This window comes from Mesosutterella faecium, from assembly GCF_022809315.2.
GTDB lineage: Bacteria > Pseudomonadota > Gammaproteobacteria > Burkholderiales > Burkholderiaceae_F > Mesosutterella > Mesosutterella faecium.
The window spans coordinates 1,525,001-1,581,297 of record NZ_JAKZJU020000001.1; the positions used below are offsets into that span (position 1 = coordinate 1,525,001).

The following is a 56,297-nucleotide window of genomic DNA, read 5'->3' on the forward strand; positions in this document are numbered from 1 at the left end:
GCTGATGGGAATCAGGTCAATATTCCTGAACCGGCGTTGAATGCGATGGGGTGACGGAGCAGCCAGAGTGGACCGGGTGTTGGACGTCCCGGCTTTCGAGCGATGGATGGCAGCAGGCAAATCCGCTGTCGAATATCCAGGACGAAGAATCGGGCCTTCTTTATGAAGGCGAAGCCACTTGAAGCGCTTCCAGGAAAACCCTCTAAGCTTCAGTTCAACGCCGACCGTACCGTAAACCGACACAGGTGGGTGAGCTGAATATGCTCAGGCGCTTGAGAGAACTCGGGAGAAGGAACTCGGCAAATTGACACCGTAACTTCGGAATAAGGTGTGCCCTGGTAGCTTGAAGGGAGAGAAACCCTGAGGGCGAAGGGGCCTCAGAGAATCGGTGGCTGCAACTGTTTACTAAAAACACAGCGCTCTGCAAAGATGAAAGTCGACGTATAGGGCGTGATGCCTGCCCGGTGCTGGAAGATTAATTGATGAGGTGCAAGCCTCTGATCGAAGTCCCAGTAAACGGCGGCCGTAACTATAACGGTCCTAAGGTAGCGAAATTCCTTGTCGGGCAAGTTCCGACCTGCACGAATGGCATAATGATGGCCACACTGTCTCCTCCCGAGACTCAGTGAAATTGAAATGTTTGTGATGATGCAATCTCCCCGCGGCTAGACGGAAAGACCCCATGAACCTTAACTGCAGCTTTGCATTGGACTTTGAACCGATCTGTGTAGGATAGGCGGGAGGCTGTGAAAAGCGGATGCTAGTCCGCTTGGAGCCGACGTTGAAATACCGCCCTGATTTGTTTGAGGTTCTAACCTAAGCCAGTAAACCTGGCCGGGGACCGTGCATGGTGGGCAGTTTGACTGGGGCGGTCTCCTCCTAAAGGGTAACGGAGGAGTGCGAAGGTACGCTAAGCACGGTCGGAAATCGTGCGGATACTGCAATGGGAAAAGCGTGCCTGACTGCGAGACCTACAAGTCGAGCAGATGCGAAAGCAGGTCATAGTGATCCGGTGGCACTGAATGGAAGGGCCATCGCTCAACGGATAAAAGGTACTCTGGGGATAACAGGCTGATACCGCCCAAGAGTTCATATCGACGGCGGTGTTTGGCACCTCGATGTCGGCTCATCTCATCCTGGGGCTGTAGCCGGTCCCAAGGGTATGGCTGTTCGCCATTTAAAGAGGTACGTGAGCTGGGTTTAAAACGTCGTGAGACAGTTTGGTCCCTATCTACCGCGGGCGCTGGAAGATTGACAGGGGCTGCTCCTAGTACGAGAGGACCGGAGTGGACGCACCTCTGGTGTACCGGTTGTGACGCCAGTCGCATTGCCGGGTAGCTACGTGCGGAAGAGATAACCGCTGAAAGCATCTAAGCGGGAAACTTGCCTGAAGATGAGTCTTCCCTGAGGCTTGACCTCACTGAAGGGTCGTTCTAGACCAGGACGTTGATAGGCTGGGTGTGGAAGCGCCGCGAGGCGTGGAGCTAACCAGTACTAATTGCCCGTGCGGCTTGATCCTATAACCGTGCTGCTTGAAGAAAGAAGCTGCAGAGGTTTTGAAAAGGGAAAAGCAAGGCGTGAAGAAAAGCAGTCGCGCCCTAGAAAGTCTCATTCCTTCCGAAAGCCATTCGGTTCGTGCCTGCGTAATCATTTCCGCAGACAGGAGCCAAAGCCTTTGCCTGACGGCCACAGCAGGGCGGCCCCACTCCTTCCCATTCCGAACAGGACAGTGAAACGCCTTCGCGCCGATGATAGTCAGTTGTATTTCTGGTGAAAGTAGGTCACCGTCAGGCTCCTCCATCAAGCCCCTCCGGACATCCGCCCGGAGGGGCTTTTCCTTATCCTCCACATAGAAGCGGCATCGGTTTTGGGCGGCTGCAGAGCCTAAAGCTGTCTCTGTCAGACAGAAGCCGGCAGCATGACGCCGGATCCATTGAATCTTTGACCAGGACCTGAGCTTTTGCTCTTCATGAGACCTGCGGGCCTGTTGGTTTTTCGACTTTTTCGTCCCGTCTGGCCGGCTCGGTTCTTATCCCGCCGTTGTCGACTTGTCTATAGCAGATTTCCCTTGTCTTATTCTTCTTTTATTGAAAATTTAAATAGAAAGAGTAGAGTGTCTGACCGATTGGGGCCATTATTCAATCTGGCCTCGTCACCTTTACAGGTTGCACTGTATTAATTTTGGGAGAGAATAATGCAGAATCAATCCAGAAGAAGTTTCTTTAAAACGGCTGCGCTGTCTGCAGTCGGCGCTGCTGCTCTGACGAGCGGCGCTGCTGAGGCCGCCGGCAAAAAGGCTGCTAAAAAGGCTGAGGGCGGCCGCTACGACATGATTATTGTCGGCGCTGGCTGCGGCGGCCTTGTCTGCGCCGTCAGGGCCGCTCAGATTGGCCTGAAGCCTATTCTTCTTGAAAAGATGGGAGATTCTGCCGGCAACACGATTTACGCCGCCGGATTCATGCTTGGCACGAACACCAAGATGCAGAAGGAAGCCGGCATCTCCGGCGACTCTGCCGACAAGTTCTACGACGACATGATCAAGGTTTCCAAGGGACACGGTGACCCTGCCTTGACCCGCTATCTCGTCGACAACTGCGACAAGACTCTTGAGTGGATGTCTGATTACTGCGGCGTGAAGTTCAAGGCCGGCATGAAGCTCGTTTTCCCGATGCTCACCCGTGCTCACCTCGTTGTTGGACCGACGCAGCCTGGCGGCAGCCAGCTCGCCCTGTATCTCCAGGCCAAGGCGAAGAGCCTCGGCGTTCCGATGCTCTTCAACACCAAGGTTGTCAAGCTCCTGCAGAATTCCAAGGGCGTGATTGACGGCGTCAAGGTCAAGACGAAGACCGGTTATTCCGAGATCCATTCCCGTGCGGGCGTCATTCTCGCCACCGGCGGCTATTCCGCCAACCAGGCGATGGTGACGATGTACGCCGGCTCTGCAGCGGCCAAGATGCCGATCCGCGGATCCCGCATCATCGCCGGTGAGAACATCGTCCTCACCCAGCCCTTCATGCCGAAGATTGTGAACGTCGACCAGTATCACTGCGGCCCGATTCACGGTCCTACCGGTGCCAACCCGCTTAACATCGTGAACAAGGGCATCTGCGTTTCGAAGGAAAAGACCGAGCGCTTCACGGATGAAGGCCAGACTTATGTGCAGATGTCCCGCGATACCGCTGCCATGACGAAGGACAACTGGGCTTTCATGATTGTGGACGATGATGTCCATAACCTGAAGATGCTTGCCAACGACTGGAATTCTTACGCCCGCAACCGCGCCCCTGTCTACAAGGCTGACACGATTGAAGAGCTCGCTAAGAAGGCCGGTCTCGATCCGAAGAAGCTCGTGAAGATCGTCAAGGATTACAACGCTGCGAACGACAACAACACCCGCGGCAAGCTGGTTCCGCCGAATACTCTCCCGAAGGCCTATCCTGTCAAGAAGGCTCCGTTCTATGCGGTTCCGTTCCAGGGCGGCATGACGGCGACTTTCGGCGGCCCGCTCGTCAACACGAACGCCCAGGTGCTCGATACCGAAAATCAGCCCATCCCCGGACTTTTTGCTATCGGCAATGCGGCCGGCGGTCTGTTCTATGACGACTACGTGGGCGGTGCACAGCTGACGAACGCTGCTGTATACGGCTACCACGTCGCCGACTACATCAAGGCTCAGCTGAAGAAGTAATTTCTCCAGTTTTCCCTTTCCGCCTTCGGACGGAAAGGGGGGCTTGTCCGGAATCCCTGAAAATTTCTGTTTTCAGGGATTTTTTAGTGTCTCGGTCCTGCCAATCCCTCCCGTCATCCCAGCAGTCTCAGGCCGACAATGCCGCCCACGATCATCACGAGGCAGCCTATTTGCCCCAGTGTCAGTTCATCCCCGAAGAGGAGTACGCTCACGACAATGGTGCCGACGCTTCCAATGCCGGTCCAAATTGCATAGGCGATTCCCAGTGGCAGCGTCTTTACTGCGCCCGACAGAAAATAAAAGCTTGCGATCATGCCGACGATTGTGACCGCGCTCGGCACGAGCTTAGTGAATCCCTCGGTGAACTTCAGTCCAACCGCCCACCAGATTTCGCACAGTCCCGCGATGAAAAGATAGGCCCAGCTCATAGTCTCCGCTTCTTCAGAAAAGTAAAAAAAAAGCACCCGAAACCATGCTTCGTGCCCAACGGCACTGCCTGCGCATGATTTCAGGTGCCTGCGTTCATCCGGCGATGAACGCTCCTGTCATAGAAGGCGAATTTTCTCCCAACTGCTCCTGCTTTGTCAAAAGGGAGTCCTGCCGGCTGTCCTTGCCGGACTTTTTTCTTCATTTCCGAGTATCTCGGCCTCTACTTTTGAACTTGACAAACTAAAAGTTTTCAATATAAAATACACCGTTAACCTATAACCGGGTTTCGCATAGCAGTTCCCCAGCTGATGCCCCCGGTCCCGGCAGTATCCCAGCCAGCGGTTCTTTTTTTTTTGCGTAGAGGTTAACGATGCGAATCCTTCAGAAGGCCCTCACTTTCGATGACGTGCTTCTTGTCCCGGCGTATTCAAATGTTCTCCCGCGGGAGACTTCCCTGAAAACCAAGCTGACTCGCACCATCTCTTTGAACATTCCGCTCGTTTCTGCCGCAATGGATACCGTGACTGAATCGCGGCTGGCAATTGCTCTGGCAGAGCAGGGCGGCATCGGCATCATTCACAAGAACATGTCTGCGCAGGCCCAGGCCGCAGAAGTCCGCAAGGTCAAGCGTTACGAAGCGGGCATCGTGAACGATCCCATTACCGTTTCTCCCCAGATGACGGTGGGTGATGTTCTGCGCCTCTCCCATGCGCGCCACATTTCCGGCTTCCCTGTTGTGGCTGAAGACCGGACGGTTCTGGGCATGGTGACGAACCGCGATCTGCGTTTTGAAGACCGCCATGATGCCCCTGTCTCGGAAGTGATGACTCCCCGCGACCGCCTGGTTGTCGTGAAGAAGGGCGCGAGCCTCAATGAGGCCAAGGCTCTCATGCACGCTCACCGCCTTGAGCGCGTCATCGTGGTGGACGATGACTTTAAGCTGGCCGGCCTGATGACGGTTCGGGATATCGTGAAGGCCTCGGAATATCCGAACGCCTGCTACGATGCATCCGGCAAACTGGTGTGCGGCGCTGCCGTTTCTGTCGGCGCTGGAACCGAAGAGCGCATCGAGGCCCTGGTGGACGCCGGCGTGGACGTTCTTTGCGTCGATACCGCTCACGGACATTCCCAGGGTGTGCTCGACCGCGTCGAGTGGGTCAAGAAGAATTATCCCAATGTGCAGGTCATTGGCGGCAACATTGCGACCGGTGACGCGGCCCGGGCCCTGGTGGATCATGGCGCCGACGCTGTGAAGGTCGGCATTGGGCCTGGCTCCATCTGCACGACCCGCATTGTGGCCGGCGTCGGCGTTCCCCAGATTACGGCTATCGCCAACGTCGCCGAGGCCCTCAAGGACTCGGACGTTCCCCTTATCGCCGACGGCGGCATCCGCTTCTCCGGCGATATCGCCAAGGCCCTTGCAGCCGGCGCGTATTCCGTGATGATGGGCTCGATGTTCGCGGGCACTGACGAGGCCCCCGGTGAAGTGATCCTTTCCCAGGGCCGCACCTTCAAGTCCTATCGCGGCATGGGCTCGCTCGGAGCCATGAGCCACGGGTCTGCCGACCGCTACTTCCAGGACAACAACCAGGGCAATATTTCCAAGTTTGTGCCCGAGGGCATTGAAGGCATGGTTGCGTACAAGGGACCGGTCGCCTCGATTATTTACCAGCTGATGGGCGGGCTGCATTCCTCCATGGGCTACTGCGGCTGCCCGACCATCGACGACATGCGCAAGAAGGCCTGCTTCGTGGAGATCACGGCTGCCGGCATGCGCGAGTCTCACGTCCATGACGTGAAGATCACTAAGGAAGCTCCGAACTACCATCAGCAGTGATCTGATCACAGGTCTGATAGGCTAAAATGACGGGCATCCAGGGCTCTTGGAACATTGGGTTCAAGGGCTGCGGGATGCCCGCTTTTTTGTTTGTGCAACAGCCTCATTGAAAGAGAATTCATGAACCACGACCGCATTTTGATTCTTGACTTCGGCAGTCAGGTGACCCAGCTGATCGCCAGACGCGTGCGCGAAGCCCATGTGTATTGCGAAGTTCACGCCAATGACGTCGGCGAGGATTTCATCCGGAAATTCAATCCGAGCGGCATCATTCTTTCCGGCTCCTATATGAGCGCCTATGAGGAGTCGACGGATCAGGTCAGCCCGGCAGTGTTTAATGCCGGGGTCCCTGTGCTGGGCATCTGCTACGGCATGCAGACGATGGCGGAGCAGCTGGGCGGAAAAGTTGAGCCCGGAACCAAGCGCGAATTCGGTTACGCGGAGGTCCGCGCCCGCAATCACACGAAGCTTCTCGAGGGGATTGAAGACTTCAAGGGGCCGAACGGCGAAGGGATGCTGAAGGTCTGGATGAGCCACGGCGACCGGGTGTCGGAGCTCCCTAAGGGGTTTGTGGTCATGGCTTCGACGCCTTCCTGCCCGATTGCAGCAATGGCTGACGAGTCCCGGCGCTTTTACGGAGTTCAGTTCCATCCAGAGGTGACCCATACCGAAAAAGGGCGCGAAATCCTGCAGCGGTTTGTTTTGGATATCTGCGGATGCAAGCCTGACTGGGAAATGGGCAATTTTGCCAAAGAGGCGATTGAGGAAATTCGCCGCAAGGTGGGCAAGGATGAGGTGATCCTCGGTCTTTCCGGCGGCGTGGATTCGTCTGTAACGGCGGCCCTCATTCACCGCGCGATCGGCAACCAGCTCACCTGCGTCTTTGTCGATCACGGGCTGCTTCGGCTCAACGAGGCCGAGCAGGTGCGCGAGACGTTTGAAAAGAACATGGGCATGAAGCTCGTGATGGTGGATGCCTCTGAAAAGTTCCTTTCTGATCTCAAGGGAGTGACGGACCCGGAGAAGAAGCGCAAGATCATCGGCCGCGATTTCGTGGAATGCTTCCAGGCCGAAGCGAAGAAACTGACCGGCGCCAGGTGGCTTGCTCAGGGGACCATCTATCCTGACGTGATCGAGTCCGCAGCTGCCAACACGAAGAAGGCGAAGGTCATTAAGTCGCATCACAATGTAGGCGGCCTTCCCCCCGATATGCACCTCCAGCTGCTTGAGCCCATCCGTGGACTTTTCAAGGACGAGGTGCGCGAACTGGGTCTTCAGCTCGGGCTTCCGCGCGAGATGGTTTTCCGCCATCCTTTCCCGGGGCCGGGGCTTGGCGTGCGCATTCTGGGCGAGGTGAAGCGCGAATATGCAGACCTCCTGAAGCGCGCCGACGCCATCTTTATTGATGAGCTGCGTGCGGCAGGCTGGTATGACAAGGTTTCTCAGGCCTTTGCGGTGTTTCTGCCTGTTCGTTCCGTCGGCGTGATGGGCGACGGGCGCACTTACGATTATGTTGTGGCGCTGAGGTCAGTCGAGACGACGGACTTTATGACTGCCAAATGGTCGCAGCTTCCCTATGATCTGCTCGGCAAGGTTTCCAACCGCATCATCAACGAGGTGAAGGGAATTAACCGGGTTTGCTACGACATCTCCGGAAAGCCGCCGGCGACGATTGAGTGGGAATGATCATTTATTCTCATGATTGAATAAAAAAATTGGAGGCTTAGGCCTCCAGTTTTTTTCTATAAGAACAGCAAACGTGACTGTTGCCACTGGTTTGGCTAAAGAGACCGGCGCGAAATGGCTGTTGGGTGAGAGGTGCCTGGAATTCTGGGCTTTCTGCTCGATGAGAGCAGCCTGGTGCTCAGCTGCGAGATGGTTTCGCTGACCGTCCCGATCTTCATGACCTCTTTCCTTCCGAATCTCGGGGGGCCGCAGCGCGATTCTCTCCGCTTTTAAAAAGAACCTGCTCCTTTCCGTGGCCGCGGTGGTTGTGACCGTTGCTCTGTTTGTGCAGGTAGCCTGAGAGTCTGGCTGCCGTCCAGGCCGGGGGTGCCGAAAAAGTGGTGGCCCGGGCTTGAGGACAAGGCGCCTTGCCTCTTTTCCAGGACGAATGTGAAGGGGAGCTCTGTTAGAGCAAAGGGAAAATGTCACATGCCAGCACAACGGGACTATGTCACACCCTAGCAAAGCGATTATGACACCAAAAATTCTCCGCCAAAGACAGAAATTGAGAGCCCCCTGGGGCCCTTTATCGTCTTCATGGAGAACACCCTGCCCACGCTCTGTCGGGCGCTCGCCTCAAATGGGCTGAAGCCCGTGCGGGCTGTGGGCAGGTTGGGAAAAAAGATCTTCTGAGAGCCTGTGTTGATTTCATTATTTGCCAGATCTGTTTTTCCGCTGCTTCAGCTTTTCTTCGAGTTCACGGGCCTTTTGGTCACGCTCTTTTCTCTGGGCCTGCCGTTGCTTCGCTTCAGCCATTTCGCATTCCAGCTTCATGACGAAGCCGTTGGGTCGCAAATCTTCCTTCTCAATGATTCGATCCAGGCATGCGTCTATGGTCTTCGATGACTCAAGGTATTCCGTGCGCTCGAGCGTTTTTCTTTTCCGGGCTTCAAAGCAGAGCAGATGTTCTTTGCCCCGTGCATCCCGGTAGACCATTTCCGGCGCACGGCCATCCGGGTACTCGATGACGCTGACTTTCTTGCCCATCAGCTCAAACTTCCGAGCGCTCGCATTCTTGAGCTGCAGGATCGACCCCCCGAAGGAGACGCTCAGAGATTTGCTCAGAACGCGTTCGTGCCACCAGGCGCATATGCGTTCAATCTCGGGCATACTTTCTTCAGCCACCGCACAGTTTGCGCTCAGGGGTTCTCTTGGGTCGATTCCAAACCGCTGATTGAAATCCCTGATCAGTTCGTCCATGCGCTGATTGGCGGTGGCCATGTCTTCGATTCCCATGACCCTGAACTCATGCGGCCAGCGCCCCTGCAGCGTCTTGAACAGGCGTTCTATCCGGCCTTTTGCCTGCGGGCTCTGAGCGAATATCTGCTCGATCTGAAGCTTGTCGCAGACTCTCTGAAACTGTGTGCCCTCTACATTTTTGGACCGGCCCTGAGCCAACGCGCGGAAAGTGCCGTGCCGATCGCTGTATAGCGCAAGGGGGATTCCGTGCGCCCTGATGTATTGGAGCAGCACGGTCATATAGCCCGCCGCGGTCTCCGAGGGAAAGAACCCGGCAGCGGCGATTCTGCCGGTCGCATCGTCAATGAACGCGATTAATGAGCACTCTTTCTGACCGGGGCCGAACCATCTGTGCGGGCTGCCGTCGATCTGAACCAGCTCGCCGAACCTTGACCTTCTGCGCCTCAGAAAATGACCGGCTCTTCTGAGCCCCTGCTCTGAGGCCTGAGGGCTGAGTTCTCTCAGAATCTTTCGAACAGTTTCCTTCGACACTTTGATCCCTTCGTTTTTCACAAGGTACTGAGTCAGGAGCGTCGGAGGGAAATCCTGATATTTTGTAACTGCCAGTTCTATGATTTTTAAACGAATATCGTCTGGCAGGCGGTTGCTCGGGGGCCGCCCTTTGTTGCCATGGGGCGGATCTGCGGCTTCGCCCCTTTTCCAGGCGGCCAGCCTGCGATAGAACTGGCGAATGCTCAGCTTCATCGCTTTGGCTGCCTCCGGCACCGAGAGCAGGCCGTAGGCGACCTGTTCGAAAATCTCCTCTGTGCCGGTCTGGGACTTCGGGGCTCTTTCAGGAAGCGAGTTTTTCATGTGCGACTCCTAAAAAACAGGCTCTCTGAAGTGATTGTGTGACAAAATCGCTTTGCCGGGGGCTGTCATGCAGATTGCCGGCTTATGACAGAGTCGCGTTGCCGGACCATGACATAGTCCCGTAGTTTTCCGTGACATTATCGCGTTGCTCTAACAAATGTGAAGGGGAGCTCTCTGAGCGGCCGCAAAAACGTTTATATTTCTGCAGGTGTCCATGTGTCGTTACGCCCTGTTCGTGAATCCGGGGTGATTCAATTTTTAAGAGTCTAGGAAAACATATGACGGAAAAACAGGCAGGCTGGGGATCGAGGCTTGGTTTTATTCTGGCCAGCGCCGGATCCGCGGTGGGGCTTGGAGCCATTTGGAAGTTCCCCTATATGGCAGGCACGAACGGCGGTTCGGTTTTTATGCTCCCTTATATCTTTTTCACGCTGACGGTCGGCGTTTCGCTGCTGATGGCTGAATTTGCCATGGGAAGGGCGGGGCGGGCCGGGCCAATGGAAAGCCTGAACCGGGTCTGCGGACGGGGCTGGGGTATTTTCGGCGGCATAGGCGTTTTCACCGTATTTTTGATTCTGTCCTTTTATTCCTGTGTGGGAGGCTGGTGCCTTAAGTATTTGATTGACGCTTTGTCGGGACGGGGGCTGATCAGCGATGCGTCGCTGCTGGGATCGTATTTCGGTGATTTTGTCTCCAACGCGCCTGAGAGCTATCTGTTTCTTCTGGCTTTCCTCGGAGCCACAGCTCTGGTGGTTCTTAGAGGCATTCAGTCAGGAATAGAACGCGTTGCGAAAATCCTGATGCCGGCGCTTTTTATTCTCATGCTGATTCTTATTGTCCGGGGCGTCACGCTTCCTGGCGGGCTGGAAGGAGTCAAATATTTGTTTGCTCCCCGGTGGTCAGACTTCAATGCCTCGGCGCTTTTCAATGCCATGGGCTTCTGCTTCTTTTCCCTCTCGCTCGGAGCAGGCACGATGATCACCTACGGCTCATACCTGGACCCCAAGGCCGACCTGCCTAATTCCGTAGCCTGGGTTGCCACGCTGGCGATCGCATCGGCCATCCTGGGCGGCCTGATGATTCTGCCGGCTGTTTTTGCCTTTCATCTGGATCCGACGGCAGGCCCCGGGCTGACATTTGTGACCATGCCTGCTATTTTCGCCCAGATGCCGTTTGGTCATTTTTTCGCAGTTTTCTTTTATATCTGCCTGTTTGTAGCAGCGCTGACTTCATCGGTGTCCATGCTTGAAGCGTGTACGGCGCTGATGACGCGGCGCTTTGAGCTTTCCCGCCGAAGGGCCATTTTGATCACCCTGGCAGGGTGCGCCGCTGTCGGGCTTTGCGCCACGCTTTCCTTCGGACCCTGGAGCGAGGTCAAGCTTTTCGGAAAGAATATCTTCGATCTCCTGGATTACGTGACCAGCAATATCGGCATGCCTCTCTCGAGCTTTGGCATCGCCATAGCGGCGGCATGGGCCGGCTGGAAATCCATGAAGCAGGAGCTGCAGAGCGCCCGCCCGATGAGCAGGGGCGCGCTTTTGTTTGTCCGAATCATGATTGGCGTGGTCAGCCCGCTGTTTGTTCTTATCGTCGCAGCCGGCAGCCTTTGAAGGCGCTTTCCCTCTGCAGCCCTGCGGACGCGGTCCCTTTCTGAACTCTCAGGTACGGCTTTCGTCAAAAAATAGAAAAGCTCCCTTCCGGCAGGAAGGGAGCGGGGCCGGTTCAATCAGAGATGCTTCTTGTAGAAATCATTGAGCTTTGCCACAGCCTGATCAACGTAGCGCGGCACCCAGTAGGTCTCGATATGAGAAGCGCCGGGAATCAGGTAAAGCTCCTTGTCCTTCGCGCCGGTCGCCATTGAAAAGACCTCTTTGGACATGTACAGCGTGTCAGCGCCGCTGCCGGCAATCATGAGGAGGGGAGCCGTGATGAGATTGACCTGATCGCGGGCATCCCAGGTCATCAGGTCCATGAGGCTTTCGGTCGTATAGCGGAAGCTGGAGCCTTCGGCCCGGTGAGTGAAGCCGTAGTAGACGATGCCTTCACGGTAAAGGTCCGTAGGAACGGACTTCAGCGACTCATTGGTGACCTTGGAGTAGTCCACTTCGCCGCTGTAGAGCACTTTGCCGGTCGTAGCCATCAGTGCTCGTGCGTCGCTTGCCTGCTTCATGCGCTCATTGATCGTTTTCACCGCTGAGTTCATGAAGCCGTTTCGGCGGACCTCGCCGGAATTGAACATGGACAGCGTGGCGACGGCCTTGAACCTCTTGTCGGATTTGGCAGCGTTGATGGTGTAGCCGCCTCCGCCGCAGATTCCAAGGGCGCCAAGACGGCTGGGGTCAACTCCGGGATACTTGGACAGGTAATCGGCCATGCCGTGGATATCTTCCGTGCGGAACTGGGGCTTGTCGGTATTGCGCGGCTCGCCTTCGCTGTGTCCCTGATAGGAGGCGTCTGCGGCAATTGTGATATAGCCCAGCTCGGCCAGACGCTGCGCGTAAAGACCGGCCACCTGCTCCTTGACGCCCCCGTTCGGATGAGCGACCGTAATGGCAGGGTAGGTCTTTTTGGGATCATAGCCGGCCGGGGTATAGACGTTTGCCGAGATGGTGAGGCCATGAAGCTTGTAAGTGACGGGATGTATGTTTACGCGGCCTTCCATGTTGCGGGTGATGGCTCCGCGGTAAACCAGTCCGAAAGGATTGGCCTTGGGGGTGTCGGTAAGGTCAAAGGTCTTGTTGGGGCTGGCGGCCAGCGCGGCTCCCGTAATCAGGCAGGCGGCGACCGCGGTTAAAGTTTTTCCCTTGTTCATAGCATCTTCCTTTTATAAAAATTCAAAGCGGGGGGATTCAAATGCTTTTCATGTCCGGCGCTGATGAGGAAATGCTAGGAGAAGGCGTGATTTTCAGTCAGTACGATTCAACCTCATTTTTTGCACATTCCTGCGGCATCGAAATAAGACCATCGGCAGACCTCCGGAAAAAGATAATATAAATCTATATGAAATCAAATATATAAATCAGGATATTTTCCCTTTCCGCTTTGAGGTGTTTCTTTGCGCCCGCATTTTTTTTGTCAGGTTGTCCATTGCCGTTGAATGGAGCATGCATGGAGTTTTAGGCAATAACTGAGTCGTCCCTGTGCAAATCTGTTCCGCGCTCATCCTTAAGATGGCTTCATGACAAGAGCCGGACAAGCGGCTCAGTGTGAAATTTGAGAAAGGAGCAGGTCATGACGAATCGCCGGATGTTTTTAGGCTTCATGGCGCTCGGCGGGGTCTCCTGGCTTAGGCCGGCGCTCGGCGCGGCCGCCAGGCGCCGTGTCGCAGTGATTTATTTTTCCAAGACAGGGCACACCAGAAGCCTGGCAGAATCCGTCCGCCACTTTACTGGCGCTGATCTTTATCAGGTAGAAACCAAGAAACCCTACCCAGCCGACTACACCCCGACTACTAAGATCGTGAAGGAGGAAATGGAAAAGGGCATTGTGAGGGAGATCAAGCCGTTTGCTTTCGATCCCTCGCGCTACGACGTCATTGTCCTTGCAACGCCCACCTGGTGGCATCACGTTTCCGCGCCGCTGCAGACCTGGATCCGGGGGCAGAAGCTGGACGGCCGCTTCGTCCTCACCGCCAACACGCATGGTGGCGGCGGCCTTATGCATACCAGAGAGGACTTTGAGAAGCTGCTTGCCGGGAGCAGGCTTGGGACGCACCTGACGGTTTTTGGAGCTGTTTCAGAAACCAGTTCCGAAGTTCAGAGCTGGCTCAAAACGAACGGCGTGATCTGATGCCGGGATCTGTGCGGGCCTCGGGCCCTGCGGGCACAGGGAGTCTAGGATGGAAAAAGAAGAGCTTGAGTTTTGGAGCCGGCAACTGAAGCAGGAGATTTTAAGCCGCCATAAGGCCGGGAACCGGAGCTGGACCGTGATACCGGGGCTGAATCTGAGCTGCCTCACTGAAGACACGATCAACATGAACTGCTTCTATACCCTGTCGGCGGCTTTGATCCTGCAGGGGGAAAAGCGTGTCCGCGTGGGCGACAGGACCTACGCTTACGGGGCCGGAACCATGGTCGTGACGTCGGTCGATGTGCCTACGGCGTTCAGCATTGAGGCCGACCCGGAGCATCCTTTTCTCTCCATGTCCCTCAAGCTGGATCCGTTCCTGCTGGCGGAGCTGATGCCGCAAGTCTCGGGCGAGCCCAGAGTTCAGGCCGGCCAGGATAATGAAGCGGATGCCGGCAGCTTCCTCGTGACCCACAGCACGGCAGAAATTCTTGAGGAGTTTGCGCACCTTTTAAAGCTGACTGACAGCGAAGCCAAAAGATCGGTCATGCTTCCCGGGGTGCTCAGAAACATTCACTATCTGGTGCTTTCTCATAACGCCGCCATCAATTTGAGGCAGTTCTGCGATACGCGCCTGCCTGTGGCGAGGATTGCCAAGGCTGTTTCCTGGATCAGAGGCCACTACCGGGAGCCCATTTCGGTGGAGTATCTGGCCGGTTTGTCAGCCATGGCGCTGTCGACTTTTCACCAACATTTCCGCAACATCACCTCCATCACTCCCCTGCAGTACCAGAAGAGGCTCAGGCTCAACGAAGCCCGGCGACTGATGATCAGCGAGGGCCGCAGCGCCTCCGAAGCGGCTTTCGAGGTTGGATATGAAAGCGTCCAGCAGTTTAACCGGGAGTACAAAAGGCTCTTTGGCGCGCCTCCGGTGAGGGATGCGAAGCAGGCGATCGAGGGGCATAAAGGCCATTGATACTAAAATGCCCTGAACGCGCTTTGTCCATAGTGGGCTTCTCATGTCGTCAGGGTTTCCAAAATTTAAGCTTCCTTCAGGCCAGATGAAGGAAAACGGCCCCAGAATTCGCCAGCTGCTGCTTTACATGCTCATTTTGCTTTTGGGCGGGACGCTGTATGCCTGGAGCGTCTTCTGCGAGTCCCTCGCAGCCAACCTGAGCGTTCTGACCGGCAGGCCGGTGACCTCCTCCAGCCTCTCGCTCGCCTTCAGCCTGTCCTTCGTCGGCTCTCCCGCGGGGATGATGCTGGCGGGCGCGGTTCACCGCAGGGCGGGGCTTCGGGCCGGGATCGCCGCAGGCTCCGTGATGTTTATGATCGGTATGGCCGGCACGGCGTTCAGCCCCCGGCCATGGCTCCTGATTCTGTTTTACGGCATTTTCTTCGGCATAGGCTCAGGCATGATCTTCTGCAGTGCGCTGGCCGGGGCCGTGGCCTTGTTTCCCGGGCACCGCGGGGTTGCAGGCGGCCTTGCCTCGATGTCCTGGGGGCTCAGTTCCATGCTCTATGCGCCGCTAGCCTCGGCGCTTGTGCAGGCGGTCGGCATCACGAAAACGATGGCGGGCATTGCGGTCTGCTCCGGAGGCCTGATTTTGCTTTTGACTTTTCTTCTCCGGGCGGATCTGTGCGGCGGCCCTGCTGCTGCACGAACGGAGAATTCCGCCTCGGGGCGCGAGGTCGTCTGGAAGGACATGATCCGCACGCCGGAGTTCCGGCTGATGTGGATTTTCATGATGCTCAGCTGCACGGCGAGTCTCATGCTTTTCTCCAGCTGCGTCCCGATTGCCACCCGGCAGCTGGGCATTTCGGCGATGCAGGCCTCCTTCGTGGTGGCGCTGCTGGCCCTGGCCAGCACCTGCGGGAGATTCTGCGGCGGCCTCCTTTCTGATTTCCTGGGACGCATCAATACGCTGCTGCTGGCAGTGGTCATTCTGGTCTTTGGGCTGACGGCCATGCTTTTCTCTTCCCAGGGACAGGTCGCGCTTTTTGCTCTGGGATGCATCGGCCTGGGCGGCGCCTACGGCGCCATCAATGCGATCTATCCCAGCTTTGTGGCGGATGTGTTCGGGGCCCGGGAGCTGTCCAGAAACTATGGATTCATGAATCTGGCCTGCTGCGCCGCGAGTTTCGCAGGGCCGGCGCTGCTTGTCCTGACGTCGCGGGAGGGCGGTTACGCCCTGACGTATGCCTCCGCCATCGCCGTGAGCGCCCTGGGGCTTTGCACAGGCTGGCTGCTTAAAAGGCAGTTAAGGCCGCAGCGGACTCCTTAAGGCCGTTTTCTTCCAGCCTGTGGAATTCAGGCGGCCCGCATCCCCGTCATTACTTTGTCATTAATGCTTTATGGGGCTGTCACACCCTCTCTCTAACATTTGGCTCAAGTGAAAAGCGGCCGGTTTGGAAGGCCTTCCAGAACCGGCTCAGCGAAAACCAGGGAAGGCCGTTAGAGAGAAAAATGAAACGTCGTCTGTTTATCCAGTCTGCTCTGGGCGCCCTGATCGCGCCCGCCGCAGGGCCCCTTTTTGCCAAAACGGTCACTTCTGAGGCGATTCAGCTTCCCCCGAGAAGCGAAATCGTCTCGCGTTTCGGGTTCGTGACGGATATTCATTACTGCGTCGCTCCCGTGCGCAGGATTCCGAGCGAGGACTCCATCCGCGTTTACCGCGATTCTCTGGCCAAGCTGCGCCAGGCCACGGATCTCTTTAACGTGAGCGATCTGGACTTCGCCATCGAGCTGGGGGACTTCAAGGACTGCAACGACGATGGCGACCGGGAAGGGACCCTGCGCTATCTGCAGACGGTCGAGGCGGCCTTCGGCCGGTTTAACGGCCCCCGCTACCATGTCTGCGGCAACCATGACTTTGACAAGATCAGCTATCAGGACTTTTTAAGCACGGTGGTTAACCACGGCCCTGCCAACGGGAAGTCCTACTACAGCTTCATCTCCGGCGGCGTGAAATACATCGTTCTTGACGCCTGCTACAACAACGCCCGCGGCGAGCATTACTCCTGCGGGAACCTGAACTGGAAGGTGGCCGTCATCCCGGATGCGGAGCGTGCGTGGCTGAGCAAAGAGCTTTCCAGCGGGAAGGAGCCGGTGATCGTCTTCACCCACCAGCTGCTGGATTATTGGGATGTGAATCCGAACCTGCCGGATGATTTCATCATTCGGGATGCCAAGTCGGTGGTTGAAATGCTCGAAAAGAGCGGCCGCGTGCTGGCGGTCATTTCCGGTCACTACCACCGCGGGTATTACTCCGCCCGCAACGGCATTCACTACATCGTGAATCAGGGGATGGTGGAGCGGCCGCTTCCTCGCAACGTGCTGGGCATTGTGAGCGTTGACAAAAACCAGAACGTTTACGTTGAGGGCATCTACAACGAACGCTCGCACGTCTGCCGCAGGGCCTGAGAGCTTTCCGGGACCTCCGGGGACGGGCATGCCTCCGGAGGCGCCTGCAGCAGCCTTGAGCATGCCCATTTTGTAATCTGTTTCTCCTCCGGTTCATCGGTTTGCCGTGCAGGGATCCTCCCGCACGGTTTTTTTCTGCCGCAGACTGCGGCGTCCGGACCGAAGGCCGCGGCGGCGCTCAGCCCTCTGCGCTCAGCAGCGCGTCCACTTTTCCCTTGAGAACCTCAGGGGCGACGGCTCCCATCACGCTGTCGACCATTTTTCCGTCCTTGATGAGCGCGAAGAAAGGGATGCTCCTCACGTTGAACTGGCTGGCAAGCTCCGACTGCTCATCGACATTGACTTTGCCGACTTTAATGCGTCCCTCGTACTGATCGGCCAGATCCTTTACGGCCGGCATCATGAACTGGCAGGGACCGCACCAGTCTGCATAGAAGTCCACCAGGACAGGAATGCTGCTGGCCAGGGCTTCAGACTGGAAGTTGTCCTTATCAAATTTGTATTCCATGATTTTTCCCTTTGGAAAGGTGACTTTTGATATTTTTATTGTATATGGTTTAAAATTTATATCAAGTATTAAGAATATACTTACTTGGTCAGAAAAATAGAACTGGAGACGAAATGGGCAGACACATATCACCGTGCGAGAACATGGCGGGCGAAGGCTGCGGGCTCAAGAGGGTTCTGGATCTCATCGGCGGGAAATGGAAAATCCTGATCCTCTGCGTCATTTACGCCGAGGGGACTGTCCGCTACGGAGAGCTTCGCCGCCGCATTTACGGCATTACGAATACGATGCTCGCCCACAGCCTGCGCGAGATGGAGCGCGACGGCTTGGTCGAACGGCATCAGTTCGATGAAATGCCGGTGAGGGTTGAATACAGTCTCACGGCGAGCGCCGGCAGCATGATTCCCATTCTTCTGGAGCTCAAGCGCTGGGGCGAAGAGCACATGAAGCCATGAGGGGCTGCCGCCCGGAGGTACGGCCCCGCCCTGCGTTAGTATATGATTAGCGGTATCTGGATGACACCTTTTACGGTCGCAGAAAGGGCCTTCGAATGACTCTCAATAACAAGACGCTACGTTTGATTTTCCCGGACTGGCAGAACGGCGCCAGCTCCAGCTCCGGCTTTGTCCCCAGGCTGCTTGCCACGATCGCGCCTCAGTGCGATCAGTCGGAATCAGTCGAAGTGCCTTTGCCGGAGTCGATGCTCGGACCCCACAGCACGGATCTGATGTCCGCGCAGGCCTCGAACCTGCTCACGGAGATGGATTTCCGCGGATTCTATGCCGCCACCCGGCGGATCCTTGATGAAAAGAAGCCGGCCCGCGTCATCACCTTCTCAACGGACGGAACGGTCACCCTGTGCTCGACCGATTATCTGCACGAGCAGTATCAGGATCTCGGCCTGCTCTGGCTGGACCTCCATCAGGAGCACATTACGCCCGAGCGCTTCTGGCGCAAGCGCGTCATCGTGACAAACGCCCTGACGGGCGGCTGCGAGGAGCTTTCGGGGCTGATCCACAAGCCCATGGACCGCGAGCGGATTCTTTACGTCTGCCGGCAGGCCGATGAAATTCCGCCGGTAGACCGCCGCGAGTTCCAGCATCAGGGCATCTCCATGGCCGGTTCTGAAGCCCTGGAGGCTGACAGCCGGAAGATCGCCGACTGGATCCGCAGCCTTGGCCTGCGCCACCTGTCGGTGCATGTTGACCTGGATTCGGTCGGCGCCGCGGACCTTCGCTCCGGCATTCTGCGGGAGGAGAATCTGCGCAATATCTCCGAGAAGGTTCAGAGCGACGTGGACAAGCTGAAGGTCCTGTTCAAGGAAATTCTGAAGGAGACGGACATCGTCGGCTTCGATTTGATGGAGTACGAGCTCTTCCAGTCCGAGAAGTTTACGGAGCTGATGAAGGAGCTGCCGATCTTCAATGAATGAAAACGTCCTGAGCGCCCCGTTCCCGCAAAGCGGCGGGGCCGGGCGTTCGGAAAACGAAATGCCTTTCGTGCCCGGCCCCTGCGTCTTCGGGCTTCCCTGCGGCTGTGGGCAGGGGTCGGGAGATTGGATTTTTTTGCGTCCCGGCGGCGTCTTTGCACTGCTGCAGACTCGCTTCGGGCCGCTTCGCATACCCGGTGGAGAAAATAAAAGAATGGAGCATACCAAGCTTGCCTCGACTCGCTGGCTCGAGTCCCAGAATGCGCTCACCAAGGGCGTGGCTGTTTTGTTTGGATCCCTGCTTTTGACTGCGGGCTCCTACATTACGGTGCCCATGGTTCCGGTGCCGATGACCATGCAGACTTTTGCCGTGATGGTGATTGGGGCGCTCTTTGGATGGAGGCTCGGAGGACTCACCGTGGCCTGCTGGCTGCTGCAGGGAGCGCTGGGGCTGCCGGTGTTCGCTCCCGGGGCGGCGGGCGGAATCGCTCGCTTTTTCGGGCCGACCGGCGGGTACCTGCTGTCTTTCCCGCTGGCTGCCATGATGACCGGCTGGCTGGTTTCCCGCGGTTGGGACGGCAGCCGCTTTATTAAAGGCTTTGCGGCGATGCTGGCGGGCAATCTTTTCGTCCTCGCTTTCGGCGGCCTCTGGCTGGCTGCGCTCATCGGCCTGGAAAAAGGGATGGCCCTTGGCGTGACGCCTTTTATTGCCGGCGCTGTGACCAAGTCCGTGCTGGGTGCGGCTGTGCTTCTCGCGGTTTCTGCCAGGCGCTTTGACCGGCGCTGACAGGCTGCCCGAAGCGGCGCTTTTAAGCTTTCCCTTTTCTGTAATCCCCGATTTTGGAAACATAGTCGGGGATTCTTCGTGTCCAGGCCGGGGCGGTGAATCCTGAACCATACGGGATCCGGCTCCTGGCCCTGCGGCAGGGGCAGCTCTGGCGCCTGCCGCAAGAGAGCCTCCGGGAACGAGGGGCTGCCGGGCTGTTTTAGAAGCCGGCCCTGGGCGAATGGAAGCTGCAGGAGGGCCTGCTGGCGGTCCATGGGCGTGCTGATCGGCCCCCTGTTGAGCGGCGGCTTTTCAGTCTGGGATCTTTTTTGGCAACAAAGCAGCCTCTTCCCCTGAGGGCAGGGCCGCCTGTCCCCTGACAGCGAATCGGGAGGCCGGCGCTGCTCTCCCTCTCGCTTAAAGGCTGCCAGGGGCATAAAAAATCCCGCAGAAACCCTTTGGCCAGGGTTTTCTGCGGGAGGAGAGCTTTAGGCTTTTATGCCTTCAGCAGCCGCTCAGTAGTTCTCTTTTCTCACTTCGAAGAAGCTGCGGGGGTGCATGCAGACGGGGCAGACTTCCGGAGCCTTCGTCCCGATCACAATGTGGCCGCAGTTGCGGCACTCCCAGACAGTGACGCCGCTCTTTTCAAAAACTTTCTTCTCCTCGACGTTTTTGAGCAGCTTGCGGTAACGCTCTTCATGGTTTTTCTCAATGGCTGCGACGCCGCGGAAGCGGGCGGCCAGCTCCGGGAAGCCTTCCTCTTCGGCATCGCGCGCCATCCGGTCGTACATGTCGGTCCACTCGTAGTTTTCGCCTTCGGCCGCGGCCTTCAGGTTCTCAGCCGTGTCGCCGAGGCCCCCGAGCTCCCTGAACCAAAGCTTGGCGTGCGCCATTTCGTTGTCGGCCGTTTTTTGGAAGAGGGCGGCAATCTGCTCATAGCCGGCTTTTTTGGCCACGGAAGCGAAATAAGTGTATTTGTTCCGGGCCTGGGATTCTCCCGCAAAAGCCTCAAGAAGGTTCTTTTCAGTCTTGGTGCCTGCATACTTGCTGTTTGTCATGCTGGGATCCTTATAAAAGTTAGCGTTTGTGAAAGCAGATACTGCAACTACAACCTCGATAGTCTATTCGAAGCCGCCAAAGCTCATGAAGCCTTGAACGCCTCAGAGAGCGCGGCCCGAATGGCCTGTTCGCTCGCCCGGTAAGAGCCCTGAACGAAGCCGCCGCTGCCGCCGCCGCGGCCGTTGAGCCGCTGGTTGAGGGTTTTGCTCACGTTCCGCAGTTCGGGGTCGCCGCTGTGGATCACGTAGTTGAAGGCGGGTCCTTCGGACTGGGGGCCGGAGGGGGAAAGCACTGCGACGGCGCCGGACTTGAAGCTTTCGGCGAGAAGGCCGCAGAATTTCCTGCATTCAAGCGGGGACAGCCCTTCCTCCACGTCCACCAGAAGCGGGCCATCGGCCTGCAGGGTCTCTGCCCGGAGGCGGAAATAGCGCTCGTTGAGAGCCGCGATCCTCTCGTCGCGCTCCTGCACTTCCTTCAGCACCTTGACCACTCCCGCAGCGGTGGCGTTGGGCTTCACGGAAAGAAGCTGAGAGACCTGGCGCGCCTGCTCGACCTTGAGCGTATAGTCGCGCAGGGCTCTGGCCCCGCAGACGAATTCGACGCGGGTGCCGCCGCGGTGCTTCATGGCCCCGAGGATCTTGAAGATTCCGACTTCGCTCGTGTTCTTCACATGCGTGCCGCAGCAGGCGCAGCGGTCAACGCCCGGGATGTCCACGATGCGGACTTTGCCCTTCAGTTCCTTTTTGCTTCTGTAGTCCATCTGCGAAAGCGCTTCCGGGCTGGGAAAGAGCGTCTGAACGCTGATTCCGGCGGCAATGGCCTCGTTGGTTTCCTTTTCAAGCTGCCGCAGGTCCTCCTCGCCGATGGGACCGTTGAAATCCACCGTGATGACGTCCTCGTCCATGTGGAACCCGACATTGTCGTATTTGAAGCGGCGGTGAACCAGACCGGAGAACATATGCTCTCCCGTGTGGTTCTGCATGTTGTCAAAGCGGCGCGGCCAGTCCAGTTCAGCCTTGACGGTCATTCCGGGCGTGAGCGGGCGGTCTGCAAAGTGAATGATGACGTCGCCGTTGCGGCGGACGTCATTGATCACGGCCTCGCCGATTTTCCCATGGTCGGCAGGCTGGCCGCCTCCCTCGGGATAAAAGGCGGTGTCGTTCAGGACGATCTCATAGCCCTTGCTGCCCTCGGTGCAGCTCACGACCTCAGCTGAAAAGGAGCGGCAGTAGGGGTCCCGGTAAAACAGCTCATTCATGCTTTCCATGTTGCTCAGACTTCCCTGGTAAGAAAAAACGTCAGCCGGCGGCGCCGGTCCGGTGCGGCAAGTTTACTGCGCCTGCCAAAGCCCGACGCGGGGCTTCAGGCTTTCGGGAGAAGGGCGAGTAATTTTTTTAAAACGGAGTCGGGGCAGCGCTCGTTCCACGCGGCGCTGATCACGAGCTCGAACCCGCCCTCCGACAAAGGAACGGCGCGGACGGCCCCGGGCAGAGTTCGCGCGCTGCTTTCGGGCACGAGCGCCACTCCCAGCCTGCAGCACACAAACGCGATCTGGCGCGCGATGGAGTCCACCGTGAAGCGGACTCTGGGAGAAAAGCCGGCGGCTCGGAAGAACCCGGTGATTCGGTCCCCGTAATCGGGGCTTTTGTCTCTGCCGGTCACAATCCAGTCCCGGTCGGCCAGATCGCTCAGGCGGACGGAGGCGGCCCCGCTGGCGGCGTCGGAGGACGGCACGATGAGCACGGGCTTTTCGCGCAGCAGCGCCCGAAGCTTCAAATCCTTGTTTTTGAATCTCTCGAAACGCCCGATGGCGAGGTGCAGTTCATTTTGGGACAGCTTGTATTCCGCCTCGGATGAATCAATTTCCTCGGTGAAAACGGAGACATCGGGCAAAGCGGCTGCCGCATCCTGCAGAATGTGCGGGACAATGTCCGTCATGGCCTCGTAGACGGCCCCGATTCGGATCACCCCGCGGGTCTTGTCTGAGATGGTTCTGGCGGAATAGTCCAGCGCCTCGGCCTGGGAGACCAGCGCTTCAATTTCCGGCATCAGCGCCTCGCCCGCCGGGGTGAGCCTGACCCCGGTGCGGCCGCGGATGAGGAAGCGGACCCGCAGCCGGGACTCGAGCTCGTTGATCTGGGAGATGAGCGGCGGCTGCGAAATGGCAAGAAGGCGGGAGGCGCGGCTGAAGCTGCCGCTGTCGGCAACGGCGGCAAGAATCAGCATCTGGCGAATCAGCCTGTAGTCGAATCGGTGCATAAAGGGGGTTCCGGCAGAAAAAATCGATTCGCTTCATTGTCAGGCCCGCTCAGCGCACTGGCAAGGGCTTCGTCGGCGTGCCAGAGATCGGTTGAAAATGAAAGTAATTTTCATTAATATTTGTTGCGCTGCAATTTTCGTTTAATAAAAAAGGCAGAAACATGAAGAAGACTTTGCTAGCCGCAGCGATGCTCGCGGCTTTTTCGGGCGCCGCTTCCGCCGCTTCGGTGACGCTCTACGGCACGATCGACACCGGGCTGCAGTATCAGCACCAGAAGGCCGACGGCATGGACTCGACCAATACCGTCAGCATGGAAACGGGGCAGAAAGACACCTCGCTCTGGGGACTGACGGGCACTGAGAAGATTGGGGATGCCGAAGTGTCCTTCAAGCTCGAGAATTCCTATAACTCGGACGACGGCACCCGCACGGACGACCGGCTCTTCGACCGCGAGGCTCAGGTTTCCGTCTCCGGACGCTACGGCACTTTGTCGGCGGGCCGCCTGGGCGCGCTCTCGGCCGCCGTGGGCACCTATGACATGGTGTATCTCGTGGGCGACGCCTACGACGGCGGCGACGGGGACGCCTTCGGCCTGGCCGCGGCTCCCACTCTGGACAACGCCCTTGTGTACCAGACTCCTTCGTTCGCCGGCTTCAAGGCGACTCTCATGTATTCCTTTAACGCCGACCAGGTCTCCAACAGCAGCCGCGAGAACACCTCGATGGTGGACCGCTACTTCGGCGGCGCCCTGAACTACGAGAAGGGCCATTTCCAGGCTGTCCTCGCCTACGAGTACCTCAACCGCGCGAGCGCGGGCGACGCCGCCTCTCCTCTTTCGAAGAACGGCCAGCTCGTCAATCTGGGCTTCAATTACAACTTTGAAAACGTGGCCCAGGTCTTCCTCCTCGGGCAGTATTTCAAGGGCTGGGATCTGTCGGCCGCGGGCGGCGAGTCTCTGACCGATGCTTACGGCGTCGATGCCGACGACGTGCTGGGCTCCTACGACAAGGGGCTCGAAGGCTGGGGAGCGCATCTCGGCGCGATTTTCCCGGTGGCCGGCGGCGACCTCACGGGCGCCCTCTACTACGTGGACTCCAAGGCGAAGTCCACCCAGGGTCTGAAAGACGCGGATCTCACCTACTTCGGCGCTTCCGTCCGCTACGCCTATCCGCTTTCGAAGCGGACCTCGGTCTACGCGGGCGCCCGCTACAGCCAGGCCAAGGCGAAGGATTTCGGCGCCAAGCTGCAGACGACTTCCGTCTACACGGGTCTGTCGCACTCCTTCTGACGCAGCCTGAGGCCTGATCAGCAGGCTTTTTGAGCCCCCTGCGAAGTTTTTCCGCAGGGGGCCTTTAAATATGGGAAAATACAGCCGCCCGGCAGTCCGCCGGGATTTTTATTGGCGGTTTGAGCAGCAGTCGCAGGGGGCGGCATGGCAGAAGGTGCGTTGGAGAGGCTGAAGCAGCGCGATTTTGAGGAGCCGCTGCCGCCCGGCATGCAGATGCCGGTGCCGGAGGCGGACTCGCCCGAGCGCCGCGCGGTCGTTCAGTCCGTGGCCGCGGGGCCTTCCTACGCAGCCCTCAGCTTCTCGCGGCTTCTCGGCACGGGCGCTCCGCTTGCTTCCTGCGGCAGGGTGCCGCCCAGCCTCACGGGCATCGAGGATTTTCTTGTGACGCCGGGCGGCGAGCGCATCCCTGTGCGCTACGCCGTGGTCGAGTCCGAAAGGCTCATATCAAGGCCGGTGTCCGAGGATCTCTTCTCCCCGGGCCGCAGCCTTTACTCCGCTGAGCTGCCGCTTCTCGTGGTTTCCGGTTTCCTCAGAGCCGTGGGGCTTGATGAGGCTTACCGCGGGGGCAGGGCGGAGGACTACCGCAGGCGCCTTCTGGAGGATGCGGGATTTCTGGGCGTTTCAGCCCGGCGGATCAGGGCGCTTCACCGCCCCGTGCTCGTCAGGCTGATGCCTGCCGGGCGGGTGTCTCCGGCGCTTTCCCTTCTGGGCAACGAGCCCGCCTTTCTGCTCGAGACGCAGCCGGAGGACCAGACCGCGCCCCTTTCCGTCCAGCCGGAGTTTCCGACGCAGGGCGCGCCGGCCCGCCCCATCCCCACGCTCTGGCTGGAGGACGACGGCCGTCCCTCGCTCGCTTCCTATCTGGAATTCATACGCCGGCGCGCCGTCGGCGACCAGACCGGCTGCTGGGACTCCGAGGGGCTGCCGCGGACCTGGGTCTGTGAGTCTTTCCGCAGAACAGAGCTCCTCGCGGCCTTCGGACAGTCGGTGGAGCCGCTGCTTAATGCAGCCGTTAAAAGCGGAGAGCTTTCAAGAGTGGCGGACGCCATGCTCGCGGCCGTTCCGCTGGCTCAGGGGCTTGAAAGAGCCGGCGTCACGGCGTTCACGAGCCTGTTTTCGGAGGCGGCCTCCTATGCGGTCTGCGCCACGGGCCGCGGAGTGCCTTTGCTGGAAAGGCTCCGCCAGGGCGAGCTCACGGTGTCGCTGCCGGCGCAGTACTGGCTGTTTCACGCCGCCTCTTCGGGGCGCGAGGAAAAAAGGGACTACAGGGCCTGCCTGAGGCGGCTCGAGGAAACCCTGTCCCGGCGCTCAACGAGGCGGGCGAGGCACCTGCTCGCTCAGAAGGTGGCGGAAAACTTTGCCTTCTGGCTGATCAGCGCAGTCCCGGCCCGGATGCAGGAGTTTTACCGCGGATGAAGGCCCTGAAGCTCTGCGTCAAGGCCCGAGGGGGTCTTGAAATTCTGCATTTGCATTACTATGTTCTAAGTACTATGCACTACAAGCCTGCTAAGGGCGGAGGGGAAAAAATGGCAAATTACATGAAGCACATTAAGCCGATCGATTTGAATGAAGGCACTCTGAGACTGCTCAACCTGGGCGAGACCATTGTGATTTCAGCCACCGACGGGAAGGAGACGGATGCCATGGCCGCGGCCTGGTGCTGCAATCTGGACATGAATCCCACAAAGCTCACGGTTGTCCTCGACAAGACGCACAAGACGCGCGAGATCCTCGAGCGGCAGCCCAAGGGGGAGTTCATCATTCAGATCCCGAATGTGAAGACGGCTCCCGTCGCCTTTGCCCTGGGGTCCGTATCCGCCCATGATGATCCGGACAAGCTCGAGCACTGCGGCGCGAAGTTCTTTGACCCGGAGGGCCTGGGCCGCCCGTTCCTCAAGGGCTGCAACGCCTGGATCGTCTGCCGGCTCATCCCCGAACCTCAGAATCAGAAAAAATATGATCTGTTCATTGGCGAAGCGGTGGCGGCCTGGGCGGACGACCGGGTGTTTGACGGCCGGCACTGGCATTTCCGGAAGGCCGGCCGCGCCTGGCGCACGATTCATTATGTGCAGGGCGGGCGCTTCTACATGATCGGCAGGGGCTTTGATCTCTGAGTGACCGCTTATAGCTTCAGCCAGGGTCCGCGCGATCCCGGCTGAAGTTTCAGGGCTTTAATCCAGGCCATTTCATTTTTCTAAGATTTTTCTCCGGAGAAGTCCGTTTCTGAGGATGAATTCTCATGCTGCGCCGTTTTGCGTTTCGAAATTTCCGTTCCTACAGCAAGGATGCGAAGCTGGTTCTGACCGCGTCCTCCCGGCTGCCGGAGGCCCGGGAAGGGCATGCGCTCAGCCGCTCTGGCGTGCTGCCTGCTGCGGCCCTGTTCGGAGGCAACGGCAGCGGGAAGTCCAACCTGATTCGGGCGCTTGCCGTGGCCGTTGAGGGAGCCCTCGGCGAAGGGCGCTTCCAGTACCCGGTGGCCGAGCCCAGCCTTTTGAGCGGAGGGGATGAAGCCGGGGAATCGGGCTTTGAGCTCGAGCTGGCCGATCCCGCGGGGACCCGCTACCGCTACGGGCTGAGCCTGGATGCGAAGGGCGTCTGCGCTGAGAGCCTGGAGGTGAAGGAGAGCGGCGGCTGGGAGCTTGTTTTCTCCCGGTCCGACGATGCGCTGGAGCTCACCGGGCTCACGCCGGCCGCGGCCCAGGCGGCGCTTTCCGGCGTGATCCGCCGCGAGACGATGATGTCCGCCCTCTCTTCCGTCCGGGATCCCAGAATCCGGGGCTTCCGTAATCTGCTGGGAGGCTTCCGATTTGTGAATTCGGAGGAGGGCGCGGAGCTCCCGACGGATTTTGGGCGGCGTCTGCGCACGCTGCAGGCCCGCTCGAATCTCGCGAATTTCCTCGCTTCTTTCGACGCTTCGGTGACCGGCTGCAGCGTCGAGCCGGCCAAGGCGGGCCGGAAGGCCGCCCGTCTTCTGATCAGGCACGGCACTGGCGGCTCAGGCCGTGATCTGCAGCTGCCGGTGAGCGAGGAGTCGGCCGGCACCCGCCGCATGGTTTCGCTTTACTTTGTGCTGCGCGATGTGCTGCTGCGGGGAGGCGTCCTTGTGGCCGACGGGCTGAACGCCGGCCTTCATCCGCTGCTCACGCGAGAGATCGTGCGGCTTTTTGCGAGCGCTCAGGACAATCCCCGTGGGGCGCAGCTTTTGTTTTCAACCCAGGACTCCTCGCTGCTGGGCTTCAAGGAGCTCCGGCGCGATGAAATCTGGCTTGTTGAGAAGTCGTCGAAAGGAGTCTCCTCATTGAAGCGGCTGGTGCGCAGCAGGAGCGGGCGCAAGCCCCGGGCCTCCAAGCTTGAGAAGGCCTACCTTGAGGGCAGACTCGGAGGAACGCAGGCTGTAAAGGGCCTGCCCGTGCCGGCTCCGCAGGGCAGGCGGCCCGGCAGACCGAATCCCTCCCCGGAGTTCAAGGACTCGGTCATTCTGGTGGATGAGGACACCTTCCGGAAAATCGCCAGACGTAAATAAGCCCTGCGGGGCGGACCGCTGCCCGAGACCCGCGGGTCAGGGCGGCAGGCTGAGGCCCGAAGCGCGGAGCTTCCCTTCCTTTTTCCCTCTCGGGCCTTGCCGCGGCCCGCGGATCAAGGCCTCTCAGGGGCGGCCTGGATCAGGGCGAGGGCGCGGCGGGAAAGCGGAGTCTGCCGGTCTTCGCACCAGGCGGCCGAGAGCTCTATCACCGGACCCACGTCGGACAGGTGCACGGCTTTGACCGAAGGGGGCACCATGCGCGTGAAAAAGGCGGGAACCAGCCCGATGCCCTGGCCGCAGCCCACATAGGCCATCTCCCGCATGGTCGTGCTGACCTCATGGCGGATCCGGGGGTCAAATCCAGCAGTTCTGCAGGCGCCGATGAGCGAGTCTACGAAAAAGGGCGAAATGCTGCGCGCCGGCAGAACGAACTCCTCGCCGGAAAGGTCCGCGAGCCGGATGCGGCCCCGGCCTGCCAGACGGTGGTCCAGAGGAAGCAGGGCGACCGGTTTCTCCCTGAACAGAAGCGCCCTTTGGATGAAAGGGCTGCGGGGACGCCCGAAATAGCCGGACGCGAAGGCGATCCTGCCCGAGAGCAGCTCGGACTCCGCGTCTCCTGAGTCGATTTCCTTGGTGTAAAGGGCAAGGCCCGGCATGGCCTTCTTCAGCCGGTAGCGGAACTGAGGCACCCACCCCAGCATGGCCTCCAGAACGGCGCCCGCATTGAGCACGCCGCACTGGCCCTCGCGGATCTGCCGCACGGAATAGTCGAGCTTCTCCGCCTCGCCGATCAGGCGCAGCACGTCAGGCATCATCGCCTCGCCTGCCTGAGTCGGGGTGACGCCGCGCGCATTTCTCTGCAGCAGCTTCATGCCGAGCCTCGCCTCGAGCTCGTCGAGCTGGGCCGACAGCGGCGGCTGGGACATGGCTAGCCTTTTGGCGGCCCGGCGGATGCTTTTCTCCTCGACGACGACGGCAAAAAGCAGCAGCTGCCTGATCAGGCGGTAGTCGAAGCGTTTGACGATCATGGCGTCTCCAGGGGAGGAGTGATTCGGTTTCTTTGCTTATGTGCAATAAATTTTGGTTCACTGTTTATTTTAATGACCAATAAAATATTGCGTATATCGAATGAAAACGAATCACCAGCATGTCAAACAGTCTTCTGATGTATGCCTTTGTGGCGCTGATCACCTGCCTCACGCCCGGGGCGGGCGTGCTCTACACCGTGAGCAACGCCTTTCGGTTCGGAAAGAGCAACGCCTGGCGCTCTCCCGTGGGCAATGCGCTCGGCGTGGCCTTCATGTCGGCCGTGTCGGCCACCGGGCTCGGGGCGGTCATAGCGGCCAACGGCCTTGCCTTCACGGCGATGCAGGCGGGCGGCGCGCTGGTGCTGGTCTGGCTGGGATGGAAAAACTGGAAGGCGCCGGCGGTGGATCTCGCGCGGCTCGGGCAGGCCGGCAGCCTGTCTGCGGCTTCCCGCCAGAGTCCTGTGCGGCGGGTGATTCCGAGCGCCGCCGTGCTGCAGGTGTCGAACCCGATGCTGATTGTTTTTCTTCTTTCGCTGATGCCCCCCTTCATCAGCCGCAGCGCGCCCTACGGGCCGCAGGCCGCCCTGCTGTCAGCGCTTTACGTGCTGATCTGCCTTCTGGTCCATCTTGCCTACAGCTACACCGCCTGCTTTGCGGGCCGCTATCTGAGGGGGCCGCGCTTCAGCTGGTGGCTCAACCGCATCAGCGCTGTTTTATTCTGGCTTTGTGCGGCCGGCGTGCTGTGGCACCTGATGCGTCCCTGACCGTGGAGAGAGCCCGGAAGCCCTTCCGGCGCACGGAAAGGTGAGTCCCCCCTTCAGAGGAAAGGGGGGGCTTAGACCGCGGCCCGCGCCTGCGGTCTCAGGCGTTTGCGGGGGCGGGCAGGAAGCCGCAGCCCTGCAGGAGCGTCTGCCCTTCAGGAGAAAGCAGCAGAGCCTCCAGCTCTTTTTTGAGCGATCCGGGCGCCTTGCCTGTTCTGGGGAAGCAGCCCCAGCAGACGATCTTCGGGCAGACGCTGTCTGGGATGGGATGCAGCATCAGGCCTTCGGCCTTCATGCGCTCCGAGGCGCTTTCAAACACCACCGCGGCGTCGATGCCTTCATGGCTGAGCATGAAATGCGCCCCGGTCTCCCGATCGAGCTGCTCGTCGGTGTGGTTGCCCCCGATCAGCGCCACGGCGTGCTGGCCGACAATGCGCGAGCCCAGCCGCCCGGGGAGCGCCCTGGCGATGTTTTTGAAAAGCAGGGCGGCCCAGTCGCCTTCGGGCGAAACGCGCGGAGTGCTCATGCCGATCGTCGTGGAAGGATCGCAGAGAATCTCCGCCCAGTCCTGATTCTGGAAACGGCGTTCGCTGCGTGTGGCGACAACCAGCCGGTTGCCTGCAAAGGCAAAGAGCTCATGGGCTTTCACGGCTTTCTGAAGCGCGGCCGGAGAGGCTTCGTCCGCGGAGCAGAAGACGTCGCAGGGCATAAGCCCCTCGATGTCAGTCCGGAGGGCGCCGGACTGACCGAAGGTGAGCTGAAGCGTGCAGCCGCTTTTTTCCTTGAACAGCGGCGCGATTTTTGCAAAAGCGTCCTCGAAGCTGGTGTCGGCGAAAACCGCGAGAGTTTCTGGCTGAGTCATGAATGTGGTTCCTCTGGCTGGGGAAAAGAACCGGGCTTTTTCCCCTCCTGCGGGAGCGGCGCCGCGTCGGGCGCAATGCTCTCTACAATCTCTCTGCTTATCTTAAGGCATTCGGCAGGATCCTTAAGAGGCGCGCCGTCGATTTGGAAGATGTCCTCGGCCCGCTCGCCCAGCGTGGAGATCCGGGCGGTCTGCAGATTGACGCCCGAGCGGGAGAGCACGCTCGAGATGGTGTAGAGCAGGCCGGGCCGGTCATTGCAGATGATGGAGAGCAGCCAGCTGTTGCCCAGGGCGTCGGGCTCGATCAGAACGACCGGGCGGATGGGGAAGTGCCGTGAATGTCTCGAAAGGGGGCCGAGCTTCACCGGCGGCAGAGGCTTGTCCGAGGCAAGCGCGCGGCTCACGGTCTCGGCAATGGCCTGCGCGGCCTCCTGCGGATCCGGGCGCCGGCCGAGATCCATGACGAGGAAGGTGTCAAGAGCCCGGCCGTCGCGGGTGGTGTGGATCCGGGCGTCGAGCACCGAGGTGCGGCACCGCTGCAGGCAGCCCACCAGCGTGGTGAAAAGGCCCGCGCGGTCCGGCGCGCAGACGAGAACTTCGATGCCTGAGAGCCTGGGGGCGGGGCGCGCCCGCACCAGGGCTCCGGCGCCCGTCCAGGACGAAAGCGCCGAGGCGTGCCAGGCAATGTCCTCGGCCGAGTGCCGCAGGAAGTAGGCCACGTCGAGCGAGGCCCATATTTTTTCGCACTCCTCGGTCGTGACGCCAGCGCCGCGGGCGAGGTCCAGCGCCGCAGCCTTGCGCAGCTCGAGCAGAGAGCTGCGCGTCGGAAGATTTCCGCCGAGCTGGGCGAGCGTGGCCCGGTAGAGCTGCTCGAGCAGCGCTCCCTTCCAGTCGTTCCAGACCTTGGGGCCGGTCGCCCGGATGTCGCAGACCGTGAGCAGGTAAAGGGCCTTGAGCCGTTCCGCATTCTTGACGACCGAGGCGAAGGCTTTGATGACTTCGGGATCGGCGATGTCCTGCTTCTGCGCGACGCGGCTCATCGTGAGGTGCTCGCGCACGAGAAACGCGATGAATTCCGTGTCCTCGCGGCTGATTCCGCAGGCCTCGCAGAAGGCGCGGGCATCGGCCTCTCCGAGCAGCGAATGGTTTCCTCCCCGCCCCTTCCCGATGTCGTGAAAGAGGGCGGCGACAATGATCCGCCAGGTCTCGGGCAGCTCCCCCATGATTTCCGACAGGAGCGGGAACTCGTGGGCATGCTCGGCGTAGACCAGGTGCCGCAGCCCCCGGATCACCTGTATGGTGTGCTGGTCGACGGTGTAGACATGAAAGAGGTCATGCTGCATCTGGCCTTCGATCCGGCTCCAGGCGGGCAGGATGAGCGAGAGCACTCCCCAGGTGTTCATGTCGCGCAGCGTCCGGTAAACCCCGGCGGGCAGCTTCAGAATGCTGAGGAAGACCGAGCGGCTCTGCGCGTCGGCCGCAAACCGGGCGTGCGGGTTGTGGACGGCGTGCCAGAGCTCGCGCACCAGACCGATGGACGGACGCTGCACGAGAGGGTTCGTCGCGCGCAGATAAAAGCCCCGGAGGATATTGACGAGGCTGTCGTCCAGGGCGCCCCGTCGGCGCAGGTCGAGCTCCTCGCCCCGGGCCTGGAAGACCTCGTCGATGGGCACCGCGGGAGCCGAGGAGCGCCCGGCGAACCGGTCCGAGAGCGCCTGCAGCTGGATCAGGCAGAGCTGGATCACGGACTTGGCGTTCCGATAGTAGTCCTTCATCAGCATTTCAGAGGGCCGCAGGTCGCCTGAGCCTTCGATGCCCATGGAGCGCGCCACAGCGTTCTGAAGGTCAAAAAGGAGTCGGTCCTCGTGCCGTCCGGCCGCAAGATGCATCTCGATGCGAAGCCGCTGCAGGAACATCAGGCAGCGGCGCATGGCCTCGGCCTCGCGGGTCGTGATGAGGCCGTTGACGGAAAAATCGTAGAGCGAGTCCCCGAAGCCCGAGGCGCGGGCGATCCAGGCGAAGACCTGAAGGTCCCGCAGTCCGCCGGGATTTTCCTTCACGTTGGGCTCGAGGGCATACGGGGAGTCGCCCGTGCGCGCGTGCCGCTGGTGCATCTCCAGCATCTTGTCGCGGAAAAAGTCCCGGGGGACGAGCCGCTCGAGGAACTCGCTTTTCATCTGCGAGTAGAGCTCGCTGCTGCCTCCGATCAGGCGGGATTCAAGCAGGGCGGTGGCCACGGTGATGTCGCTGCTCGCCTCGAGGCACTCCCGCACCGTCCTTTCCGTTCCACCCACCGTGAGCCCGAGGTCCCAGAGCGAAGTGAGGAAGACCCCGACCGGCGCGCGCTGCTCCTCGCTCCAGTGCTCGGGCACCAGCACGAGGATGTCGAGGTCGGAGTAGGGGAACATCTCCGCGCGGCCGTAGCCTCCCACCGCCACCAGGGCCAGAGTCTGGGGCAGCCCCTGGGCGGCGGCCTGGCGCATGACGGCCTGATCGGTGAGGGACGAGAGCGTGCTCAGCAGGGAAGGCGCGTCCCCGCTGTCTTTGAAAACGCTGAACGCGTGGGCACGTTCCTGATCAAAACGCCTGCGGTTTTCGGAGAGAATTCTCATGGCCGGCTTCCTTGCTGAGACTTTGGGCGGCGAAAGCCGCGCCGCAGCCCCGTGGCGCTTTCCGGTCCCTTTGACCCGGCCCTTTGCAGAAAATGATTTCCATGGGCTGCCTGCGGGCCGGTTCGGCGCAAATCTGTCATAGCCCGCCCGGGGGCGGGCAAAGAATGCTTCGCAATGAGATCAAGTGTACTCAAGCCGGCCCCCCGCGGGGGGCTGGAGCGGCGCAGCGGCGTGAGCCGGCGTTTTCTCCCGCGCCGCACCCGGCTCGGGCGGGCTGGTCCTACAATAAGGACTTTTATTTAGTGCTTCGCTTTTGCTCCGGGAGCCGGCTCTGCGGCTTCCGGACTCTTTCAGACCTTTGCCATGACTAACCATCTCGCCGGCCCCCTCTACATTCTTGTGAGCGCCTTGTTCTTTTCCGTCACAGGCACCCTCCAGGCGCTTGCTCCCTCCGGGGCGACGCCCTGGGTCGTGGCCGAGGTGCGCATGCTGGGCTCGGCCGTGGTCCTTTTTCTCTGGTGCCTTGCGGCCGGGAGGCTGCCGCGGCTCACGAAGAACCTGCCCTGGAAGGCCATCGTCATCTGTTCGGCCTGCACCTGCTGCTACCAGATTTTCTTTTTCTACGGGGCTTTGAAGCTCGGGGTCGCGGTGGGCACCGTGGTCTGCGTCGGCGCAACTCCGGTGATGTCGGCCGTGATTGCACGGATTTTCTTCGGCCAGAAGCCCCGGCCGGTCTGGTATCTGGCCACGCTCATTGCCGTGGCGGGCATCGCGCTGCTTAATGTGAAGAGCTTTCAGGCCGGCAGCCTCGGGTGGGTGATTTTCCCGCTTCTCGGCGCTTTCGTTTACGGCATTTACATGAACGAGAGTCCGCAGGTCTCAGCCGGAATGGAGCCCGAGGCCGGCATCATGATCTCGCTTTTCATCATTTCGATCGCGCTTCTGCCGGCGCTTTTTGTTTTCCCCGTGGACTGGATCTGGGGCAGCGCCCGCGGACTGGGCGTCTGCGCGGCTTTCGCGCTTGCGGGCGGCATAGGCTTCGGGCTGTTTTTCATGGGCATGAAGACGACGACGCCCGTTGTTTCCGCGACGCTCTCGCTGGCCGAGCCGATGGGGGCCGCCTGCTGGGGGATTTTTCTGCTGGGCGAGGACTGCAACCTGCCCACGCTGGCGGGCATTGCGCTCATCCTTGCTTCGATCGTGCTGCTTATCAGGGACGGAGCGAAGGCGCAGAAGCAGGCCTCGTCCTGAGGCCGGGCCGCTGTCGGCAAAGGACAGCGGCGCCGTGCGCGCCGGGCTTCAGTAGGCGATTTTGAGCGAATTGCCGTCCACGGCGCGCCCCGGGCCGTCCGTGATCGGGAAGCTTTCGCCCTCTTTCTGGCCGATCGTATCGCCCGCCTTGAGCCTGACGTGATAGTCGAGCATGTAGGTCGCAGCCGTCACCATCAGGTTGAAAATGTCCTGCGGCTCGTGCAGCGAGCGGATCACCTCCACCTCCCGCGCTCCGAGCCTGGCCAGGCCGAAGGTGTAGCCGTTCATGCATTCCCCGTCCTCGTGGGGATAGAGCCCGAAGTAGACGAGGTTCATCACGGGCACCCGGCCCCGGCGGCAGTCCGCTTCTGCGTTCGTTTTATAAAAGAGGGGTGACATGAAGGTTCCGGCTGTGAGGACGCCGCAGGCGGCCGCCTGCTTGAGGGCGCTCGCCGTGAGCTTCACGGCGAGGCAGCCGGCGTCAAGCGGTTCGTGCCCGTTGTGCTGGACGCTCACCGTCACATAGGCCTGATGGGCTTTCGCCGTCTCCTGGGCCTCGGGCCACAGGTAGTTGGTCTGCGCCTGGCGCTGCGCTCTGCCGTCGGGAACGGGCACGGGCGTCATAGCGACGCAAACCATCATGCCGTCGATCAGCGTGACGAGCGAGCCGTTTTCTTCTCCTACGTCCGAATCCTCGGTTTCAAAGCCCCAGTCAGCCTTCAGGTTCTGGGCGTATTGTTTTGCGGAAAACTCGGGTCTTGCAAGCAGGACCACCGTCTGGGTGGCGGGGTTGTCTTTCGGCGCCTTTTTGTCTTCAGCCATCAGCTCTCTCGAATACAGGAATGAGGTCAGAAGGGCATTTTGACATTTTCCGCCGCCGCAGGGAAGAGCGCTCCGGGTCCGGGGCGGCTCGCCGGCAAAAAAAGCCGGCCCGCACAGAGGCGGGCCGGCTGAAGATCGTGTTCGCGGGATCAGTCGAGCACGAGCATCACGCCGCCAATCACCAGAATGGCAACGATATTGATGATGAAGCCCGCCCGCAGCATGTCAATGATGCGGATCTTGCCGGTGCCGAACACAATGGCGTTCGGAGGCGTGGAAATCGGCAGGATGAAGGCTGCGGAGGCGGCCAGCGCCGTGCCCATAAGGATCGGCTGAGGCGGCAGCCCCAGGGCCTGGGCCACGGCCGCGAGCAGCGGCATCATCATTGCGGCCAGCGCGGTGTTGGAGGTGACGCCGGTGGCGAATGTGACGATGGTGATGACGCCAAAGAGCACCGCCGGGAACGGCGAGCCCGCCAGAACGGACACCTGGGCTCCGATCAGCTGTGCCACGCCGGTGTGCTGGATGGCGGAGGCGAGGGACAGGCCGCCGCCGAAGAGCAGGAGCACGTCCCAGGACACGGCCTCATTGGCGGTCTTCCAGTCCATGGCCATGGTGCCCTTGCGGTCGACCGGAATCATGAAGGTGAGAACGCCCATGCCCATCGCGATGACCGCGTCGGTAAGGTACTTGAAGGGGCGGAACCCGTCAATGTCGATCGCACGCAGGGTGCTGCCGGAGAACCACAGAATGGCGGCAACGAGGAAGCACGCCCCGACGGCGATCTCGCCGTGGGAGAGGCGGCCCATGCTGCGCAGCTCGTTTTTCACCCAGGCCTTTCCGCCGGGAATCTCACCGCCGATGTCGCGGAACATGACGCTGGTGAGAATGAAGAATGCTGCGAGGAACATGATCAGTGTGACTGGAACGCCCACCTTCATCCAGTCCATGATGCTCACGGTCTGGCCGTACGTCTGCTCCATGAAGCGCATGTAGATGCCGTTAGGGGGAGAGCCGATCAGGGTGGCCATGCCGCCGATGGAGGCGCCGTAGGCGAGGCTGAGCAGGATGCACAGCGAAAAGTTATGCTCCTGGCGGGCACTGTGAGGGTCATTGCCGCTTCTTGTGGAATGAACGAGCGCGATCAGGGCCATCGCCACAGGAACCATCATGGCCGCCGTCGCCGTGTTGCTCATGAAGGCTGACAGGAAGGTCGTTGTGAACATGAGCCCGAAAGTCATCTTTCTGGGAGTGGTCCCGATGATGCTCATGACGAACAGGGCAATCCGGCGATCGAGCCCCCAGCGCATGACGCCGCCGGCGAGCAGGAATGCCCCCATGAATAGAAACACCGTATCGGATGCGTAGGGGGCCATGGCGGCCGATACTTTGGAAATCTGGAAGAGCGGGAAAAGCACCATCGGGAGCATCGAGGTGACTGCGATAGGCACCGTTTCAAAGCACCACCAGATGGCCATCCAGACCAGAACGCCGAGACAGGCGCGGCCGGCTGAGGAAAAAGTTGCGATGCTGCCGTCAGCCATCGTGTAGGTCGACGGCATCGAGAAGTAGATCAAGGCGCACAGCAGAGGCCCGGCGATCATCGACCCATATCGCATCAACAGATATCGCTGCTGGGCGGTTGTGTCAGACATTTTTGTAGTCCTGTAAATAATGAGGGGCAGGAAGGATTTCCCGTTGAAAGCCGGCTGGACGGCCGTGAATCGGGGGAAACTCAGATACATCATCCCTCATCGTCAGGCCTTTATTCTTTGATTTGGATCAAAACAAAAAGAAAGTCTTTACATAATTTCATGGGTAACCTGAAAAGGCTAGGCGGTGCTGCTCAGAAAGATTGATCAAAATAAAGGGGGCTTCCAGCGCATTGCTTTGGAACTGAATGAATAATATATTGATACAGCCATGAAATCATTCACCATTTTCATGATCAGCGCTGCCGTGCTCGTGCTCGGAGTCTTTATACTGGCCGGGCGGAACCGCGACAGCGGTCCTTCCATTGAGAAGGCGCAGGTCCTGGTCGAAAAGGCGAACCAGGGCGGCGCCGAGGAGGCGCTGGAGCTCGCCCGCCGCTACGGGTTCGGCAACCGGGACCTCAACCAGGACTGGAAGGAGGCGAGGCAGTGGGCGGAGCGGGCCGCGGGGCTCGGCAGCGCCTCGGCGAAGACTGCGGTGGCCGCCATGCAGATCCGGGGGCTCGGGGGGCTCGCGGATCCCGCCGCCGGAGAGCGGGAGCTTCGCTCCGAAATTCAGGGCGGCAGCGTTGAGGCGGCCTATGTTCTGGGGCGGCTCGGACTCACTCCGGCCTCGGCGCAGAGCAGGCGCCTCGAAGGCCTTGCGCTCGTCCGCCGGGCTGCCCGCGGGGGCTTTCACCGCGCCCAGTACACCCTGGGGTGCCTGTATCTGTCGGGCGCGCCCGCCCTGTCGATTGAAAAGGACCCGGCCAAAGCCATGAGCTGGTTTGAAAAGGCGGCCCGACAGGCGGATTCGGACGCCTGCGGGGAACTCGGCCGCGGCTATCTTTACGGGACCGGGGTGGACATGAACTATCAGGAGGCCTACGCGTGGCTGTGCGCCGCCACGGACGCCGATTCCGGCTGGGATGCGCTCCGGGTGGAGGCCCGCCGCAAGCTGAGCTCCTTTGACGAACAGGACTACCGGGAGGCTGTCACCTACACCCGGCGGGAATACGGCCCCAGGCGATACCATCCGAGTCTCGCCGCCCGCGTGGCGGAAGCCGAAAGCGTCTTCTGACTGGTTTGCCCGGGGCAGAACGGCGCTTTTGCTGCTGTTTCCCCCGGAAGAAACGGGGGAGCCTCCTTTTCTCTGCGTTCCTACAAAAGCTTTTTTGTGTTTCCGGCCTGCGGGAAGCCGCGTGTTTCGGCGGGGGCCCGCGCCCAAAGAACGGCGATTTTATTTTTCAGCGGCTTTTCCTGAAGCTTTTCTTTTCTGGGGCTTCCGGCGGCAGGCCTTCGCTATTTTCTTCCGGCTCATGGGCCCGTCAGCCTTCGCAATCCAAGGCCGCGGGCTGAATGCGGCCTGCCTCTTCCGGTCTTTGAAGCGGGACTGTGTGTTTTATCTTAAATTCAGCGGTCGGGCGGCCTTGAGCTTTATCTTTACAATTCCTTCCAAAAAAATACGGAGAGGTTTCTTCCCTTTGAAATTCCCGTGTGAAACTTTTCTGCCGTTCAATATTAAAGAGTGGTCTAATGAGTTTTACGTACACTGTTTAGATTAGCCTGATTAAAAGAATAATAAAAATAAATGTTTTGAAATAAGCAAAGACGGAATAAAGTTATTATCTATATGTTTTATTGATGTAAATGATAGCGCTGGGCAGGCAAAGGAGGCCTGACGGCGGTAATTTTCCTGTTTTCGTTAGGGCTGCCTCCGGTTTGGCCATTCGAATTTAGTAATTATCAGCAGGCTGATTTTTTCTAATCGGCAGGAAAGATAATGAAAAAGAGGGCCTTTAATTTGCAATTTTTGTCTTTTACCTATTAAAATCCTTTTCAAAGATTGAATAAACCTATTTGATAAATGATTTATTCATTAGAAAAAGAGGATTAAATTAATGCTTGCTGAAAACAAGAAGCTTGACGCCAAAATCCAGGAAGCCCGCGAATTGAAGCGGCAGACGGAATCGATCATGAAGCAGATCCGCAAGTCTGCGATCCGCGAAATCCGTCAGTACATGCAGCGCTATGAAATTACTCTTGAGGATCTGAGCGCCGCCCAGACGCCCAGGGAAAAGGCCGCCTCAGCGGCCTCTGAAACGAAGAAAGCCAAGAAAAGCTCCATTAAGGCGAAATACAGAAGCGATGACGGGAAGCTCACCTGGACCGGCCGCGGGCTGAAGCCGAAATGGCTCACCGAAGAGCTGAAGAAGGGTCGTAAGCTGGAAGAGTTCCTGATCGACAAAAACTAAGATCCAGCGCGTTTCCCGTGATTTGAAAGGCTTCGGCATCCTGCGGATGAACCGAAGCCTTTATTTTGTCCGCAGAAAGCAGACTGAAATGAGAGGGAAGACCCCATAGGGGTTGAGCCAGCGGAGGCAGGGCGCGGGGAAACAAAATGAAGCCCGGCGGCCGTCCGGCTCCCTGAGCCTCAGGCGCGGCGGCGCTCCTGACTTTTACCTAAAAAGCCGTCCTCAACAAGGATAAATATCAATACAAACATAAATTTGTGAGGCGTTGATGTTTATCAAGCTTTGTCGTAATTATGTAGTTAGATTAGTGTTAATCATGATATGATGTAAATGTCTGACAGGAGCTTTCCCATGGCCATCTCCGTTTCAATCAAGAAGTTCAAGGGTGTGGAATACGTTTACATTTGCGAAAGCTTCCGAGACCCGCTTACCCGCAAACCCACCAGCCGTGTGCTGGCCAGCTACGGGAACAAAAAGAAGCTGCTTGAAAAAGACCCGGACGCCATGGAGAAGATCCAGAAACACGCCGAGCAGCTCAGGGCGGATTCTTCGCTGTACAGCCAGACGATCCAGGAAACAGTATTGTCGCGGGTCGCTGCGCCAAGCGCGGCAGACCGGCGGCCCGACTGCAGGACCTGTAAGCCGGCACCCTACAGGCTTCTGTGGGAGCAGCTGGGAATTTCAAATTATTTTCAGAACTATCGTCACAACTACCGGATCGGCTGGGACGTGGACAAGACGATTTTCTTTTCCGTCGTTTCACGGCTGATCGCCCCTTCCTCGAAGCGCTCCTCCTGGCTCAACAAGGAAAGATTCGTCTTCGACTTCAGCGACCTGCGCCTCGATCAGATTTACGACAGCCTGGACATTTTGGCCGACCGCAAGGAAGCTATCGTCAAAAAGCTCAATGACGGCATTGGGCGGCTCTACAAGCGCGACCTGACAATTGCGCTTTATGACGTGACCACACTGTATTTCGAGAGTTTTATTGAAGACGGCCTGCGCCGCCGGGGGATGAGCAAGGAGCATCGGACCCAGGAGACCCAGGTGGTGCTGGGGCTTCTGGTGGATGCAGACGGCATTCCGTTCAATTACGAAATCTTCCCCGGAAACACAGCCGAAGTTCACACCCTGATGGAGGTCGTGAAGAAATTCAGCCGGGATTACGGAGTCCAGAATGTCACGGTGGTTGCTGACAGCGGGCTGAACCAGTACATCAATCTCGAGGCGCTGCAGGAATCCAATTTCAACTTCATTGTGGGCTTCCCTCCCTACATCAAGCTGTCTGTGTCGGACCAGCAGAAATTACTGGACTGCGACGGCTGGCACTGGAGTTCCAGTCCGGATGACCCTCGGTGGGGAATCAAGGAAATGCCTTTGTCCATTGAGCGCACGGTCGTGGACAAAAGCACCGGCCAGCGAAGACCGGTCAGCCTCAAGGCCACCTGCATAGCCACCTATTCCGCCAAACGCTTTGAACACGACAGCCAGGAGCTTGAACTCAAGTGGCAGCGTGCTTCCGACCTTGTGGCAAGAGGCCCCGCCGCTGTGAAAGCGGCGGGGCGAAGCGGCTACAGAGGGTATGGAAATTCTTGTGGGCGCCCCCTTTAGGTTAATCGAAGAAAGGTGCGATCCTGTCTCCGAACTCAATGGTTAATTCTCGCATGGCAGTTTTCCAATAAGGTGATGGCCTCACCCATCTCCTCTCCACCTTTCGGATCGCCAGGTAAAGCAGCTTCAGCGCAGCGGTCTCGCTTGGGAAAGAAGCTCTTGTCTTGACAACCTTTCGCAGGTCCCGGTTCAAGCTTTCAATGGCGTTGGTGGTGTAGATCAACCGCCTGACGGCGGGTGAGAACTCAAAGAAAGGAATCACGCGATCCCATGCGTCCAGCCAGATTTTTTCGATGTAGGAATATTTTTTCCCAAGTTCCGACTGGGCAAAATCGTTCAGCGCCTGACGTGCTTCCTCGGCGTTGACAGCACGGTAAACAGGCTTCAGCGCAGCAACAACCGCCTTGTAATCCTTGTAGTTGACCATTTTGAGGCTGTTGCGGATCAAATGGACGATGCAGGTCTGCAGCATCGTTTTCGGAAAAGCCGTCTCCAAAGCCTCCTGCATCCCTTTAAGCCCGTCCGTGACGGCGATAAGAATGTCGTTGACGCCTCGATTCTTCAGCTCGTTAAAGACTTTAAGCCAGTATTTGGCACTTTCATTTTCGGCCATCCAAAGACCCAGGACATCCTTCTTTCCATCGGTATCCACGCCCAGGGCGATATGGACTGCCCGGGGAGTGACCACCCCGTTTTCGCCCCTTGTCTTGATCCTGATGGCGTCAAAGAAAATCACCGGATAGACAGGGCTGAGAGGACGGTCCTGCCATTTCTGAAGCTCGGGAAGTATGGCGTCGGTCACATCGCTGATGAACTCGGCGCTGGTTTCCATCCCATATTCGTCGTAAAGATAGCCCTGGATTTCCCGTGTCGTCAGGCCTCGGGCATAAAGGGCCAAAATTTTTTCGTCGAACCCATCCAGCGTCCTTTTGTGCTTCGGAACAATCCGGGGTGTGAAGCGGCCTTTGCGGTCCCGGGGTACGTCCACATGGATGGTTCCAAGCTTGGGAGACTTCAGGGTTTTGGAGCTGTGGCCATTGCGCTCATTGTCACCCGGACGTGCCTGGCCCTTTTCATAACCCAGATGATGGGTCATTTCGCCCTCCAGCATTTTCGTCAGCAGCCGCCCCAGCAGGTGGGCCATGAAATCATCCGCTTCCCCGGAGGATTTGATTTCCCGGCCGGACTTCTTCAGGTCTTCCAGAATCTGTTCCGCGAGTTTGTCAAAAGGATCAGGTGTGCGTCTCATATTTAGGCTCTCCAAGAAGCATTATCTCAGAGCGCCCACAAAATTCTTTACACCCTCCGGCTACAAAGCTTTTATCAAGCCGGGGACCACTAAAGTTGAGCTGAACTCAGCCCTTTACGACAAACGCCGCAAGTGGTGTGGATACATGGCGCTGCTCACCAATCTTGATTTGCAGAAGCACAAGCCCGCCGAAATCTACGGCCTTCTGCGGCAGCTCTGGCGCATTGAGAACAACTTTCGGATGCTCAAGACCGATCTTAGGGCCAGACCTGTGTTCGTTTGGACAGACCAGCATATCCGTGGGCATTTCGTCCTCAACTACATCGGCCTGGTTCTCCAGCGGCTTTTAATGAAGAAGCTGCGCGAGTCCGGTCTTGATGTTTCAGGCGCGGAACTCATTCGGGCGCTGGAATCAATGAAGATCAGCAGGCTGAAGGGGCTGAAGAAGGCTCAGTCTTTCCTCTACTGCTGCAGCAATGAGAACGCGGAGTCGCTCAGCGTCAGGAATGAAAAAGGAGATCTTCTCTCTTTACAGGAACTTTGCGACAAGATCCTTAACGCCTGCGGGATCGAGCCTCTGAAAGACCTTGAGACGGCTGAAAGCATCCGCAGGAAATTCCATTCTCGCCTGCCTATGGCTTAAAAATTTACCTACATCGCTGGATAGTTTTAAAAACAGCCGAAAGCCTTGAGTACCAGGCTTCCGCACAAGGTTTGATAAAGAAATCACGGAAAAGTCAGGACTAAGATCCAGCGCGTTTCCCGTGATTTGAAAGGCTTCGGCATCCTGCGGATGAACCGAAGCCTTTATTTTGTCCGCAGAAAGCAGACTGAAATGAGAGGGAAGACCCCATAGGGGTTGAGCCAGCGGAGGCAGGGCGCGGGGAAACAAAATGAAGCCCGGCGGCCGTCCGGCTCCCTGAGCCTCAGGCGCGGCGGCGCTTTTTTTTTGAGCGAAGAGACCGGGCCCGGCCCTCTGCGGAAAATGAGCGGGGTCTTAAAGAACCACCGGGAGTGAGCCTGCCCCGGGATTAGTGCGCGGCCTCAGGGCAGCGCTTTTTCGACCTTGGCAATGCGGGCCTTGGAGGAGAGAAAGGCCATCATCAGGGTGGGGTGCTTGGCCGCGAAAACCCGCAGGTCTTTCGACCATTCGTCGATCGCCTCCCGGTCCGTCCAGTAAAGAATGGTGATCCATTCCTTCTGCCCCTTCGCCTCCTCCAGCCCGAGAAAGCCCCGGGCCTTCGGCGTGGTCTCTTTGACAAACTCGTTGAGCTTGGTGAAGATTTCCAAAGTTCCCGGCGAAACGATCGTCGTCAGTGCGAGGCTGTAATAGGGGGGATTGGGAGTCGCTGCGGGCATGGCCTTTTTCCTTGAAATGGAGTCGTGGAACCGCCATCATAACCCTGCGGATTTCCGGAAGGGGCGCGGGGGAGTTCTCTCCTACAATAGAAGACTCATTTCAAGTCAGGGGCCGGCACATGACGCCAGAGAAGAAAAACCTGGATTTCGTGCGCGCGAAAAGCGCATTTTTCATCGATATGGACGGCGTCATCTACCACGGACGCTTTCTTCTTCCCGGCGTGAAGGAGTTCATCGCTTGGCTCAGGCGCAGCGGAAAGCTTTACCGCTTTGTCACCAATAATTCGCTTTTCACGCCCGAGGAGCTCTCCGGGCGCCTCAACCGGATGGGCATTGCCACTGAGCCGCGCGAGTTTTATACGAGCGCGATGGCCGCAGCCGAATTCTGCATTTCCCAGCGCGAATCGCCCAGCGCGTGGGTGATCGGGGCCAACGGACTGTACGAGGCGCTGGAGAAGGCGGGCGTGAGGATCACGGATGACCACCCCGATTACGTCATTGTGGGCGAGTCGCTCAGCGAGTACAGCTTCGAGTCGGTGGGCAGGGCCCTCACCCTGGTGCTGGGCGGCTCGCGGCTGATCGCAACCAACGCGGATATTACCGGTCCCGGCTCCTACGGCCTGATCCCGGCCACGGGGGCGATGGTCTCCCCCATTGAAATCGCCTCGGGGCAGAAGGCGTATTTCGTGGGAAAGCCCAATCCGCTGATGCTGCGCCGGGTGATGGACGGCTTCGGAGTGCATGCCTCGCAGTCCGTCATGATCGGCGACTCCATGGGAACCGACATCCGCGGCGGTCTTGAGACGGGCATGTGCACGGTCCTCGTGCTCTCCGGGCTCACGAAGCGAGAAAGCCTCGCCGCCTATGCCTATCGCCCGGACTTTGTGATTGAGGGCGTGGGGGACCTGGTGCCTTAAGGCCGGCGCAGCGGGGCAAAGGCGGACATGCTGATAGCAGTATGTGTATATCATGATGCGGTTAACGGCGTCTTTTTAAGCGCAGGCTTTTGCTTTAAGATCAGCGGCGCGGCCGGGGGATCCGGCCCTCATGCATTACCTAGGTGGAGAAAATGGCAAAAATCCTCGCAGTGGCCAATCAAAAGGGCGGCGTCGGGAAGACCGCAACAACGCATGCACTGGCCGCGGGACTGGCGGCCCGCGGCGAGCGGGTGCTGGCCGTCGATCTGGATCCCCAGGGCAACCTGTCCTATTCGCTGGGCCTGTCCGCGGGCCCGGGCGCCATGGCGCTGTTGCAAAAGAGCGCGGCCGCCCCGGAGGTGATCCAGTCCCCGGCCCTCGGGCTGGATGCCATCGCCTCTTCTCCCGACCTTTCGAGCGCGGACATTGCCATTGCCGAAACGGGCAAGGAATACAGGCTGAAGGAAGCCCTCGCGCCGATTGCCAGAAAATACAGCTGGATCCTGATCGACACGCCTCCGGCCCTCGGAGTGCTCTCGGTCAACGCCCTGACGGCCGCCTCGAAGGTGCTGATCGTGGCGCAGGCCGATATTTACAGCCTGCACGGCATAGAACGCCTGGCCGATACCGTTGCGACGGTCCGCCGCTACTGCAATCCGAAGCTGCGCATCGCGGGAATCGCGCTCACGCGCTTCAACCGCCGGCTGATTCTCGCGCAGCAGGCCTCTCAGGCGATCGACGCGCAGGCCCGGGAGCTGGGTACGCGCCTGCTCGCGGCCCGCATCCGCGAATGCTCTGCGGTGAAGGAGGCCCAGGCCATGAAGCGCGACATTTTTTCCTACGCTCCCCGCAGCAATGCCGCGAAGGACTATCAGGCTCTGCTCGACGAGCTTTTCCCGCCGAAGAGGGCCTGAGCCATGGCAAAAAAGAATTTTCTGAACGCGCTCGAAAGCCCGGCCGCTTCCTTTATTTCTGCTCCTGCGGGCGGAGCGCTCCCGCGCAGGGCTCTCCCGCAGGAAGATTCCGCCGCCCCGGAGCCTCAGGGCGAGGCTTCAAGATATGTCGAGCGCCGTGAGCTGAAGACCCGGCGCGTGCAGCTTCTGCTGCAGCCTTCGGTCTACAACCGGCTCAAGGCCCTGGCCCTGCAGCGGGGCGTGAGCGTCAACGAACTGTGCAACGAGTTCCTGTCCCAGGCCTCGCTCAGGGCGCTCAAGGAGCATTAAGATCATCTGCGGTTCGGATGGCCGCAGGCAACCGGAGGAAGGAAAATGGCCGAAAACAATAAAGACGAGCAGCACCGCAGCGTCCTGGAGGAAGTCCAGTCGCAGGAGGCGTCCGGGGAAGGGGCTTCGCCGGATGCCGGCGCCTCTTCCTTAAGCGGATCGAAGGGAGCTTCGGGTTCTGATGCCGCGCGAAAGGATGAGGGCAGGCCTTCCGAGGCTGCGGCCGAAGAGCCCTCGAGCCTCAGCGGCGAGGCGCAGCCGCCCCGCAGGATAGAAGGCAGCGGCGGCGCTCTGTTCACGCCGTCGACCGTGTCGGACACGAAGGACGCGGGCGCCTCGGGCTCAGGAAGCGGAGCTGAAGGAGATACGCTGCAGGCGGTCTGGCAGCTCTTTTGCGATACCTTCAGCCACCGCTACGCCCAGTTCGACGGCCGCGCGAACCGCACGGAATTCTGGGTCTTCTTTGTGGGCTCGATGCTGATCGAGTGGGTGCTCAATCTGCTCGCGGCGCTGCCTCTGATCGGCTGGATCGCGGGCTTTGGCTCGATAGCCTGGTGGATTGCCTCGCTGGTGCCCAACTGCGCCGTGGCCGTGAGGCGCCTGCACGACACGGGCCGCTCCGGCGCCTGGATCGCCGCACCGCTCGCGGCGGTGATGATCCTGATGCTGATGATCCCGCTCTCGGTGGCCTTCGCGCTTTTCTCGCTCATGGCGATCGGCCCCGTGCTCTTCATCTGCGGAATTCTATTCGTGGTGGGACTTTTCTTCTGCGCCCTTGCGGGTCAGAAGGGCCCCAATGAATGGGGTCCGCAGCCCCGGGATCTGAAGATCTTTTAAGCTGCAGGCCGTGCGGGCCGCCAGGGCGGGGAAGGCCCGCAGGCAGCGTCTAAAATGAGGTCTCCGGCTTCATGTTTTCCCCCGCGCGGCTGCGCTGATTTTTCCTATGCCCTTTACTCGTCCCAAGGCTGTATTTTTCGACTTCGACGGCACGCTCATCGACAGCGAGGGCCCGGACGGGCAGCTGCTCGCGGCGATGATGGGCGAGCTCGGCCTTCACTTCACGGCGCTTGACGTGATCAGGATGCTGCAGGGCATGACGCGCGACCTTGTGCCCCAGGTGCTTCGCGAACGCTTCGGAGTGACGGTTCCGGAGGACTGGATGACGCGCTACCGGGCGGGGCGCAGAGTGCTGGAAGACCGGGCCCTGGTTCCTGCCGGGACGCTGCAGAGCCTGCGCAGGCTCAAATGCGCCGGCGTTCCCCTCAGCCTCGTTTCAAACAGCCGCGCCTCGCGGCTCGAGCGCATGGTGAAGAGCTCCGGCGCGCAGGGCCTTTTCGAAGACCGGCTTTTTCACCTCGCGCCGGGCATTCGCCCGAAGCCGGAGCCGGATCTGTACCTGGCGGCGCTTCGTTCCGCGGGACTGAGCCCCAAGGAAGCGCTGGCGGTCGAGGACTCGGTGGTTGGAGTGCGGGCTGCGCGGGCTGCGGGCATTCCCTGCGTGGGATTTACCGGCTTCAACCGCCTGGGGCTTGAGGAGGAATCGGCGCTGAAGGACGCCGGGGCCTTTCTTCTTGTCCCCCGGATGAGCGATGTTGCAGCCCTGGCTTTGGGCATCCCCCCGGCAAAGGAGGAGCGGTCATGAAAAGAAAAGGCAAACAGCTGCTCACGGCGGCCTCTCTCATGGATGCGATTTACCGCGCAAACATAGAGATCAAAAGCCGGGCCGCCGCCTTTTTTGACGATTTCACGCGCCACGGCCCCGAGAGGCTGGCCAAGTTTGGCCCGCTCGAGCCGATCGAAGGCGCGGCAGGCTACAGCTGCCTCACGCTCTGGAAAGGCTGGTACGCCGTGCTTTGCAACCCGCTTTCTTCGATCTGGGTTTTCGCCTGGGTGGCGAAAAGCCGCGAGGAAGCCTGCCGCTGGGCCCGCACGCACCGCATCGAGGCGAACCCCCGCATCCGGGCGATCCAGATGTTCGAAGAGCCCGAGGAGGCAGTCTCTTCGAGCGCTTCCGGAAAAGGCTCCCCGCTTTTTGGCAAGGTCTCCGACGGCCTGCTGCTCGACCTCGGGGTGCCGGTGAACCGGCTCGAGCTGGTGCGTTCGCTCTGCTCCGCAGACGAACTGGAGCAGAAAGGGCGCTTTCTGCCCTCCGCAGTCGAAAAGCGGCTTTGGAAAATCGTCCAGGGCACTCCGGCCTCGGCGCTCGTCTCCCATGGCGTGCGGCCGACGGCAACCGAGGCGGGGTATCTGGGAAGCGCCGCCACGCGCAGCGCCTTTTACGCTCCCGCCGACAAGGAGGATTTCTCCGAGATCCTGAGGATGCCGCTCGACAAGTGGCGCTGCTACCTCTCCGAGGAGCAGAGGCAGCTTGTGGAGGCCGACCGCAACGGGCCTTTCATGGTGGTGGGCAGCGCCGGAACCGGGAAAACGGTGGTCGCGCTGCACCGCGCGAAGCGTCTGGTCGAGCTCACCGACTGGGGTCCGAAGGACCGCCTGCTGTTCACCACTTTCACGCGCAACCTGGCGCTCGACCTGCGCCTGCAGATGGAGAAGCTCCTGCCTGCCAAGGTCATTGAGCGGACCATGGAGATCGTGAACCTGGACGAGTGGGTGCGGAATTTTCTCGTTGAGAACCATATGGGCCGGGAGTACCTGCTGCCCGGGCCCGAGCTCGACGCGATCTGGGCCGGCGCAAGGAGGCTTTTCCCCGCCCGCATCGGCAACAAGCCCCCGATGCCCGAGTCCTTCTACCGAAACGAGTTTGAGCAGGTGGTTCTGCCCGACAACATCCGCTCCGAGGCGGCCTATCTCCTCGCCGACCGCAGAGGCCGGGGCGTGACGCTCGGAAAGCGGGAGCGCTCCGCGGTCTGGCCGGTGCTTGCCTACGTGCGCCGGGCGATCGACGAAACCGGCAAGCTCACGCCCTCGGACGCGTACAACACGGCCTCGGCCCTGCTGATGTCCGGGCGCTCGACCAAGCAGTACCGGGCGGTGATTCTTGACGAGGCTCAGGACTTCGGGCGCGAGGCCTTCAGGCTGCTGCGGCAGCTCACCCCCGACCTGTCGCTCTCGAATACCCCGGGCCACCCCAGGCAGGGCGACATCTTCATCGTGGGCGACGAAAACCAGCGCATCTACAGCCGCGGCAGCGGCTACGACCTCAAGCGCTGCGGCATCAACGTGCGCTCGAAGCGCACGAGAAAGCTCACGATCAACTACCGGACCACGGCCGACATCCGCAGCGCCGCTCTCGTCGTGCTGGAGCACAACCGCGCGAAGGTGCTCGAGTCGAAGCTGAGCCGGCGGCCTTACCGCGATGAAGAGTGCGTTTCCACGCGCCGCGGGCCCGAGCCTGTGCTTTACGTCGCGCACGGGCTCGAGGACGAGGCCGGATGGATCGCGGATCGGATTTTTGAGCTTCAGAACCAGGACCGGTCTTACGTTCTGTCTGATTTTGTAGTGGCCGCCCATTCCCGCGAGAGGCGCGACGAGTACGCCCGGTGCCTGGCCGCGCGGGGCCTCGCCACGGCCGCCATTGAAGCGGCCGAGATGCCGGCCCGGGACGCGGTGAGGGTGTCGACCCTGCACCGGCTGAAGGGGCTTGAGTTCAAGGTGGTTTTCATCGCGGGCGCCGATGCGGGCAAGATCCCGTCGGACTCGGCTGTCAGCCAGGGCTCCGACAAGGTGGAAAAAGCCGGCCTTTACAAGCGTCAGCGTTCGCTTTTTTATGTGGCGGTGACCCGGGCGCGCGACAGGCTGTTCATTTCATGCCGCGAGCGGCCCGGCGCCTTCATGGCCGCCGTGGCGGAGTACCTCAGCCGCTGAAAGGCGGGGAGGAGGCGGCCTTCGCGCGGTCCGCTTCCTTCCAGCGCCGGCCTTCCTCCCGAAGCCAGTCGGTCATGTACCGGCCGATGAACTCCGCGGCCTCCTCCGGGGTGTCCTTCTGCAGGGAGTAGAGGTTGTTGGGAAGGCTTTTGCCGAAGGCCAGCAGCGTAAAGACCGGCGAAACAATGCAGAACATGCAGCGCCTGAGCGCCGGGTCATTCTCCGGAATGCCGGAGACCTCGGAGGCGAGGCGCTGGACGAGCGCGAATTTGGGCAGGACCTCCGTTTCAAAAAGCGGGCGCAGGCTCGCCTCCTCATCGAGCAGCCCCCTGAACAGCAGCTTCATTTTCCAGCCGTTTTCACTTGAGGCCTGCTGCAGGATCATCCGGAGAATGCTCTTCACTTTCTGGTCCGCCGGCTGCGGGCTTTCGACAATTTTCCTTATCTCTTCGATTTGGAAAATGTCATGGTGGGCTTCAATGAGCGCGGCGGCGAAAAGGCCGCGGCGGCTGCCGAAGTGGTAGTTGATGGAGGCGAGGTCGACATGAGCGCGGGCCGCGATGTCGCGGCAGGTCACGTTGGCAAAGCCCCTGCGGCTGAGCAGTCGCGAGGCGGTCTGAAGAATCTTTTCCCTGGTGGCGGCACCGTCAGCGCGCTGCCGGCGCATGGTCTCATGCAGCATTGAATTCCCCCTTAGCCGGGGTTATTATAGAGAAAATTAAATTTAAATTTAATTTAAACTAAGCATCAGGCCATTAAGCAACCTGTTGTTTTATATAAGCGCAAATGAATAAAAAGATCCTCATTGCGGCAACTGTCCTTGTCGCGGCCGCAGCCGCGGCCGGGTACGTCGTCCATGAAAAGTTCTTCCAGAAAGCCTCCGATGAAATCGTGCTCTACGGCAACGTCGACATCAGGCAGGTGTCGCTCGCATTCGAGGAGGGCGGGCGCATCAGCGAACTGCGGGTCGAGGAGGGCGATCAGGTGAAGAAAGGGCAGGTGCTGGCGGTTCTCGACACCCGCACGCTCGAGCTTGAAGCCGAGCAGGCCTCGGCCCAGGTCCGTGCGGGCGAGCAGGCGCTTTTGAGGCTTCGCCATGGCAACCGCCCCCAGGAAATCGCCCAGGCGCGGGCTAAGTACCGGGCGGCTCAGGCCGATGCCGAGCGGGCCTCGCTCGACCTCAAGCGGGCTGAAGCCCTCTGGAACACGCCCCAGGGCCACGCGGTGAGCCGCCAGAGCTATGACCAGGCGGTCAGCGCCGAGCGCGTGGCGAGGCAAAACGAGCAGCAGGCGAAGGAGGCGCTGCAGCTCCAGGTGATCGGCCCGCGGGTGGAGGACATCCGGGAGTCCGAGGCGTCGCTTGAGGCCTCGAAGGCGAACCTGGCCGTGCTGCGGCACCGCATCGAGCTCGGGACGCTGCGTGCGCCCCAGAATGCCGTGGTCCGCAGCCGCCTGCTTGAGAAGGGCGACATGGCCTCGGCTTCAAGCCCTGTGTTCACGCTTGCGCTCACGGATCCCAAGTGGGTCCGGGCGTACCTGAGCGAAAAGGACCTGGGGCGCGTGAAGCCCGGGGACCCGGCCGAGATCACCACGGATTCGAACCCCGGGGAAAAGGTCCCCGGGCGGGTGGGGTTCATCTCCTCGGTGGCTGAATTCACGCCTAAGAACGTGCAGACCGAGGAGCTGCGCACGAGCCTCGTCTACGAAGTGCGCATTCTCTTTGACGATCCCGGCTCGAAGCTGCGGCTCGGGCAGCCTGCGACCGTCAGGCTCCGCCCGGCCTCCGGCGCCGCCTCCGGGGCCTCAGCCGGCGGGGTGTGAGGCGATGGCAGAGCAGGCCGTGGCCATCCGGGCCGAGGGCCTCGGGATGGCTTTCAGGGACAGCGGCGGCGACCGGGTTCAGGCTCTCTCGGAGCTCAATTTCGACGTGCCGGCCGGCCGCCTCGTCACCCTGGTGGGGGCTGACGGAGCGGGCAAGACGACGCTGATGCGGCTTGTCTGCGGACTGCTTGCGCCCTCCTCGGGCAGGATCGAGGTTCTGGGCAGGGACGTGGCCGCGCAGACCCAGTGGGTGCAGGACCAGATCAGCTATATGCCCCAGAAGTTCGCGCTCTACGAGGATCTTTCCGTCCAGGAGAACCTCGACCTCTATGCTGATCTTCACGGAGTGCCCCCTGCCGTGCGCGCGAAGCGCTACGAGCGGCTGCTTGCGATGTCTGATCTGGGCCGCTTCACCGGGCGGCCGGCCGGGAAGCTCTCCGGCGGCATGAAGCAGAAGCTCGGGCTGATCTGCACGCTCGTGCGCACGCCGAGGCTGCTGCTGCTCGACGAGCCTTCCATCGGGGTCGACCCGCTCTCGCGCCGGGACCTTTGGGAAATCGTGCGGCAGCAGGTGCAGCTTGAGCATATCTCGGTGGTCTGGAGCACTTCCTACATGGACGAGGCCGAGCGTTCGGACTATGTTTTTGCGCTGCACGAAGGCCGGCTGGTGGCCCAGGGGCGTCCCGCCGAGCTCGTGCGGCGCGCCGAGGGCCTCACCGGCACGGCCTGGCCGCGCGGGGGCGAGCCGGCACGGGACCTTCAGGCCGCCTTGTACGACCGGGGCGATCTCGTGCTCGACGCGGTGCCCTCGGGGGGCGCCGTGCGCTTCATCCGCAGGCCGGGGTCGGACGCCCCGGCGCTCGTCTCGCTTCTGGCCGGGCGGCGCATGGAAAGCCGCCGCCCGGACTTTGAGGACGCCTTCATGCTGATGATTTCGGGCAGCGGGGAGGGCCGCAGGGCGCCCCGCGCCGGCCAGCAGCCCGTTGCTGCCAGGAGGCCGGCTTCTTCCGGGCCGGTCATCCATGTCCGGAACCTCGTGCGTCGGTTCGGCGACTTCACGGCGGTCGCCAGCACGAGCTTTGATGTGAAGGAAGGCGAGATATTCGGCCTTCTCGGCCCCAACGGAGCAGGGAAGACCACCACTTTCCGCATGCTCTGCGGGCTGCTGCCCGCCACGAGCGGCGTGATCGAGGTGGCGGGGTTCAACCTCCGCAAGGCCCGGGCGGAAGCCCGCGGGCGCATCGGCTATGTGGCCCAGAAATTCGCGCTCTACGGACTGCTCACGAACAAGGAGAATCTGGAGTTCTTTGCCGGCGCCTACGGACTTTACGGCAGCAGGCTCCGCGAGCGGGTGCAGGCGATGCTGCAGCAGTTCGACCTCCGGCCCGGGGATGTCTCCGGCCGGCTGCCCATGGGCCCCAAGCGCAGGCTGGCGATGGCGGCCGCGCTGCTGCACGAGCCAAGAATCCTGTTTCTCGACGAGCCCACAAGCGGCATTGACCCGACCACTAGGCGCAGCTTCTGGCGCACCATCACGGAGCTATCCCGCACCGGCGTCACGGTCATCGTGACAACCCACTTCATGGAGGAGGCCGAGTACTGCGACCGAATCGCGATTCAGGACGCGGGGCGGTTCCTCGCCCTGGGCACTCCGGGCGAAGTCCGCCGCCTCGCCGGAGAGGACTGCGCCGACATGAACAGCGCCTTCGTCCGGATCGTGGAAAAGGGCCGGGCCGGGGGAGGAAGGGAAAAATGAAGCAGGACCGCGCTTTTTCTGATTCCCTCGGCGCAGCGACCCGGCTGCGGGCCCTCGCCATGAAGGAGCTCCGGCAGATGCTGCGCGACCGCAGCACGCTCCTGCTCGGGCTCCTGCTGCCTGTCATCCTCATCCTTCTGCTCGGCTACGGCCTGTCGTTCGACGTGGAGCATGCGCCGCTTGCCGTCGTCGACGAATCCTCTTCCGTGCAGGGCGAGCACCTGGTCCGGGCGCTGTCGGGCAACCGGTATCTGAGGATCAGCCGCAAGGCCGGCATGGGCGAGGCGGTGGAGGCGATGCGGCAGGGCGCTGCAATGGGCATTGTGCGCATCCCCTCGGATTACGCTCGGCGCTCGGAGTCGGGAAGCGCTCCGGTGCAGCTCATCTTGAACGGGGTCGACTCCCAGACCGTAAGGACGGTGGAGGCGTATGTGTCGGCGGCTCTGAGCACTGCGCTCCAGAAACAGGCCGACCGCAGCACCGCCCGCGGCGCAGGCCTCGAGATTGTGCAGCGGACCTGGTACAACGAGGCGGGCCAGAGCACCTGGTTTCTGGTGCCCGGCATCATCGTGATTGTCCTCACGCTGGTCGGCGCGTTTCTCGCCTCGCTGCTGATTGCCCGAGAGTGGGAGAGGGGGACCTTCGAGTCGCTTTTCGTGACCCCGGTGCGTCCTTTCGAGATCGTGATCACGAAGACGGCGCCCTACCTGCTGATCGGCATCGTGGACATCGCCATCTGCCTTTTTGCCGCTCGCTATCTTTTCGATGTCCCGATCCGCGGGTCGCTTGCTGCCATAGCCGGCGTGTCGTTTCTCTACCTTTTGGTGTCCCTGCAGATGGGGCTGATGATCTCGGGGCTTGCGCGCAGCCAGTTTCTGGCGAGCCAGGTCGCGCTTATTGTCAGTTTCCTGCCTGCCGCGATGCTCTCCGGCTTTGTCTTTGACCTGCGCAATATGCCCGGCTGGCTCACCCCGATCTGCAACATCCTGCCCGCGACGCATTTTGTGAAAATTGTGCGCGAGCTCTTTCTTGTAGGCACGAGGCCGTGGGACCTCGCGGCTTCGGTCCTGATTCTCTGCGCCTACAGCGTCCTGTTTGTATCGGTGACCACCAGGACCGTGCGCAAGAGGCTGAGGTAAATGACATGGTGATTAGCCCTGAGGTGCGCCTCTGGCTGGTGCGGGTGCGGTGTCTGATCCGCAAGGAACTCCAGGTCCTTTTGAAGGACCCGAGGAGCCGGGCGATTCTCATAGTTCCGGTTTTCCTGCAGGCGCTGCTGTTCGGCTACGCCGCGAACTACGAGCTTTCGTACGCTCCCTACGTCCTGCTCGACGAATGCCACAGCAAGGCCTCGGACGAACTGCTCGCCCGCATCGACAGCTCCGGCATTTTCGTGCGCAGGCTCACCGTGAGCTCGCAGCGCGAGATGGGCGAGGCGGTCGAAAGCGGGGCGGTTGCGCTCGCGATCAGGATCCCGCCGGACTTCCCCTCGCGCCTTTTCAGCGGCAGGACCGCCCCGCTGCAGGTCGTGCTCGACGGGCGCAACACCATCACCTCGGGGCTGGCGGGAGCGTACCTCGGCAGCATCGTGTCCTCCTACGCCTCAGAGCTCTCCGGCAGAGCCGGCAGCGTCGAGCTCGTGCGGCGCGCCTGGTACAACACGAACCTGGATTCCCGCTGGAATATTCTGGTCGCCCTGATCGCGGCTCTCGCGCTCATCCAGACTCAGCTCACCGCGGCCTTCACCGTGGCGCGCGAGCGCGAGCAGGGGACCTTCGACCAGCTGCTCGTCACCCCGCTCACGCCTGTGGAAATTCTGGTAGGAAAGGCGCTGCCCCCCATTTTCGTCGGCCTCGCGCAGTCGAGCTTCATTCTGCTCGTGATCCGCTTCTGGTTTGGGATTCCCTTCTCGGGCAGCCTGATCACCCTGTATCTGGGGCTTCTCGCGTTTAATATCGCGGCCGTCGGCTTCGGCCTGTCCGTTTCCGCGCTGTCGCTGTCGATGCAGCAGGCGATGCTCTACAACTTCCTCTGCCTGGTGCCCACGGTCATGCTCTCGGGCTTTTTCACCCCGGTGAGCAATATGGCGCCGGCGCTGCAGTACCTCACCTATGTGAATCCTCTGCGCTTTGGCATCGACATCGTGAAGCGGGTGTATCTCGAGGGGGCGGGGCTCGCGCAGGTCTGGCCGGATTTCATTCCGCTCGCGCTGATCGCCTCGGTCTGTCTGCCGGCTGCGGGCTGGCTGTTCAGAAACAAGCTGTCGTGACAGCCCGCGGCCGCGCCCCGGGAGCTTTCAGCGCCCGGAGTCCCGGCCGAGCCGGCCGTACAAGGTCTCGCCCGGGCTGTCGAGGCTGGCCGAGCCGAAGGTGTTGCAGGCCTGCGGCCGCCCGGTGTCGTAGCCCCGCTTGAACCACCGGTAGCGCTGCTCTGAAGTCCCGTGCGTGAAGCTGTCGGGAACGACGCGGCCGGTGCTTTCGCGCTGCAGGCGGTCGTCGCCGATGGCCGAGGCGGTGCGAAGCGCCTTCTCAAGGTCTCCCTTTTCCAGCACGCCGTCGCGCTTCATGAAGTTTCCCCAGACGCCTGCGAAGCAGTCGGCCTGCAGCTCCAGCCGGACCGAAAGGCGGTTGGCGCCGGCCTGGTCGGTGCGGCTCTGCGCCTCGCGCACCTTGTCGCTGATGCCCAGCAGGTTCTGAACGTGATGCCCGACCTCGTGGGCGAGGACGTAGCCCAGGGCGAAGTCGCCTCCGCCGCCCAGCCGGGTTTTCATGTCCTCATAAAAGGAGAGGTCGATGTAGACGCGGCGGTCGGGAGGGCAGTAAAAGGGGCCCATGGCGGACTGGCCGTAGCCGCAGGCCGTCCGGGTGCTGCCCCTGTAGAGCACGAGGGTCGGGGGCGTATAGGTGGAGCCGGCCTTTTTGAAGATCTCCGACCAGGTCTCCTCGGTGGTCTTCAGGGCGACGCCCGTGAACTGCGCGAGCTCCTGCTCTTCGGCCGAAGGCTTGTAGGCGCCCGCCGAAGCCTGGGTCTGGGCGGCTTCGCCGCCGGTCAGCAGCGGCGTGAGATCGATGCCGTAGTAGCCCGCCACGATCACGATGATGAGAATCAGCACCCCGCCCTTGCCGCGGATCGGGATCAGGCCGCCCGGGCCGCCTCCCGCGGACTCGCCGCGGCGGTCTTCGATGTTCGTGCTCGATTGTCGGTTTCTCCACAGCATGGGGGCCTCTGTCGGTAAGCGGCGGGCGGGGGGACGGCAGCCGCCGCGCAAAGAAAAAACGCTTCGCCGCTCATTTTAGCGGCCGCGCCCGGCAGGGGCCGGCTATCTTTGAATTGCTGTAGTGCATTGCGTAAAATACAGGCAATCAACTTTGCTGATCCTGACGGAACCTTGCAATGAACTTCCTTTCGATGAAGTACTTCACGACGGTGGCCCGGATGCGCAGCTTCACGCGGGCCGCGGCCGAGCTGCACATCACCCAG

General features: G+C 60.4%; 48 protein-coding genes and 2 rRNA genes (2 of these 50 running past the window's edge). 34 read left to right on the forward strand and 16 right to left on the reverse strand.

Features of this window, described 5'->3' with window-relative positions:
- From MUN46_RS07055 to MUN46_RS07065, 3 genes are all read left to right on the forward strand, one after another.
- A 23S ribosomal RNA gene (locus tag MUN46_RS07055) occupies positions 1-1,519 on the forward strand; it begins 1,366 nt to the left of the window's first position.
- A gap of 159 nt (positions 1,520-1,678) precedes the next feature.
- Positions 1,679-1,793: ribosomal RNA gene (rrf, locus tag MUN46_RS07060) — 5S ribosomal RNA — on the forward strand.
- A 401-nt stretch (positions 1,794-2,194) separates the two neighbouring features.
- Positions 2,195-3,688, forward strand: coding sequence for an FAD-dependent oxidoreductase (locus MUN46_RS07065; RefSeq protein ID WP_243377742.1), 1,494 nt, complete (start codon positions 2,195-2,197; stop codon positions 3,686-3,688).
- 113 nt (positions 3,689-3,801) lie between these two features.
- On the opposite strand, the gene MUN46_RS07070 is transcribed toward MUN46_RS07065, so the two are convergent.
- On the reverse strand, positions 3,802-4,116 hold the full coding sequence (locus tag MUN46_RS07070) for a DMT family transporter (RefSeq protein ID WP_243377743.1): 315 nt from the start codon (positions 4,114-4,116) through the stop codon (positions 3,802-3,804).
- A 371-nt stretch (positions 4,117-4,487) separates the two neighbouring features.
- On the opposite strand from MUN46_RS07070, the gene guaB reads away from it, so the two are divergent.
- Together guaB and guaA are read left to right on the forward strand one after the other, a co-directional pair.
- On the forward strand, positions 4,488-5,954 hold the full coding sequence (gene guaB, locus MUN46_RS07075) for an IMP dehydrogenase (protein WP_243377744.1): 1,467 nt from the start codon (positions 4,488-4,490) through the stop codon (positions 5,952-5,954).
- 120 nt (positions 5,955-6,074) lie between these two features.
- The gene (gene guaA, locus MUN46_RS07080; protein ID WP_243377745.1) at positions 6,075-7,640 is read left to right on the forward strand and encodes a glutamine-hydrolyzing GMP synthase; all 1,566 of its coding nucleotides are present in this window, start codon (positions 6,075-6,077) and stop codon (positions 7,638-7,640) included.
- Between the two features lie 690 nt (positions 7,641-8,330).
- On the opposite strand, the gene MUN46_RS07085 is transcribed toward guaA, so the two are convergent.
- Complete coding sequence (locus tag MUN46_RS07085) at positions 8,331-9,731, reverse strand: ISNCY family transposase (protein ID WP_285230533.1); 1,401 nt, start codon at positions 9,729-9,731, stop codon at positions 8,331-8,333.
- Between the two features lie 278 nt (positions 9,732-10,009).
- Here MUN46_RS07085 and MUN46_RS07090 point away from each other — a divergent pair, with 278 nt between their 5' ends.
- Complete coding sequence (locus MUN46_RS07090; RefSeq protein WP_243377379.1) at positions 10,010-11,341, forward strand: sodium-dependent transporter; 1,332 nt, start codon at positions 10,010-10,012, stop codon at positions 11,339-11,341.
- Positions 11,342-11,457: 116 nt separating this feature from the next.
- Here MUN46_RS07090 and MUN46_RS07095 read toward each other — a convergent pair whose 3' ends face one another.
- Positions 11,458-12,543, reverse strand: coding sequence for an alpha/beta hydrolase (locus MUN46_RS07095; protein WP_243377380.1), 1,086 nt, complete (start codon positions 12,541-12,543; stop codon positions 11,458-11,460).
- Positions 12,544-12,962: 419 nt separating this feature from the next.
- Between MUN46_RS07095 and MUN46_RS07100 the strand changes: the two genes are divergently transcribed.
- The 4 genes from MUN46_RS07100 to MUN46_RS07115 all read left to right on the forward strand — a co-directional run bounded on the left by MUN46_RS07100 (position 12,963) and on the right by MUN46_RS07115 (position 16,941).
- The gene (locus tag MUN46_RS07100) at positions 12,963-13,520 is read left to right on the forward strand and encodes a flavodoxin (protein ID WP_243377381.1); all 558 of its coding nucleotides are present in this window, start codon (positions 12,963-12,965) and stop codon (positions 13,518-13,520) included.
- A 49-nt stretch (positions 13,521-13,569) separates the two neighbouring features.
- The gene (locus MUN46_RS07105) at positions 13,570-14,493 is read left to right on the forward strand and encodes an AraC family transcriptional regulator (RefSeq protein ID WP_243377382.1); all 924 of its coding nucleotides are present in this window, start codon (positions 13,570-13,572) and stop codon (positions 14,491-14,493) included.
- Positions 14,494-14,578: 85 nt separating this feature from the next.
- Positions 14,579-15,802: an MFS transporter gene (locus MUN46_RS07110; protein ID WP_243377383.1), complete on the forward strand. Its 1,224-nt coding sequence runs from the start codon at positions 14,579-14,581 to the stop codon at positions 15,800-15,802.
- 182 nt (positions 15,803-15,984) lie between these two features.
- Positions 15,985-16,941, forward strand: a complete 957-nt coding sequence (locus tag MUN46_RS07115; protein WP_243377384.1) for a metallophosphoesterase — start codon at positions 15,985-15,987, stop codon at positions 16,939-16,941.
- 178 nt (positions 16,942-17,119) lie between these two features.
- Here the strand turns inward: MUN46_RS07115 and trxA are convergent, their stop codons facing one another.
- Entirely contained in the window at positions 17,120-17,449 is a 330-nt protein-coding gene (gene trxA / locus MUN46_RS07120) for a thioredoxin (protein WP_243377385.1), read from the reverse strand.
- A 113-nt stretch (positions 17,450-17,562) separates the two neighbouring features.
- On the opposite strand from trxA, the gene MUN46_RS07125 reads away from it, so the two are divergent.
- The 3 genes from MUN46_RS07125 (at position 17,563) to MUN46_RS07135 (ending at position 19,665) form a co-directional block, all read left to right on the forward strand.
- Positions 17,563-17,904 carry a winged helix-turn-helix transcriptional regulator gene (locus tag MUN46_RS07125; protein ID WP_243377386.1) on the forward strand — a complete coding sequence of 114 codons (342 nt, stop codon included), beginning with the start codon at positions 17,563-17,565 and terminating at the stop codon, positions 17,902-17,904.
- A gap of 95 nt (positions 17,905-17,999) precedes the next feature.
- Entirely contained in the window at positions 18,000-18,881 is an 882-nt protein-coding gene (locus MUN46_RS07130) for an arginase family protein (protein WP_243377387.1), read from the forward strand.
- A gap of 211 nt (positions 18,882-19,092) precedes the next feature.
- Positions 19,093-19,665 carry a biotin transporter BioY gene (locus tag MUN46_RS07135; RefSeq protein ID WP_243377388.1) on the forward strand — a complete coding sequence of 191 codons (573 nt, stop codon included), beginning with the start codon at positions 19,093-19,095 and terminating at the stop codon, positions 19,663-19,665.
- A gap of 494 nt (positions 19,666-20,159) precedes the next feature.
- Here the strand turns inward: MUN46_RS07135 and rbr are convergent, their stop codons facing one another.
- From rbr to MUN46_RS07150, 3 genes are all read right to left on the reverse strand, one after another.
- Positions 20,160-20,702 carry a rubrerythrin gene (rbr, locus tag MUN46_RS07140; protein WP_243377389.1) on the reverse strand — a complete coding sequence of 181 codons (543 nt, stop codon included), beginning with the start codon at positions 20,700-20,702 and terminating at the stop codon, positions 20,160-20,162.
- Between the two features lie 83 nt (positions 20,703-20,785).
- On the reverse strand, positions 20,786-21,970 hold the full coding sequence (locus tag MUN46_RS07145; RefSeq protein WP_243377390.1) for an alanyl-tRNA editing protein: 1,185 nt from the start codon (positions 21,968-21,970) through the stop codon (positions 20,786-20,788).
- A gap of 95 nt (positions 21,971-22,065) precedes the next feature.
- Entirely contained in the window at positions 22,066-22,962 is an 897-nt protein-coding gene (locus MUN46_RS07150; protein ID WP_243377391.1) for a LysR family transcriptional regulator, read from the reverse strand.
- Positions 22,963-23,123: 161 nt separating this feature from the next.
- Between MUN46_RS07150 and MUN46_RS07155 the strand changes: the two genes are divergently transcribed.
- The 4 genes from MUN46_RS07155 (at position 23,124) to MUN46_RS07170 (ending at position 27,774) form a co-directional block, all read left to right on the forward strand.
- Entirely contained in the window at positions 23,124-24,251 is a 1,128-nt protein-coding gene (locus tag MUN46_RS07155) for a porin (protein WP_243377392.1), read from the forward strand.
- 144 nt (positions 24,252-24,395) lie between these two features.
- On the forward strand, positions 24,396-25,667 hold the full coding sequence (locus tag MUN46_RS07160; protein ID WP_243377393.1) for a hypothetical protein: 1,272 nt from the start codon (positions 24,396-24,398) through the stop codon (positions 25,665-25,667).
- A gap of 110 nt (positions 25,668-25,777) precedes the next feature.
- Positions 25,778-26,365, forward strand: a complete 588-nt coding sequence (locus MUN46_RS07165; RefSeq protein WP_243377394.1) for a flavin reductase family protein — start codon at positions 25,778-25,780, stop codon at positions 26,363-26,365.
- 125 nt (positions 26,366-26,490) lie between these two features.
- A complete protein-coding gene (locus MUN46_RS07170) occupies positions 26,491-27,774 on the forward strand; it encodes an AAA family ATPase (RefSeq protein WP_243377395.1) in 1,284 nt (427 codons plus the stop codon).
- 113 nt (positions 27,775-27,887) lie between these two features.
- Here MUN46_RS07170 and MUN46_RS07175 read toward each other — a convergent pair whose 3' ends face one another.
- Entirely contained in the window at positions 27,888-28,802 is a 915-nt protein-coding gene (locus MUN46_RS07175) for a LysR family transcriptional regulator (protein WP_243377396.1), read from the reverse strand.
- Between the two features lie 119 nt (positions 28,803-28,921).
- Between MUN46_RS07175 and MUN46_RS07180 the strand changes: the two genes are divergently transcribed.
- Positions 28,922-29,566, forward strand: coding sequence for a LysE family translocator (locus MUN46_RS07180; RefSeq protein WP_243377397.1), 645 nt, complete (start codon positions 28,922-28,924; stop codon positions 29,564-29,566).
- Between the two features lie 97 nt (positions 29,567-29,663).
- Here MUN46_RS07180 and MUN46_RS07185 read toward each other — a convergent pair whose 3' ends face one another.
- Both MUN46_RS07185 and glnD read right to left on the reverse strand, forming a co-directional pair.
- A complete protein-coding gene (locus tag MUN46_RS07185) occupies positions 29,664-30,425 on the reverse strand; it encodes a substrate-binding domain-containing protein (RefSeq protein ID WP_243377398.1) in 762 nt (253 codons plus the stop codon).
- The gene (glnD, locus tag MUN46_RS07190) at positions 30,422-33,037 is read right to left on the reverse strand and encodes a [protein-PII] uridylyltransferase (protein ID WP_243377399.1); all 2,616 of its coding nucleotides are present in this window, start codon (positions 33,035-33,037) and stop codon (positions 30,422-30,424) included. The genes MUN46_RS07185 and glnD overlap by 4 nt, the downstream gene beginning before the upstream one ends.
- A gap of 363 nt (positions 33,038-33,400) precedes the next feature.
- On the opposite strand from glnD, the gene MUN46_RS07195 reads away from it, so the two are divergent.
- Positions 33,401-34,288, forward strand: coding sequence for a DMT family transporter (locus MUN46_RS07195; protein WP_243377400.1), 888 nt, complete (start codon positions 33,401-33,403; stop codon positions 34,286-34,288).
- A 48-nt stretch (positions 34,289-34,336) separates the two neighbouring features.
- Here the strand turns inward: MUN46_RS07195 and MUN46_RS07200 are convergent, their stop codons facing one another.
- Both MUN46_RS07200 and MUN46_RS07205 read right to left on the reverse strand, forming a co-directional pair.
- Complete coding sequence (locus tag MUN46_RS07200; protein ID WP_237978637.1) at positions 34,337-35,110, reverse strand: DUF4261 domain-containing protein; 774 nt, start codon at positions 35,108-35,110, stop codon at positions 34,337-34,339.
- Positions 35,111-35,259: 149 nt separating this feature from the next.
- Entirely contained in the window at positions 35,260-36,765 is a 1,506-nt protein-coding gene (locus tag MUN46_RS07205; RefSeq protein ID WP_243377401.1) for an SLC13 family permease, read from the reverse strand.
- 268 nt (positions 36,766-37,033) lie between these two features.
- Here MUN46_RS07205 and MUN46_RS07210 point away from each other — a divergent pair, with 268 nt between their 5' ends.
- The 3 genes from MUN46_RS07210 (at position 37,034) to MUN46_RS07220 (ending at position 40,667) form a co-directional block, all read left to right on the forward strand.
- Positions 37,034-37,882 carry a tetratricopeptide repeat protein gene (locus MUN46_RS07210; protein WP_243377402.1) on the forward strand — a complete coding sequence of 283 codons (849 nt, stop codon included), beginning with the start codon at positions 37,034-37,036 and terminating at the stop codon, positions 37,880-37,882.
- Between the two features lie 820 nt (positions 37,883-38,702).
- Entirely contained in the window at positions 38,703-39,056 is a 354-nt protein-coding gene (locus MUN46_RS07215; RefSeq protein WP_243377403.1) for an H-NS histone family protein, read from the forward strand.
- 351 nt (positions 39,057-39,407) lie between these two features.
- Complete coding sequence (locus MUN46_RS07220; protein WP_285230584.1) at positions 39,408-40,667, forward strand: IS1634 family transposase; 1,260 nt, start codon at positions 39,408-39,410, stop codon at positions 40,665-40,667.
- 1 nt (position 40,668) lies between these two features.
- On the opposite strand, the gene MUN46_RS07225 is transcribed toward MUN46_RS07220, so the two are convergent.
- Positions 40,669-41,916, reverse strand: a complete 1,248-nt coding sequence (locus MUN46_RS07225) for an IS256 family transposase (protein WP_285230521.1) — start codon at positions 41,914-41,916, stop codon at positions 40,669-40,671.
- Here MUN46_RS07225 and MUN46_RS07230 point away from each other — a divergent pair.
- Positions 41,906-42,559 carry an IS1634 family transposase gene (locus MUN46_RS07230; RefSeq protein WP_285230585.1) on the forward strand — a complete coding sequence of 218 codons (654 nt, stop codon included), beginning with the start codon at positions 41,906-41,908 and terminating at the stop codon, positions 42,557-42,559. The genes MUN46_RS07225 and MUN46_RS07230 overlap by 11 nt on opposite strands.
- Before the next feature lie 401 nt (positions 42,560-42,960).
- On the opposite strand, the gene MUN46_RS07235 is transcribed toward MUN46_RS07230, so the two are convergent.
- On the reverse strand, positions 42,961-43,275 hold the full coding sequence (locus MUN46_RS07235) for a hypothetical protein (protein WP_243377270.1): 315 nt from the start codon (positions 43,273-43,275) through the stop codon (positions 42,961-42,963).
- 119 nt (positions 43,276-43,394) lie between these two features.
- Here MUN46_RS07235 and MUN46_RS07240 point away from each other — a divergent pair, with 119 nt between their 5' ends.
- From MUN46_RS07240 to MUN46_RS07265, 6 genes are all read left to right on the forward strand, one after another.
- The gene (locus MUN46_RS07240) at positions 43,395-44,192 is read left to right on the forward strand and encodes an HAD-IIA family hydrolase (protein WP_243377271.1); all 798 of its coding nucleotides are present in this window, start codon (positions 43,395-43,397) and stop codon (positions 44,190-44,192) included.
- A 152-nt stretch (positions 44,193-44,344) separates the two neighbouring features.
- The gene (locus MUN46_RS07245; protein WP_243377272.1) at positions 44,345-45,106 is read left to right on the forward strand and encodes a ParA family protein; all 762 of its coding nucleotides are present in this window, start codon (positions 44,345-44,347) and stop codon (positions 45,104-45,106) included.
- Positions 45,107-45,109: 3 nt separating this feature from the next.
- Positions 45,110-45,415 carry a hypothetical protein gene (locus MUN46_RS07250; protein WP_243377273.1) on the forward strand — a complete coding sequence of 102 codons (306 nt, stop codon included), beginning with the start codon at positions 45,110-45,112 and terminating at the stop codon, positions 45,413-45,415.
- Between the two features lie 45 nt (positions 45,416-45,460).
- Positions 45,461-46,252: a DUF805 domain-containing protein gene (locus MUN46_RS07255; protein WP_243377274.1), complete on the forward strand. Its 792-nt coding sequence runs from the start codon at positions 45,461-45,463 to the stop codon at positions 46,250-46,252.
- 106 nt (positions 46,253-46,358) lie between these two features.
- Positions 46,359-47,057 carry an HAD family hydrolase gene (locus tag MUN46_RS07260; RefSeq protein ID WP_243377275.1) on the forward strand — a complete coding sequence of 233 codons (699 nt, stop codon included), beginning with the start codon at positions 46,359-46,361 and terminating at the stop codon, positions 47,055-47,057.
- On the forward strand, positions 47,054-49,240 hold the full coding sequence (locus MUN46_RS07265; protein ID WP_243377276.1) for a 3'-5' exonuclease: 2,187 nt from the start codon (positions 47,054-47,056) through the stop codon (positions 49,238-49,240). The genes MUN46_RS07260 and MUN46_RS07265 overlap by 4 nt, the downstream gene beginning before the upstream one ends.
- Here the strand turns inward: MUN46_RS07265 and MUN46_RS07270 are convergent.
- A complete protein-coding gene (locus tag MUN46_RS07270; protein WP_243377277.1) occupies positions 49,230-49,922 on the reverse strand; it encodes a TetR/AcrR family transcriptional regulator in 693 nt (230 codons plus the stop codon). The two genes, MUN46_RS07265 and MUN46_RS07270, sit on opposite strands and share 11 nt — an antisense overlap.
- 104 nt (positions 49,923-50,026) lie before the next feature.
- Between MUN46_RS07270 and MUN46_RS07275 the strand changes: the two genes are divergently transcribed.
- The 4 genes from MUN46_RS07275 to MUN46_RS07290 are packed head-to-tail and all read left to right on the forward strand — an operon-like array spanning position 50,027 to position 55,086.
- Positions 50,027-51,061: an HlyD family secretion protein gene (locus tag MUN46_RS07275; RefSeq protein WP_243377278.1), complete on the forward strand. Its 1,035-nt coding sequence runs from the start codon at positions 50,027-50,029 to the stop codon at positions 51,059-51,061.
- 4 nt (positions 51,062-51,065) lie between these two features.
- Positions 51,066-52,817, forward strand: coding sequence for an ATP-binding cassette domain-containing protein (locus MUN46_RS07280; protein WP_243377279.1), 1,752 nt, complete (start codon positions 51,066-51,068; stop codon positions 52,815-52,817).
- Entirely contained in the window at positions 52,814-53,956 is a 1,143-nt protein-coding gene (locus MUN46_RS07285; protein WP_243377280.1) for an ABC transporter permease, read from the forward strand. Before MUN46_RS07280 ends, MUN46_RS07285 begins: the two co-directional genes overlap by 4 nt.
- Positions 53,957-53,961: 5 nt before the next feature.
- Entirely contained in the window at positions 53,962-55,086 is a 1,125-nt protein-coding gene (locus MUN46_RS07290) for an ABC transporter permease (RefSeq protein ID WP_243377281.1), read from the forward strand.
- A gap of 27 nt (positions 55,087-55,113) precedes the next feature.
- On the opposite strand, the gene ypfJ is transcribed toward MUN46_RS07290, so the two are convergent.
- On the reverse strand, positions 55,114-56,034 hold the full coding sequence (gene ypfJ / locus MUN46_RS07295; RefSeq protein ID WP_243377282.1) for a KPN_02809 family neutral zinc metallopeptidase: 921 nt from the start codon (positions 56,032-56,034) through the stop codon (positions 55,114-55,116).
- Between the two features lie 176 nt (positions 56,035-56,210).
- Between ypfJ and MUN46_RS07300 the strand changes: the two genes are divergently transcribed.
- Positions 56,211-56,297: the beginning of a LysR family transcriptional regulator gene (locus MUN46_RS07300; protein WP_243377283.1), read on the forward strand. The gene runs 885 nt beyond the window's last position; only the first 87 of its 972 coding nucleotides appear in the window; it begins with the start codon at positions 56,211-56,213; its stop codon lies beyond the right edge, outside the window.

Excerpts from the sequence above, each read along its gene's own strand:
- MUN46_RS07065 (WP_243377742.1), top strand. The coding sequence starts at position 2,195 with ATGCAGAATCAATCCAGAAGAAGTTTCTTTAAAACGGCTGCGCTGTCT.
- MUN46_RS07070 (WP_243377743.1), bottom strand. The coding sequence starts at position 4,116 with ATGAGCTGGGCCTATCTTTTCATCGCGGGACTGTGCGAAATCTGGTGG.
- guaB (WP_243377744.1), top strand. The coding sequence starts at position 4,488 with ATGCGAATCCTTCAGAAGGCCCTCACTTTCGATGACGTGCTTCTTGTC.
- guaA (WP_243377745.1), top strand. The coding sequence starts at position 6,075 with ATGAACCACGACCGCATTTTGATTCTTGACTTCGGCAGTCAGGTGACC.
- MUN46_RS07085 (WP_285230533.1), bottom strand. The coding sequence starts at position 9,731 with ATGAAAAACTCGCTTCCTGAAAGAGCCCCGAAGTCCCAGACCGGCACA.
- MUN46_RS07090 (WP_243377379.1), top strand. The coding sequence starts at position 10,010 with ATGACGGAAAAACAGGCAGGCTGGGGATCGAGGCTTGGTTTTATTCTG.
- MUN46_RS07095 (WP_243377380.1), bottom strand. The coding sequence starts at position 12,543 with ATGAACAAGGGAAAAACTTTAACCGCGGTCGCCGCCTGCCTGATTACG.
- MUN46_RS07100 (WP_243377381.1), top strand. The coding sequence starts at position 12,963 with ATGACGAATCGCCGGATGTTTTTAGGCTTCATGGCGCTCGGCGGGGTC.
- MUN46_RS07105 (WP_243377382.1), top strand. The coding sequence starts at position 13,570 with ATGGAAAAAGAAGAGCTTGAGTTTTGGAGCCGGCAACTGAAGCAGGAG.
- MUN46_RS07110 (WP_243377383.1), top strand. The coding sequence starts at position 14,579 with ATGAAGGAAAACGGCCCCAGAATTCGCCAGCTGCTGCTTTACATGCTC.
- MUN46_RS07115 (WP_243377384.1), top strand. The coding sequence starts at position 15,985 with ATGAAACGTCGTCTGTTTATCCAGTCTGCTCTGGGCGCCCTGATCGCG.
- trxA (WP_243377385.1), bottom strand. The coding sequence starts at position 17,449 with ATGGAATACAAATTTGATAAGGACAACTTCCAGTCTGAAGCCCTGGCC.
- MUN46_RS07125 (WP_243377386.1), top strand. The coding sequence starts at position 17,563 with ATGGGCAGACACATATCACCGTGCGAGAACATGGCGGGCGAAGGCTGC.
- MUN46_RS07130 (WP_243377387.1), top strand. The coding sequence starts at position 18,000 with ATGACTCTCAATAACAAGACGCTACGTTTGATTTTCCCGGACTGGCAG.
- MUN46_RS07135 (WP_243377388.1), top strand. The coding sequence starts at position 19,093 with ATGGAGCATACCAAGCTTGCCTCGACTCGCTGGCTCGAGTCCCAGAAT.
- rbr (WP_243377389.1), bottom strand. The coding sequence starts at position 20,702 with ATGACAAACAGCAAGTATGCAGGCACCAAGACTGAAAAGAACCTTCTT.
- MUN46_RS07145 (WP_243377390.1), bottom strand. The coding sequence starts at position 21,970 with ATGGAAAGCATGAATGAGCTGTTTTACCGGGACCCCTACTGCCGCTCC.
- MUN46_RS07150 (WP_243377391.1), bottom strand. The coding sequence starts at position 22,962 with ATGCACCGATTCGACTACAGGCTGATTCGCCAGATGCTGATTCTTGCC.
- MUN46_RS07155 (WP_243377392.1), top strand. The coding sequence starts at position 23,124 with ATGAAGAAGACTTTGCTAGCCGCAGCGATGCTCGCGGCTTTTTCGGGC.
- MUN46_RS07160 (WP_243377393.1), top strand. The coding sequence starts at position 24,396 with ATGGCAGAAGGTGCGTTGGAGAGGCTGAAGCAGCGCGATTTTGAGGAG.
- MUN46_RS07165 (WP_243377394.1), top strand. The coding sequence starts at position 25,778 with ATGGCAAATTACATGAAGCACATTAAGCCGATCGATTTGAATGAAGGC.
- MUN46_RS07170 (WP_243377395.1), top strand. The coding sequence starts at position 26,491 with ATGCTGCGCCGTTTTGCGTTTCGAAATTTCCGTTCCTACAGCAAGGAT.
- MUN46_RS07175 (WP_243377396.1), bottom strand. The coding sequence starts at position 28,802 with ATGATCGTCAAACGCTTCGACTACCGCCTGATCAGGCAGCTGCTGCTT.
- MUN46_RS07180 (WP_243377397.1), top strand. The coding sequence starts at position 28,922 with ATGTCAAACAGTCTTCTGATGTATGCCTTTGTGGCGCTGATCACCTGC.
- MUN46_RS07185 (WP_243377398.1), bottom strand. The coding sequence starts at position 30,425 with ATGACTCAGCCAGAAACTCTCGCGGTTTTCGCCGACACCAGCTTCGAG.
- glnD (WP_243377399.1), bottom strand. The coding sequence starts at position 33,037 with ATGAGAATTCTCTCCGAAAACCGCAGGCGTTTTGATCAGGAACGTGCC.
- MUN46_RS07195 (WP_243377400.1), top strand. The coding sequence starts at position 33,401 with ATGACTAACCATCTCGCCGGCCCCCTCTACATTCTTGTGAGCGCCTTG.
- MUN46_RS07200 (WP_237978637.1), bottom strand. The coding sequence starts at position 35,110 with ATGGCTGAAGACAAAAAGGCGCCGAAAGACAACCCCGCCACCCAGACG.
- MUN46_RS07205 (WP_243377401.1), bottom strand. The coding sequence starts at position 36,765 with ATGTCTGACACAACCGCCCAGCAGCGATATCTGTTGATGCGATATGGG.
- MUN46_RS07210 (WP_243377402.1), top strand. The coding sequence starts at position 37,034 with ATGAAATCATTCACCATTTTCATGATCAGCGCTGCCGTGCTCGTGCTC.
- MUN46_RS07215 (WP_243377403.1), top strand. The coding sequence starts at position 38,703 with ATGCTTGCTGAAAACAAGAAGCTTGACGCCAAAATCCAGGAAGCCCGC.
- MUN46_RS07220 (WP_285230584.1), top strand. The coding sequence starts at position 39,408 with ATGGCCATCTCCGTTTCAATCAAGAAGTTCAAGGGTGTGGAATACGTT.
- MUN46_RS07225 (WP_285230521.1), bottom strand. The coding sequence starts at position 41,916 with ATGAGACGCACACCTGATCCTTTTGACAAACTCGCGGAACAGATTCTG.
- MUN46_RS07235 (WP_243377270.1), bottom strand. The coding sequence starts at position 43,275 with ATGCCCGCAGCGACTCCCAATCCCCCCTATTACAGCCTCGCACTGACG.
- MUN46_RS07240 (WP_243377271.1), top strand. The coding sequence starts at position 43,395 with ATGACGCCAGAGAAGAAAAACCTGGATTTCGTGCGCGCGAAAAGCGCA.
- MUN46_RS07245 (WP_243377272.1), top strand. The coding sequence starts at position 44,345 with ATGGCAAAAATCCTCGCAGTGGCCAATCAAAAGGGCGGCGTCGGGAAG.
- MUN46_RS07250 (WP_243377273.1), top strand. The coding sequence starts at position 45,110 with ATGGCAAAAAAGAATTTTCTGAACGCGCTCGAAAGCCCGGCCGCTTCC.
- MUN46_RS07255 (WP_243377274.1), top strand. The coding sequence starts at position 45,461 with ATGGCCGAAAACAATAAAGACGAGCAGCACCGCAGCGTCCTGGAGGAA.
- MUN46_RS07260 (WP_243377275.1), top strand. The coding sequence starts at position 46,359 with ATGCCCTTTACTCGTCCCAAGGCTGTATTTTTCGACTTCGACGGCACG.
- MUN46_RS07265 (WP_243377276.1), top strand. The coding sequence starts at position 47,054 with ATGAAAAGAAAAGGCAAACAGCTGCTCACGGCGGCCTCTCTCATGGAT.
- MUN46_RS07270 (WP_243377277.1), bottom strand. The coding sequence starts at position 49,922 with ATGCTGCATGAGACCATGCGCCGGCAGCGCGCTGACGGTGCCGCCACC.
- MUN46_RS07275 (WP_243377278.1), top strand. The coding sequence starts at position 50,027 with ATGAATAAAAAGATCCTCATTGCGGCAACTGTCCTTGTCGCGGCCGCA.
- MUN46_RS07280 (WP_243377279.1), top strand. The coding sequence starts at position 51,066 with ATGGCAGAGCAGGCCGTGGCCATCCGGGCCGAGGGCCTCGGGATGGCT.
- MUN46_RS07285 (WP_243377280.1), top strand. The coding sequence starts at position 52,814 with ATGAAGCAGGACCGCGCTTTTTCTGATTCCCTCGGCGCAGCGACCCGG.
- MUN46_RS07290 (WP_243377281.1), top strand. The coding sequence starts at position 53,962 with ATGGTGATTAGCCCTGAGGTGCGCCTCTGGCTGGTGCGGGTGCGGTGT.
- ypfJ (WP_243377282.1), bottom strand. The coding sequence starts at position 56,034 with ATGCTGTGGAGAAACCGACAATCGAGCACGAACATCGAAGACCGCCGC.